The following is a 57,671-nucleotide window of genomic DNA, read 5'->3' on the forward strand; positions in this document are numbered from 1 at the left end:
CTGCTCGCAACAAGCCATGGCTCAACGATGTCCTTTAACAGCGCCAGTAGGCCGATTCAGTAATGATACTGGAACGCGGGTCACGCCGGCTTTGCCATGGCGATCATCAGCACGCCGTGATCAAAATAGGTCTGCTTGCTGATTTGCCGTCGTACCGCGGCCCATTTTCAAACGGCATACAGCCGGTTTCTTCGCGTCAGAAGAGCAGTTTAATATCATCGTTGGCCCAATCGGCCATTACGCCACTGGAGAAGGCGACGATAATGATATTGTCCATATGTTTTTCAAACAGCGACTACTTCAGTTGCTCGAGCACACAAAGCGCGTAACTTCGCGCTGTTGGACAAGCGGTTCTCAGAACGTAAAAGAAAACCACTGCTAACTTGTGCATCCTCCCCTATTCAACTTGATTGAATGGTGCTGGGTCGATTTATAGAGAAACCGTCTAAATATGACTACAACTGCAATACGGGACACTTACAGCTAGCCTTAAACATAACGCTCTATTATTACGTAGCCTATCGCGCTTTTCGTTGAGTGGCCGGCGCATGACGGATTCGTATTTTATGTGCATTATCTCCACCTACGGCATTCTGTATTCAATGTTGTTTTAAAAGAGTATTGTCCCCATCTATTGACTCGATGGTTTCTATTTATTCGGTAGCCTCATTTCCCCGATCGCTTGCGGCAAGAATTATTCCTCGCTGGCGAATACGTGTCGTTTCTTAGCGATAATCGCTCTGTTCACTTTCTTCCGCCGTCATCAACAATGTGCGATAACTCGTCAGGGAAACCAGCGCAACGGTGGACGACAATACAGTGCAGCGGGGTTTATCGGTACGGCTAGGCCAGAAAGGCGATCACCATTACATTTTTTGCCACACATGGCAATGAATGGAGAAGTTATTGCTCATACCCGCACCGCAAATCTTTTTATTGTTAGCGTCCTGGCGCCGCGACAGCGGGCATACTCAGCTCCGTTCATAAAGGAGAGTCCCATGGCACTGGCAATTTACACCAGCGGGCTAATCGGTATCCAGGCGCCGTCTATTGAGTTAGGAGTTGCCCGCCTTCACCTTGCTGCCAGAAAATACCGTGCAGCGATGCAACAGATCCCAAGCGTGCGGCTGAAACCCTATGAGTTTTCTTGGCGAACTGTCGCTGGCCGGAGAGGTGGGGTTTATAGCGCTGTTCCGGCCGCCCACGGCGCGGCGGGCGACGGCAGATTATCCCGCTGCAGGCTAACCGTGAAGACATCGCGCTGCTGCCGGGCAGCCCCAGGCATACCTCGCCAACTGTCTATAGCATGTGTAGTGCTTTGCAGGGCAACGGCTCTTTGATCATCGCCGAACCCACGGTGAATACCCTGCTAGCGCCGTCAGACGGCAGCAATTTGGAGGAAGTTATCAGCCAGCAGCAGGCCCGACGCGCGCTGGAAATCACTCTGGCCAGCAGCTACAATTTATTTAGGGCCGCCGAGCACCGTGAAAACCATGCTGGCGAGATAATTACCGGGTCTGCTGCCGCCGGTAACGGATAACGAGGCGAAACTACTGCGATTACTAGTCTGGTCGGCGTCAGCACTGCCAGACGCCATTAGCGGCAGCGTCCTTGCGCGCCCCCATTACAGCACGACGATGGTCGCATTTGTTGGTGGTGGCACCTTCCAGAGCCCCGTCGAGATCTCGCTGGCCCATAGCAGCTACTGTTTTGCCGGGGGTTTCAGTGGCGGGTACTCGATGCCAGCATGAGCCGCTGGAAACTGGTGAAATCTACTATTGCGTATTGCGCGTACATGCCCGCTGCGGGTCGGCTGACGCTATCTTAATCGCCTGTCTGGCCATTTCTAGATTACATCGATCTGTTGGTGAAGGTAGCACAACCGTGCGTGCATGGATCATGGCGGCACGCGCCCTGGCATTGGTTATCAAAAGTAATGCGTACACTAGCGGAGCTGGCGGGTGCAAATTAGCCGGAATCACCTGGCGGAAGCCCTTAGCTATCGCTGCATCGTTCGGCTACTGCACAAGCTGTAGCAACAGCGGGAATAAGTGTTAAAACAAAGGGACCGCATTCTTTAATCTTCAGCGTCAGTGTAGTCTTCTACCACATCCATCTGTGGTTTACCACCGGAAAGGGTATGAAAACGCTTGGGGCGGCGAGTATGCCCTATGTATTTGAACCAGACCTTCTCATGTTCATTGGTGGGGGCAAGTTCGCCGTGGCACACTGCAACAAACTGCCGCTCTTCATCGGTTACAGGTTCCCGTTTTCCACTGTCCAAATCATTGTAGGCATGGCCGCAACGCTCCAATAACTGTGCTTCTCGAATGGTGAAATGACCATGCCGAGAGAAGCCGCGAGGATAATTTTTGTTATCAAAGTAACGAGTAGAAGTAAAAAAGCTGTCTGCCATCTTACACGCTCCCATCTCTTACTACAATAAGCCACGCTGTTTATGGCGCGGAGTATTATTTAGGGTTGACTTTCTGTAAAATGAAACATTTTAATCAGTACGACAAATTTTTTTGGAGAACGCAGTGGACACGGAATTACTGAAAACATTCTTGGAAGTAAGCCGTACCCGACATTTCGGACGAGCAGCGGAAGCGCTTTATCTGACACAATCAACGGTCAGCTTTCGCATCCGCCAGTTGGAAACCCAACTGGGCGTAAGACTGTTTACCCGTCATAGAAATAACATTCGCTTGACGGCGGCGGGGGAACACCTGTTGCCCTATGCCGAAAATCTGATGATCACCTGGCAGGTCGCCAAGCAGGAAGTGACTCGCTCTTTGCAGCGCAATTCACTGTCCATTGGCGCCGGTGCATCACTGTGGGAGGCGTGGCTTGGAGATTGGCTGCAAAATCTTTATAAACAGTGGCCGAACCTCCAGCTGGAGGCACGCATTGCGCTGCGCCAGGGGCTGATTAGAGAGCTGCATGAACGCCAGTTGGATTTAATGATTACCACCGAAGCGCCAAAAATGGAAGAGTTGATCAGCCAGCAGCTTGGTAGCTTTTCCCTGACACTGTTCGCTGATACCAGCGGCGGCGAACTGGTTAACAATAAGCGACCTTATATACAGCTTGAATGGGGAGCTGATTTTCATGCGCACGAAAACCGGTTACAGATTAATCAGCAGGCACCGCTCGTCATCACCACATCGGCGCAATTAACCTGCCGGCTATTACAGATCACCGCCGCCTGCGCCTTTCTGCCAAGTCATTGGGCAGAGCGGTTTCCAGATTTGCGGCCCGTTAGTGATGTGCCAACCATCGTGCGTCCACTGTATGCGGTATGGCTGCAAAACAGCGATCAGCGCCCGATAATTCAACAACTGCTGAAAACCGCCGTGCTATGACGACTCGCACCGCGGGCAAATAAAGCCGAATCGAATGGTATTGGATCAATCTTTGGATCATCACACCAAGAGGCGTATATTTGCACAGCGTATCCAGCAAGGTACCGACGCTGCTGACTGGCAGTGTGATAGCGTCTATCGTTGCTATCACCTCCGCCGAGGTAAAAAAGAAAAGATAATGCCCGACAGCATCGCCAGGAAACTCGACAACAATATATCCGCACCGTCGTGCTTGTTAGCAGCCTGCCACCAGGGCGGCGGAGTAACCATTGCCGCCTATGGCATCACACCGCCACTACCTGATAAGCGTCAACAAAGTGAGCCTGACGTTGCAGGGCGGCTGCCAGGTCTAGAGTTAGCCAGCAGGTCATACTATGGGTGAACAACAGGAACCGACTCCCGCGACAAAGTAAAATTCATTCCGCGCAAGAAAACACATGCTGGCCAGGATGACGATAAACGTCGGTAGCCGCAGAGCATCTGACTCACGTGGAGGCAAGGCCAGAATATTGGCTCAGACAGTATAGGTAACCAGTAATGAAAACCAAGATAGTAAAACGCCAATGGCAAATTACGTTTTAGCATTAGTGGTACCTTCGCAACACCGACAACGACATTCGCGGTAACTGTACTACGAGAACCGGCAGTACCACATCGCTTCTACGATCGGGTTAAATTCAGGCTGATAACCGGAAAGCAAGATACCGGTATTCATGCCATGAAGAATGAGACCCACCAGCGATAACGGTAAATGAAAAGGCGAAAAGGCCGCCAAACAGCGAGCAGCCGCCGATAACCACGGCTAATACGGCGTCTAACTCCATTAATTAGCATACGCCCAAGTCGCCGGTAATGATAATATCGGCTGATGGCACATAGCATATACACTACCATCAGCACCAGACGGGTATTGAGGCCGCCTAGATAAACAGCCTAGCGCGATTTTACGGGTCAGCACCCATAAACATGGCGACGGAGATGATCACCAGTACCGGCAACCATAACAGTGCCTCGTGGCCGATTTTGCCAAACGCCGCATTATCGAAGGTTATGATTTAGCCTTCGATAATCAGTCGCGCCACACCGCGGTCGGCAACCATCAGAATTAGCGCGGCGACGATAGATTACTCCTAAGTATGGTGATGAGAAAACCGTTCCAGAGCTCGCACGCGACCCCAATGATTGTCATAACTGCCACGACGAACAGATCAATACCGCTGCTGGCGATAACCAGCGTCATGCCAAGCGCCAGAAAAGCCGCCAGCGCGCCGCGATTGACGGTGTCAATTACGCTGCCGAACAACCTGCTGTCCTGAATATGCAACGAAAAAATGCGGCGAGACCAGATCGTAATAATCAAGATAACCAGCAGCGTTTAGGCCTTACGTGCTGCCAGAGGGCATGCTCCAGCGTATCCGCCGAGCACCGGCCGGCGTAGACAGGGGTTTACTGCTCAAGGGTGGCCTTCTAGCTAGGTTACGCGGTAATGGCCTGCATGATGCCGGCGACCAAGATTTGCTGACACGCTAGCTCGGCCACGCGCCGACGATCGCGCAAGACAATGACACGCTCGGCATACCCGGCAATCCTCATCCCGTCAGCACTCAGCAGGCGAATAAACGAATCGCTGATGCTGTGCCTGTAACGCAGAATGATATTCTCCGTGGCGGAAGTGGATAATTTACCCAACAACGTCACTACTTCACCGCCATGCAAGGTCAAGCCCACTGCTGGAGGGATTTTCGCTAGGAAATTCCACGCTGACGCCTTGAAGCTCCAGAAGCAGTGCTGATGCTATGTCGTTTTCCCGTCACTGACGCACTAGCTGCTACCGTGGTAGACGGCGAAGTCAATACCGTTGTTAGTAGCCCATGTTCTTCTTGGCCGCATCCGGAAACAGCAATCACGAGTCGCTTACATTCTGCATAGGACTGCATAGGACTGCATAGGAGTCAACTCAACCGTTAGGAGTCAACTCGACCGTCGCATTGGCTTCCCTGCTCATCATCGCTTTTAAAGATATCCGGTACGCTGTCGATTGAGATCACTTTAATCTGCGAGCCCGATCTTAAACCGGGTTCTTTAATCGCCAATCGCCTGTATAAGCGCTGATCGGTGTGGACGTAAACGACGCAAATGTTCTTACCACCTGTTCCTCTGTGATAAAACTTTCTATGACTTCTACTATGGGTGCAGTATCCAGACTGCACTGCTGACGAATGGTTTTTATATTGGAATGCCCACTGATGCCGTCTGCAAAACCTTTTTATGGTTAATAGTAACGCTGGCGCCGACCGTACCCTGTAGCTCTATGACGTTACAGGCTTTATCCCCGGCATCCTTCACCTCACCCGCCACTCACCGGTGTTTACCCTCATGCACGCTGTTAGATGCGACTGCGGAGGTAGCTTCCTTGGCTTCCTGAAATACTGGCGTCGTCCAGCTGATGGCGACTACCGGCGTGATAAAGGAGCGCACCGTTTTAATTTGGTTTTTCTGCTTTTGCTACGCATCGACGATTTTTAATGTTAAACTGCAGGCGGATTCACTTATTGCCAATGCTATTTATCATGCACTTGTTCGCTACCATCACGAACGTGTGAGCTTCCTTATTTTGTAGGACTGAGGCGCGCCCGGCTTCACGCCGCCGGCTTATGGACGGACGCTTTTGGGACAGCATTGCTGGATAACTAACGGACCATCTATCTTGTTACCGGTATGGGCACCATTTCACCCTGAACGATCAATATTTTGTACATATGTTTAGTTGATTCAGTCTGAGCGTCGGGGCACACAGGGAAAAACAAAAACCTTCGCATTAGGAAGGGCTTCCATGGCTGGCAGGGGCGGAGAGACTCGAACTCCCAACACCCGGTTTTGGAGACCGGTGCTCTACCAGTTGAACTACGCCCCTAAATGAAAGTGGCGGTGCGGACGGGACTCGAACCCGCGACCCCCGGCGTGACAGGCCGGTATTCTAACCGACTGAACTACCGCACCATCGAACATGACACGCACCAGATTAGCATGAAAGGGGGTGAGACGCCCGTTGATATTCTGGGTGCTTATGCTCCTGTCGACACTGTTTGTGGCCCGATATTAACCAGCACAACCTTTTTAAAATGGATACCTGGCAGTTTCCTACTCTCGCATGGGGAAAACCCCACACTACCATCGGCGCTACGGCGTTTCACTTCTGAGTTCGGCATGGGGTCAGGTGGGACCACCGCGCTAGTGTCGCCAGGCAAATTCGTTGTCTGCACCGCTTTCGCCGTACGGAGGGCTCCGGGCTCTGGCTACCCAACCCTCACTTACGTGATCATCGGGCGTTATCCGGAACATCACTGATGGTGTCTCGTGTCTTGTCTCTTAGCACATGAGCGACCACATTTTGCCTGCATTTGCTGCAGGTGTTGGTGGTATTACCTGCACTTTTGTGGCTCGCTCTCAAACAGCTCAGGTGTTGTAAGGTTAAGTCTCACGGGTCATTAGTATCGGTTAGCTCAACGCCTCGCAGCGCTTACACACCCGACCTATCAACGTCATCGTCTTTAACGTCCCTTCAGGAGGCTCTAGACCTCAGGGAAGACTCATCTTGAGGCAAGTTTCCCGCTTAGATGCTTTCAGCGGTTATCTCTTCCGCACGTAGTTACCGGGCAATACCATTGGCATGACAACCCGAACACCAGTGGTGCGTCCACTCCGGTCCTCTCGTACTAGGAGCAGCCCCTCTCAATCTTCCAGCGCCCACGGCAGATAGGGACCGAACTGTCTCACGACGTTCTAAACCCAGCTCGCGTACCACTTTAAATGGCGAACAGCCATACCCTTGGGACCTACTTCAGCCCCAGGATGTGATGAGCCGACATCGAGGTGCCAAACACCGCCGTCGATATGAACTCTTGGGCGGTATCAGCCTGTTATCCCCGGAGTACCTTTTATTCGTTGAGCGATGGCCCTTCCATGCAGAACCACCGGATCACTAAGACCTGCTTTCGCACCTGCTCGAGCTGTCACTCTCACAGTCAAGCTAGCTTATGCCTTTACACTAACCTCACGATGTCCGACCGTGATTAGCTAACCTTCGTGCTCCTCCGTTACTCTTTGGGAGGAGACCGCCCCAGTCAAACTACCTACCAGACACTGTCCTCGGTCCGGATGACGGGCCTGAGTGAGAACATCAAACATTAAAGGGTGGTATTTCAAGATTGGCTCCATGCAGACTGGCGTCCGCACTTCAAAGCCTCCCACCTATCCTACACATCAAGGCTCAATGTTCTGTGTCAAGCTATAGTAAAGGTTCACGGGGTCTTTCCGTCTTGCCGCGGGTACACCGCATCTTCACGGCGAGTTCAATTTCACTGAGTCTCGGGTGGAGACAGCCTGGCCATCATTACGCCATTCGTGCAGGTCGGAACTTACCCGACAAGGAATTTCGCTACCTTAGGACCGTTATAGTTACGGCCGCCGTTTACCGGGGCTTCGATCAAGAGCTTCTCGCAAGCGATAACCCCATCAATTAACCTTCCGGCACCGGGCAGGCGTCACACCGTATACGTCCACTTTCGTGTTTGCACAGTGCTGTGTTTTTAATAAACAGTTGCAGCCAGCTGGTATCTGCGACTGGCTTCAGCTCGGGGCGCAAGGCCCTCCACCTACACACCAGCGTGCCTTCTCCCGAAGTTACGGCACCATTTTGCCTAGTTCCTTCACCCGAGTTCTCTCAAGCGCCTTGGTATTCTCTACCTGACCACCTGTGTCGGTTTGGGGTACGATTCGATGTGACCTGGAGCTTAGAGGCTTTTCCTGGAAGCGTAGCATCAATTCCTTCACCACCGTAGTGGCTCGTCATCACGCCTCAATGTTAAGAATGAGCGGATTTGCCTGCTCATTCCACCTTCACGCTTGAACCGGGACAACCGTCCCCCGGCGAACCTAGCTTTCTCCGTCCCCCCTTCGCAGTCACACCCAGTACAGGAATATTAACCTGTTTCCCATCGACTACGCCTTTCGGCCTCGCCTTAGGGGTCGACTCACCCTGCTCCGATTAACGTTGAACAGGAACCCTTGGTCTTCCGGCGAGCGGGCTTTTCACCCGCTTTATCGTTACTTATGTCAGCATTCGCACTTCTGATACCTCCAGCAGCCCTCACAGGTCACCTTCACAGGCTTACAGAACGCTCCCCTACCCAACAACACATACGTGTCGCTGCCGCAGCTTCGGTGTATGGTTTAGCCCCGTTACATCTTCCGCGCAGGCCGACTCGACCAGTGAGCTATTACGCTTTCTTTAAATGATGGCTGCTTCTAAGCCAACATCCTGGCTGTCTGGGCCTTCCCACATCGTTTCCCACTTAACCATGACTTTGGGACCTTAGCTGGCGGTCTGGGTTGTTTCCCTCTTCACGACGGACGTTAGCACCCGCCGTGTGTCTCCCGTGATAACATTCTACGGTATTCGCAGTTTGCATCGGATTGGTAATCCGGGATGGACCCCTAGCCGAAACAGTGCTCTACCCCCGTAGATGACTTCACGAGGCGCTACCTAAATAGCTTTCGGGGAGAACCAGCTATCTCCCGGTTTGATTGGCCTTTCACCCCCAGCCACCAGTCATCCGCTAATTTTTCAACATTAGTCGGTTCGGTCCTCCAGTTAGTACTACCCAACCTTCAACCTGCCAATGGCTAGATCACCGGGTTTCGGGTCTATATCCTGCAACTAAACGCCCAGTTAAGACTCGGTTTCCCTACGGCTCCCCTATATGGTTAACCTTGCTACAGAATATAAGTCGCTGACCCATTATACAAAAGGTACGCAGTCACACCCCGAAGGATGCTCCCACTGCTTGTACGTACACGGTTTCAGGTTCTATTTCACTCCCCTTGCCGGGGTTCTTTTCACCTTTCCCTCACGGTACTGGTTCACTATCGGTCAGTCAGGAGTATTTAGCCTTGGAGGATGGTCCCCCCATCTTCAGACAGGATATCACGTGTCCCGCCCTACTCATTGAGCTCACAACAAGCGCACCTTCGGATACGGGGCTATCACCCTCTGTCGCCGGACTTTCCAGACCGTTCTCCTGATGCGCAAGCTGATGATGGCTCTGGGCTGTTCCCCATTCGCTCGCCGCTACTGGGGGAATCTCGGTTGATTTCTTTTCCTCAGGGTACTGAGATGTTTCAGTTCCCCTGGTTCGCTTCGTCAGGCTATGGATTCACCTGACGATGATGCAACGAATTGCATCGGGTTTCCCCATTCGGACATCGCCGGCTGATAACGCTTCATATCAGCTCACCGGCGCTTTTCGCAGATTAACGCGTCCTTCATCGCCTTTGACTGCCTAGGCATCCACCGTATACGCTTAGTTACTTAACCTCACAACCCTGAGCTGTCTGCATTTGGTTCGACGGTCTGCCACGACTTCCGGGCTTTCAGTCACTTGCGTCGTCTCGCTTGAGTCTCACCATACAGGCGAGACTCGGCACAGTCTGTGAGGACCGGGCTGAAACGACAGCGCCTATCGCACGACAGTGATAACGTTAAGCGTTATCTCAGGTTTGCTTACTTCGTTTGAGAGACTCACATGCTGAGCTTGCACTTCAGCATGTGTTTCAAATTTTCAGCTTATTCCGGATTGTTAAAGAGCACGATATTTCAGAGCGCGTTTATCAAACGCGCTCTGAAACAAATCAACGACAGAAAAATCGCTCATCCCACAAATACATTCCATGAATGGTGGAGCTAAGCGGGATCGAACCGCTGACCTCCTGCGTGCAAAGCAGGCGCTCTCCCAATTGAGCTATAGCCCCAAGTCGTTCATCTTGCATATGCCTGGTCTACCTGCATGCCAGGTAATGCTTCGTTCACCACAGTCAATAAACAGGGCGACAGCCAATCTTCTTTTCACCGCATGCTGAACACAGCCTGACACGTTTGCCTGACAACAACACGCTGCGGTCTCATTCATCGGGATAAGTGTAACTGGTAGGCCTGAGTGGACTTGAACCACCGACCTCACCCTTATCAGGGGTGCGCTCTAACCACCTGAGCTACAAGCCTATAGGAGGTTTCTTGCTCGTGGTAGTTATCAGACAATCTGTGTGGGCACGTCACTTAACGTATCGTTTAGGTAAGGAGGTGATCCAACCGCAGGTTCCCCTACGGTTACCTTGTTACGACTTCACCCCAGTTATGAATCACAAAGTGGTAAGCGCCCTCCCGAAGGTTAAGCTACCTACTTCTTTTGCAACCCACTCCCATGGTGTGACGGGCGGTGTGTACAAGGCCCGGGAACGTATTCACCGTGGCGTTCTGATCCACGATTACTAGCGATTCCGACTTCATGGAGTCGAGTTGCAGACTCCAATCCGGACTACGACGCACTTTATGAGGTCCGCTGACTCTCGCAAGATCGCTTCTCTTTGTATGCGCCATTGTAGCACGTGTGTAGCCCTACTCGTAAGGGCCATGATGACTTGACGTCATCCCCACCTTCCTCCGGTTTATCACCGGCAGTCTCCCTTGAGTTCCCGACCGAATCGCTGGTAACAAAGGATAAGGGTTGCGCTCGTTGCGGGACTTAACCCAACATTTCACAACACGAACTGACGACAGCCATGCAGCACCTGTCTCAGAGCTCCCGAAGGCACCTAGGCATCTCTGCCTAGTTCTCTGGATGTCAAGAGTAGGTAAGGTTCTTCGCGTTGCATCGAATTAAACCACATGCTCCACCGCTTGTGCGGGCCCCCGTCAATTCATTTGAGTTTTAACCTTGCGGCCGTACTCCCCAGGCGGTCGATTTAACGCGTTAGCTCCGAAAGCCACGGCTCAAGGCCGCAACCTTCAAATCGACATCGTTTACGGCGTGGACTACCAGGGTATCTAATCCTGTTTGCTCCCCACGCTTTCGTACCTGAGCGTCAGTCTTCGTCCAGGGGGCCGCCTTCGCCACTGGTATTCCTCCAGATCTCTACGCATTTCACCGCTACACCTGGAATTCTACCCCCCTCTACGAGACTCTAGCCTACCAGTTTCAAATGCAGTTCCCAGGTTGAGCCCGGGGATTTCACATCTGACTTAATAGACCGCCTGCGTACGCTTTACGCCCAGTAATTCCGATTAACGCTTGCACCCTCCGTATTACCGCGGCTGCTGGCACGGAGTTAGCCGGTGCTTCTTCTTCGGGTAACGTCAACAGATGGCGCTATTAACGCCATCGCCTTCCTTCCCGCTGAAAGTGCTTTACAACCCGAAGGCCTTCTTCACACACGCGGCATGACTGCATCAGGGTTTCCCCCATTGTGCAATATTCCCCACTGCTGCCTCCCGTAGGAGTCTGGACCGTGTCTCAGTTCCAGTGTGGCTGGTCATCCTCTCAGACCAGCTAGGGATCGTCGCCTAGGTGAGCCATTACCCCACCTACTAGCTAATCCCATCTGGGTTCATCCGATGGTGTGAGGCCAGAAGGTCCCCCACTTTGGTCTTGCGACGTTATGTGGTATTAGCTACCGTTTCCAGCAGTTATCCCCCTCCATCGGGCAGATCCCCAGACATTACTCACCCGTCCGCCGCTCGCCGGCAAAGAAGCAAGCTTCTTTCCGTTGCCGCTCGACTTGCATGTGTTAGGCCTGCCGCCAGCGTTCAATCTGAGCCATGATCAAACTCTTCAATTAAAAGCTTGATGCTCAAAGAATTAAAACTGGTATTCCTATGAATATTCGTTGTTCACTCTTCAAGACTTGATATTTCGTGTATCGATACTGTCTTATGAGTGCCCACACAGATTGTCTGATAAATTGTTAAAGAGCGTGTCCGGGAGGGTAATTCCTCTACCGGTACAAGTGGCGTATACTACGCTTTTCCGCTGCAGAGTCAAGCTTTTATTTAACCTTCGTGGACCGCTTGCCTCTGGCTGAGCCGGTAAGTCGCAACGACTGCTCCCGGTCAGTGGAGGCGCATTATAGGACCTTCACGACCGGTGACAAAATAAGTTTTAACTGGCGAAATATACAGCAACCGCGACAAAACAGACGTTGCCAATAGAGGGGCATTCGGACAAAACGCCAAAAACCAATGAGACCGCGCACGAAGTGCTGCCCAATGGCGCACTAAGTTCCGGCCCCGACGGGAGTGGCCCGCGGTAATCCTCCGCTCGCTAGGCGTGGTTATTGGCTGGCAACGATATGATTCCCTCGTACATTAAGCTTAACCGGTTTACCTGGTAACAACTGACCAGATAGGATCTTCTGTGATAGCGGGTTTTCGATCTCTTGCTGAATGGCGCGCTTCAGCGGTCGTGCGCCATACACTGGATCGAAACCGGATCTGCCGAGTAGCGCCAACGCCTCATCGCTGATGGTTGCAGTATAACCCCGCTCTTCCAAACGCCGGTACAGACGCTGTAGCTGAATCTGGGCAATCTCGGTGATGTGCTCGCAACTTAGCGGATGGAAGACGACAACTTCGTCCACACGGTTGAGAAACTCCGGCCGGAAATGATGGCTGACAACTTCCAGCACGACATCCTTCATCTCCTGATAGTTCATCTGGCCGAAACGCTCTTGAATGATGTCTGACCCTAGGTTAGAGGTCATGATCACCACGGCACTGCGAAAATCCACCGTACGTCCCTGACCATCGGTCAAGCGTCCGTCATCCAATACTTGCAGCAGAATATTGAAGACATCCAGATGCGCTTTTTCGATCTCATCCAGCAGAATAACTGAATAAGGCCGACGGCGCACTGCTTCGGTCAGATAGCCTCCTTCTTCGTAACCCACATAGCCTGGAGGAGCACCAACTAACCGCGACACCGAATGTTTTTCCATAAATTCGGACATGTCGATACGCACCATGGCATCGTCACCATCGAACAAAAATGTCGCCAGCGCTTTGCATAGCTCCGTTTTACCTACCCCGGTCGGCCCTAGGAACATAAAGGAACCGATGGGCCGGTTAGGATCCGCCAGTCCCGCACGGCTGCGGCGAATGGCGTTAGACACCGCTTCCACCGCCTCATTCTGCCCAATAACCCGCTGATGCAAATCCTGCTCCATGCGTAGCAGCTTCACCCGTTCGCTTTCCAACATCCGTGATACCGGGATACCCGTCCAGCGAGCTAGCACTTCGGCTATCTCAATATCGGTCACCCGGTTACGCAGTAGGCGCAGACCCTTGCCCTCGGATTGGGAAGCCGTCGCCAGCTGTTTTTCCAGCTCGGGGATTTTGCCATATTGCAATTCAGACATCTGCGCCAGATCGCCGACACGACGCGCCTGCTCAATCAAAATCTTTGCCTGTTCCAGTTCCGCTTTCAAATGCTGCGTGCCCGACAAAGAGGCTTTTTCCGCTTTCCATTCCTCTTCAAGTTCAGAATAAGCGCGCTCTTTTTGCGCCAGTTCATCATTAAGCATCGCCAACCGCTTGAGACTGGCGTCATCCGATTCTTTCCTTAGCGCTTGCTGTTCCAGCTTCAGTTGAATAATTCGTCGCTCCAGACGATCCAGTTCTTCCGGTTTGGAGTCTATTTGCATACGAATACTGGATGCGGCTTCATCGATAAGGTCAATCGCTTTGTCCGGTAATTGCCGGTTGGCAATATAACGATGAGACAGCGTCGCGGCAGCGACAATGGCCGGGTCAGTTATCTGTACATGGTGATGTAGCTCATAACGCTCTTTTAATCCGCGCAGGATAGCGATGGTATTTTCAACGTTCGGCTCGGCGACAAAAACCTTTTGGAAGCGCCGTTCCAGAGCTGCGTCTTTCTCGATAAATTTGCGATATTCATCAAGCGTCGTTGCCCCCACGCAATGCAATTCGCCGCGCGCCAGCGCGGGTTTGAGCATGTTACCGGCGTCCATCGCACCGTCTGCCTTACCGGCACCAACCATAATATGCAACTCGTCGATAAACAGGATGACATTGCCGTCCTGCTTGGATAAATCGCTCAATACGCCTTTCAGCCGTTCTTCAAATTCACCGCGGTATTTCGCGCCGGCTACCAGCGAGCCCATATCCAGCGACAATACCCGATTGTTTTTTAGGCCTTCGGGTACTTCGCCGTTGACGATACGCTGCGCCAGCCCCTCGACAATGGCGGTTTTACCCACCCCGGGTTCACCGATGAGAACCGGGTTATTTTTGGTGCGACGTTGCAACACCTGAATCGTGCGACGAATTTCTTCGTCGCGGCCAATCACCGGGTCAAGTTTGCCTTGCTCGGCACGCTCGGTCAGGTTGATGGTGAACTTTTTCAGCGCCTGGCGATGATCTTCCGCGCCCTGATCGTTTACCTGTTCACCGCCACGCATTTGCTCAATCGCTTGAGTAATCATCGCCGTCGTGGCGCCTGCCGACTTCAGTAGCTCGGCCAGCGTACCGCGCGATTCCAGCGAGGCCAGAACAAAGAGTTCTGATGAGATGAAACTGTCGGCGCGTTTTTGCGCCAGCTTGTCGCACAAGTTAAGCACGCGCACCAGATCTTGCGAAGGCTGCACATCGCCACCAGTACCCTCCACCTGCGGCAGGCGCTCACAGGCCTGCTCTACCGCGCTGATAAACGGCACGATGTTGACGCCTGTGGATTGCAGAAGCGGACGCACGGTGCCGCCCTCCTGTTTCAGTAGGGCCGCCATCACATGTAAGGGTTCGATAAATTGATTGTCGCGCCCGAGGGCTATGGACTGAGCATCGGCGAGGGCAAGCTGGAATTTATTGGTAAGACGATCCAGACGCATAACTCCTCCCATATTGGTCAAAATTGCTACCCTGGAAATTAAATAAGGTCGTTTACTTAAAATTCAAGGGATATTTCGCCAACAAGCGGGAAGATTGTTGCTATCCATCCTGGACCTCTTCGGCAAGAGATTGTATCAGCCAAAAGCTACCATACGCCCGGTGACATCATCGCGCTAAATAGGAGAAAAGTGTTGTTTTTTTCGTGCAATGCTCATCGCCATAATACGGCGCGGTCCCGGCCATTCTCAGAGGTAAACGCGCTAATTGATAGAGATCGGCCAGATAATTTCGCCACACGGGATGAACGCGCCGGCGGCCGCGGGGTCGTGGCGGGTAGATAAGGCGTCTTTTAACCTCAGCGCCCAGCCCACCTCAAATGCCGTTGGCCCAAGGCCGGACCCGTCAGGCAAGTATGTCCTCGCGCGGCGCCTGAAACGCCGCCAGCGTCTGCTCTAGTACGCCAGCGCGCATCCCGTCCTGCGCGACCGCAAAACGGCACCGGCAAATGATCTGTTGTCATTGCGGCGCAAACCTCGCCAGGCCTGCGTGTATAGACCGCATCCCGCGCAGCGACGTCGGTGCCGCGTCTTCAACACCACCACATCGACGCCGTGCATTTAGGTCAGATAGCGAGGTGCGACGGGAAAACAGCGATTTTCGACAACGGCGTCGGGATTATCCCCGACATGATCCCTAAGCGAATCGTGCTATAGGCGCGAACCTGGGAGGCGCGGGCCAGTCGATAGAATAACCCGCCTCACAGCTGATCGATACTTTCCTTAAACAGTTCCGTATCCTCTTTCAACGCCGCTATCAGCACCACCATATCCTGCGGCAGCGGAGCATACCATTCCATTTCAATCGAGGTGATGGGATGGTAAAGCCGCAGCAAAGTAGCATGCAGCGCCTGGCGATCAAAGAGGCGCAACACTTCGTTAAACGCCTCACTAGCGCCTTTCGTCGGCCGATGACGGCCGCCATAAAGGGGATCGCCTACCAGCGGATGATTGATATGCGCCATATGAACGCGGATCTGATGGGTGCGGCCGGTCTCCAGACGCAGGCGCAGGCGAGTATGGGCGCGAAAATGCTCCATAATACGGTAATGGGTCACCGCTGCCTTTCCCATCGGATGGACCGCCATACGCGTCCGCTTGGCGACGTTGCGAGCGATTGGCTGCTCCACAGTGCCGTCGGAGGTCATGATGCCGACAGTCACGGCCTCATACTCGCGGGTTATCTCTCGTGCCTGGAGTGATTTCACCAAGCGGGTTTGCGCCGGCACGGTCTTGGCCACCACCATCAAACCGGTAGTAATTTTGTCCAGTCGATGAACGATCCCCGCTCGTGGTACATCCACGATGGGGGGGAAATAGTGCAAGAGCGCGTTCAATACGGTGCCATCGACATTGCCGGCGCCTGGATGAACCACCAAATCGCGGGGTTTGTTGATGACAAGAATATCGCCATCTTCATAAACAATATTCAACGGGATAGCTTGCGCTTTCCAGCGCGGCTCTTCTTCTATAATAGCTTGTATTTCAATGAGTTCACCGCCTAGCATTTTTTTTTTGGCACCGCCGTGACTTGTCCGTTCACCATCACCCGGCTGTCAAGGATCCAGGCTTTTATCCGCGATCGTGAATAATCAGGAAAGATTTCAGCCAAAGTCTGATCTAAACGTTGCCCGAGTTGTGATTTATTCACCATTCCGGTGAGGTGTTGATGCTGTGTCATATAATGTATCTTCGTTAACGTTGAGTTTTCACGGCGATACCGCTTAAAATAGCATGCTATTGTAGCTGGTCCTATCCGAGAACTAAACGGACAATCTCCAGGAATAACACTCCGAGGATAAGCAAAGCCTCATGATGCATATGAAATATCTGATGGCAGCCGCCACACTGAGCCTGGTACTGGCGGGTTGTTCCAGTAACAACAAAAACGCCGTTCCCGATAATCCCCCCTCCGAAATCTATTCTTCCGCACAGCAAAAACTGCAGGACGGCAATTATAAAGGCGCTATCAAGGAGCTGGAGGTGCTGGATAACCGCTATCCATTCGGTCCCTACGCGCAACAGGTTCAGCTTGACTTGATTTACGCTTACTACAAATCCACCGACCTGCCTCTGGCGCGGGTCTCCATCGATCGTTTTCTACGGCTTAATCCCACTCATCCGAATGTCGACTACGTGCTTTACATGCGCGGTTTGACTGATATGGCGCTGGACGACAACGCATTACAGGGATTTTTCGGCGTGGACCGTTCCGATCGCAACCCGGAGCATGCGCGTGCGGCGTTTCGCGATTTTACGCAGCTGATTCGTAGTTACCCAAACAGCCAGTATGCCATGGATGCCACTAAACGTCTTGTTTATCTCAAAGACCGGCTGGCCAAGCATGAACTGTCGGTAGTAGAGTACTATAACAAACGCGGCGCCTATGTGGCGGTAGCCAACCGCGTTGAACAAATGCTGCGCGACTTTCCCGATACGCAGGCGACGCGCCAAGCGCTCCTCTATATGAAAAAAGCCTATCAGGAATTACAATTGAACAACCAGGCGGGTAAAGTGACGAAGATTATCGCGTCAAACCCGTCCTAACGGCGCTGCGCGGATCAATCCAGCGGCAGCGCCAGTATGATTATACTGGCGCTGACAAGAAGATAAAATCCGTTACTGACCCATGCACACAACCCATCCTCTCCACCTGATTATCGAAGATTCCATGTTAACGCAGCACGGCCCTGCTGCAACTGGATTTTAATCATCAAGAGGAGCGCTCTGCGCGCACCGTGTTTCTGGGTCACAATGTTTCTATCCCTACCGACGGCGCGACAGTATGGCGCGCGCTATTTTGAGCAGGTTATAGAGTGCGGTTGCCAAAAATTCGGCGATATCGTGCATTACTGGAAACTGGCCAGGCGGAACACGGTATTTTACCGATTGAAAACGGCAGTTCTAGTTCAATCAACGAAGTGTTACAGTACACCTACCTGTCTACCTGTCCTGATGGGCGAAATCGTTATTCCAATCGAACGCTTCCCACAGTGGGAATTCGAGTACTACGCAAGCACTTACCGCGGCCATGGAAAGTGGCACAGCTTAACCGACCCACCATCGCCGCGCGAGGTAGCTGACGGGGCGGGCTTTTACGGTTTGCAAGCACTGGAAAATAGCCTGGCCAATCATCTCGTACTTGCCCGCAAACCTATCGACTTCACCGAGCAAGTGCCGGCGAAAACCGCGCTTGTCATGGTCACCAATCAGCAATCCGCGTGATGACTCTCCTGAAGAGTCCCGGCCGATACACGGCAATACACATGAAGAGATGTTTATACTGATGTGCAGGCTAAGAAAATGCAAAAAGAATTGCGCGAGCTTCAGGCAATGAAGCAGTCGCTGAAGGTCTTTGGCTGCTACCCGAGTGAAATGCCCTGTCAGTGGACCCTGCATAATCCGCGCCGGGCATCAGCAGCATCTGCCGTGCCATGCGTGATAACGTCTTATTTGCGACTATCGTTTGACCTGATGCAATAACACGCGGCTTTTTCCGCAAAGAAATTGTCGACATAATCGCCGAACCAGCGGCCGATGTGGGCAAATCGCGCGATGAACGCCTGTTTATTCTCCAGCGACGCGATCGCCGCGCCGAAACGCCAGTAATGGCGCTTGATCGACGCCAGATTGTATTCGGAAGCCATAAGATATCGGTATACAGCTTGGGATCCTGCGCCAAGATGCGTCAAATCATAGTTAACTCAATCAGGTAGGTAACCAGGTCGACATTCTCCTTCTCCAGATCCATGCCATAGGCAAAAGCAGCGAAATGATGCGGTATTTGAATGAAGGACATGCTTCGATCGTGCTCAACGGCGCTACTGCGGTGCAATCGCGCGTCCATGCCTGGATTGGTTCCGGGGCCACTGATAACCGCCTGCTGGCGCCCTTCGCAGTACACGACTACCTGCTTTACCAGACGCCGCTATTTGGGCCGAACATCGGATACAGACCAAGAACCGGCCCATTGTGTGCCGCTAGCATCGCCTGTAGTGGCGCGTTTTGCCGAGACCAGCTAGACCAAGAGGCAACTTCCCGTAGCGTCAGCAATTGCTCAATAACCCGCACAGTCAAATGAATAGGCACACTGACATCGCTCTTCACACATCTGCCAGCAGGGCGTCGGAGCACAGCTAGTCTTCTTTCTCGAGGGTGTGGACCTGGTATCCAGAAAGTGTCAGCATTTTTCCAAACAAACGCCACATTTATCCTTGACCGACCATGATCGCTGCAGGTCGCAACTGCGGGCACGGAGTCTTAAAACCTTTGTCGTTTTCGCTGGCGTAGGATTCTCGCGTTACGCATCGCAACACGTCTTCAATCAAATCCGGCGGTACGCTCAGCCGCGGCTTCTCGGCGGCAAGAGGTTAGCATCGCCTGTAGCGGCGCGTTTTGCCGATCGGCGTGGCTCTTGACCTCGCCGACCTCAGCAACCAGCGACAGGCGTTTAGTCAGCAGATCCAGCAATCCCTTGTCAACCTCATCAATCTTATCTCGTGGACGAGGAGGTTAAGCAGTTCTGCTACCATGCCGCGACTTCTCCCCTACCCTGTCGCAGCGGCAATACCGTCAGCAATTCGTCGTGCAACTGGCGTAGCAAACTGTCGGTACTTTCCCAGTCAATACAAGCGTCGGTCACCGATACGCCGTAGCGCATATCCTCACGCGACAGTTCCGAAGGCTGGCTACCGGCATGAATATGGCTTTCCAGCATTAAACCGATAATGGAACGATTACCGGCCTTGATTTGCGCCAACACAGACTGCGCCACCTCTGCTTGACGGTGATAGTCTTTATTGGAGTTGCCGTGGCTGCAATCGATCATCAACGCCGCTGCGAGACCTACGGCCGCCATTTGTTGCTCACAGTCAGCGATATCGTGCGGATGGTAATTAGGTTGCTTGCCGCCGCGCAAAATAACGTGTCCGTCAGGATTACCGCGTGTTTGCAGTAGACAAACCTGACCCGCCTGATTAATGCCCATAAAGCGATGGGCCATAGCCGCGGCGCGCATCGCATTAATCGCGGTGGCCAGGCTGCCGTCGGTGCCGTTTTTAAATCCTACCGGCATGGACAGACCTGATGCCATCTCCCGGTGGGTCTGGGATTCTGTCGTACGGGCGCCAATGGCCGACCAGCTGAAGAGATCGCCAAGGTATTGCGGACTATTAGGATCCAGGGCTTCCGTTGCCAAAGGTAGCCCCATTCTCACCAGTTCCAGCAACAGACCGCGGGCGATTTGCAGTCCGGCCTCGACATCAAAAGATCCATCCATGTAAGGATCGTTGATCAGGCCTTTCCAACCGATGGTGGTGCGGGGTTTCTCAAAATAGACGCGCATAACGATATACAGCTGATCGCTCAATTCAACTGACAGGGCTTGCAGGCGGCTGGCATAGTCAAGGGCAGCATCGGTATCGTGAATGGAACAAGGTCCGCAGACCACCAACAGGCGCGGATCGCGTCCGTGGATGATATCCGCAATTGTGCGCCGAGATTCAGCGATAGCATGCTGCTCAGACTCGCTTAAAGGAAACTGACGTTTTAGTTCTTCGGGTGTGATCATCACCTGCTCATTACTGATATGGACGTTATTGAGCGCGTCTTTTTGCATGATACTGATCCTGACTCTGTGAGGTGGCCGTAAGGCGTTACATTAAACCATCGCAAAAGCGTCTAGAAAGCTACCTTACCCAGCAATCGTAAAGTTTTTTAATTCAAAAATGTAAATAAATTATTACTCATTAGGCAAAAAATCGACACGGACAGAGACAGCAAGCCTCTCTTTTCAAGACGGCGTCTTGGTCACAATCAATTCGCCGAAAGCGCGTGATTCGGCGCTTTATGATACGCAAGCACGACAAAATTTAAACCTATTATTCCTCTTAGCATGTCAAACTGCTGGTCAGCGTGTAAAAAATAAATTACACTAATACTAATCGTACAGTTTACACTGCGGTGGCACGGCTTTTAGCGCATCTGCCCTTCTAGCGGAAAGGGGTCTATATCCCGTCAACGCGAGTGTGCTCTATGCTAAAATTATTTCTCATTACTTGGATATCTGCTGGCAGGTTGTAGCGGCGACGTTCTCGCCGCCAGTGCCTATCACGAGATTCACCATGGACATCAGCGACGGGTAGGCCATGCGCAACAACAATGCTCTGACGAAATAGTATGCTATTCCTCAGATCGATCGTGAGGACTATTTATCGGGATACCCCATGGAACAGGCCGAACTCGACAGACCGACCGCGCTGCGTGTGTAGGAAAAGGGCGTAACTTCCCGGCCAGCTGCAATGGTATCGCCAACGACAAGCTATTACGGCAACAATGGCAAACGGGAATGGATCGCGTTAGCCGTTAAGGTGACGCGACTATACTGGCTTTAACAAAGCGTAATGGCGCGATTCAACCCATGTTATCCAGCTGACGACTGGGCGATGTGCTTGCCACGCCCGCGGAGCTTTAGCAGTAATAGCCCTTCTTTGATGTCCGGACTAATTGATGCCATCAAGGGCAAATTGATCGCTAATAGATAAGCGTCAGCGGAATAACAATTACGCCTGCCGTTTTCGCATTTTACTGCTTAGCGTCATGGCTATCTATTATTATGGAATAATAGCTTGCGCTATTCTCAATAGCATTTATTCGGTCGTGAGATATTAACGAAACATGAAGTCAAAAACTTACAACCTCTGAAAACGTAGACCGTTGCTCTCGGTGGTTATCGCTTTCTCCATTTCACGTGAAGATTCCAAAGGGGCTGTTAATTCCTGACCGTTGAGATCGATGCGTGATTAGCTAAATAGAATAATCAACTAAGTTATAATGCAGTAAAAACAATAACGCGATGCCTGAGTGTGGCGACGGCGTTGAGGTATGCCGATATTCGGAAGGAACAAATAGTCTTTGTTGTGAACAACATTATTATTTTCTTCTAAAAATAAATTCTTTTAACGTCATCTAAAACTCGTAATAATACACATTACGAAGCAGAGCCAAAACCTCGAACTCTTTCTTGCGTAGCTGATGGAAAGTGCCTTATAATTCCAAGTAGCGTTTTATAAACATTAGCTAACCTATCTTCTGTCACAGACCTTATTCTGTGTTGTTGTTATTTTGTAACTACGCTAATTTTTAAGCGATAATTTTCAAGCGAAAATTCATGTTAAGTGAAAACCACTAATAAGAAGCCTACAAATCCTGATAACTAATCCATTATCTCGTCGCCGGAAAAACCGTCTGAATCAGAGAAACCTTTAATTTAAACGTTAAGTCATTTTCATTAATAATTATGATCCTACAACATTATAATAACATCCATAAGGATAACTGATTCTATATCAAGATCAAAGAATAATTCGTCCTCTATTTTAATTTCCGACATGGGTCGGACAGTGACAGTAGATAATGGGTTCATTACAATAGAATGATATAACTAAATCACTTTATATTTTGGGTTTTATTTTTATCTCTTGTATCTTAAATTGGTATTCTTTAGGGATCGGCTTCGTAGCAAGATTTTCTTTATTTAACAGCGCAATTTTCTTTTTCACCTCAGAGATTTCCTAGGTGCCATAGGTGACGCTGTCAATCTCATCGAGTGAAGCATCGGTTTCATCAACTTGCGCCCTGCGTGCGTGAACAAGGTTCTTGTGCCTACAGAAGTTAGTGCTGCTATCGCTTTCGTAGCCGCCGTCATCAACTGAGCTCGAGTTCATAAGCTGGCAATTATCACGATGGACAGCATCACCATAGCTGTTATCATCGGTGGAAAGATCACTTTCAACATCGCTCATATCACGCTGTCATCATCTGCGCTCTCGTACCATGAACTGCAATTAATGGGTTGAATCATTGTTGAGAACGAGTCCGTTACGGTCTCGTGAAGGCGACGAAACTCTCCAGCGATAACAGCAAGGAGAGGGGGTTAGTTGCGGGTAACAGCGAGAAAACACGCCGAGAATGATTTCCGATAACATCAACGTAAATATCAGGCCATTCTTCAATAAAGAGGTGCACCGGTTTGGGTCACGCTCCAATACGTCCCCGCAAGGAGTAGCCGGAGAAAAGACGCGAGAACTATGCCAATTCATCAGCAATACCATCCCGGCCTGCACCATAGCGATGGGCACGGCCGAAAGCTCTAGCATCAAAAGTAAAGCTGGACTACCAATATAGGAAATTTCACTCATTTCCCTTAACACCAAAATTAAATCACTGTCGTCAGGAAATAGACCGCTGGCTTCGGAAAGTAAGCGAGGTATAACTCATCTTTCCTTTGCCGGAAACGATAATCAGCGTGTTGATCTTTTCGTCGGCGAACTCTTCAAGCATTTGCGAGAGGAAATCATTTTCTGCAATATTTATTCCCCTTACCGAGCCTGTTCATGTGTCTAAAAGCGTTAACTATCTGCATCTCCATGCAATTTCGTCTCCATACTGACCTCAATCACCGGCATACCGTCATCGATGGGAATCGATTCGCTTTGCCCTGTCTTAGTGGATAGGAAATCACGAAAACTTCTTGTATCTATCGAATTGACCGCCATCGTGTCGCTTTCGGATTAATGCTAGGCTATATAAAGTTATATTGTATCAGTGAGATCTGCATGCCTTCCAAAACGGCGCCTTGAGGCAATATTAGGCTAAATGAGGAACATACGCACAAATTGCTTGTTGTGCTTGTAGCGATAATCAAATAGCCGCCCCAAAAGAAGATGTCTCGCAGCCTGGGGCCCCAGGCGCCGCTGACGCGTTGATCGCGGCTATAGCCCCATCAACAACCACTCCCATTGGGCATCCGCGCCCTCTGTCTACGTGTGTTGACCAGCAGTAATTCGGCAACCTGTGTGATTTGGTTATCGCTGCTGGTCGTGAGATCGCCATCCTGAGTAAGTGCTCTTTTAGTGGCGGTGGTACCGTCTCCTTTGTGCGTCAAAATCTCCGGATGCGCAACGATTTGAGTGCCGTTTGGCCAGCACGCCCACTTCCACAGAAACTGCGTACTGATTAGTTGCGCTCAACGAACTGGAATTGAAGGCAATGCCGCTGTTCCCCATCCGGGTGCCGCCCGACCAGCTATTCCAGCTGATTAACTTCATCTTTATCGATGTCCAGAATCCACGGCGAAAGTCGAATCCGCTGTTTAGCAATATCAATCGCCGCAACCAGAGTCCGCGCATAACTGACCCGCTGGCTCACTCTTTGGATCAGCAAACTATTGGTTTGAGGTAAGAGATGATATTTATCGTGCCGTAACTGACATTTTCGAGCGAAACCTGGTTGCAACTATCCCGGGGAACGCCGTTGCCGTTACCAACATTAAGCTGTTAATTCAACACCGTTGCGACACCCAATATGCTTGCGGGCGCATCTCTTTGCGAGTAATTACGATCGGTGACGAAAGAATTTTTCAGCTTGAACACGTGAATTTCATTCTTACCGGTCGTTAAATGTGCTATTCAAGTACTTGGCGGCGAGCGGTAACCAGACCGACATACACCAGCAGTCCGGAAATATGAAACCACCGAAAACGCTGGTCATACAGCATGGTAGACTTTTAAAAGGTCACCAAGTGGTCAAAGGCGCATGACTCAGCTGTACTATTTGACTGCTAAATCGCGCTGCCGTCGCTATACTAAATCAAAGCCGTTTTAAGGGCCCGGTTTTCAAGCAGCTGCAGCGGTTTGTCCATATCGAACTTTTCCGATACTTGTTTACAGCCGGCTGGCCAGCTCGCTGACGATAATGGGTTTATGTATTTCACCGGCCAAGGTGGATAACAGCTGGCGTATGCTACGCTTGTTAGCGACATATTCATTGGTACTGCTACTAGCTATCTCATTGCTCGTCTGCTCGGAGCGAAATGGCCCCGCCCAGGAGCCGGCACGCTTGCCTCCAGCAACAATCAAGCATAGTCCATCTTAATAAATTGAACGAGCTTACTCATATAAAAACCTTCTAATGCTCTGAGACTTTTGGCGTAATACAAAAACGACTTCATTTCCATAGAAAGAGAATAAAATGATACTATTACCTTCAATGAGTTGACAATATGCTGCGCGCCAGATTCTTATCTGCCATTTCTTGCCGCGTTTCAAATAGCGATGGCATAGTCTTCGCTCATAATTAGCGACAGCAGATAATCGACTATCCAATAACTCTCACGCTGACAAATAAAATAGTACAGTCCCGCATAAGACTCTTGATAAGCCGGGTTTTACCCAGTAGGAGGATGTCTTGCAAAGTCATATCTTGATCTTTTATCAATAGATTACAAAAGATCGTCCGCTCCTCTTAATAAGGCACATGTAACGTTATTGCAAGAGGTACTGATGAAGGCGGCAATATGGAAATTCAACGTTGCAATACGTGCATTAAAGGTAACAAAGTGTTTGGGAAATTCAAGCTGCCTAAGACGCATTGGGCTTAGACGCCCTCTGGTTCAGAGTAAAAGGATTATCCTATCTTGCCAAGTCGTGAAGAGAGTATGATGTCTTATTTAGTCTTATTCCTATATGTAACAATAGTACTCGATCTTGATCCTTAACAAGGGCCTGTGGTATCAACTAATGACGAGATGATTGACTTTGAATCATTTGCAGGCCGGAAATACGCTGTCCGTTAATGGTACTCTCTGACGATAGCGAATAGCTGCAGACTATTTTGTCACCCACCAGTGACGTCAGTGGCGGATGCTGGACGTTCCGTCTTGTTAGCGCGTTTCACTTGCCGGCAAAAAGTAGTGAGAAGGATATGCCTGCAGGTTTAGCGTTGTTTGTCGAATCGGTGGAGAAAATTGGCTACCCTGCGTGGCGGCCGAAGGATGATATCGTTCACGGCTTAAGGATTCGTGAGTATGGTTATCGTTGTTATGCTGCGGCCACGCACTATGATCCTAAATGCAGCTTTTACAGCCGCCCTCACAGCTTCCTGTCGTAGTTGCTCAATAAACATATATGACAGGCTAGCCCATATCTTCGGTGCTGCTTTCTAGCGACAGACTGCATAACGCAAACAATACTGATTGGTCGGCATCTGCCGCTGGTATCACCGGGCTTGCGTAATCCATGCTGGGGATAGCCTGCAATTGATCACTGTCGATTGGCAGGCTTCTAAGCGGACATCGTTCCGGTGTTTTGCTTTTGTGCTTCCAAATTCCCGCTTTCGGCATCACAGTCGGCATCACAGTCTGCAGCAACTGCGTGTCTTTTCCATTGAGCCTCTCTTGCGGGTCTTGTGGTGGCTGATACTTATTTAGTAAGCGTCAAGAGTGAGGTTGAGACTAGCTACAAGGACACACTCTCCCCTTTCAGCGCCCTGCTATCAGTTCAGGGCGAGAGTAGGGGCGCTATTATGATAACTTCTTTGGCACGTTTCTGCGCCATGTCCATGCGTTACGCGGATCTCGCCGGCGATGCGAAAAGTGCAAGTACGTCACGGCATAAGTTTGCCACGTACTTGATCTCGTTCGCGTCGGATAAGCAGATCCCCTTCCCCTGGTAGGCAAATATCCCTGCCGCCAGTTTTATCTTAGCGGCAGAACGCTAGAGGTTACTATACTGGTTGCCGTTATGGCCTATAACTCCCGCTGTATCGTTTTCCAGGGGCATTATTGAAGATATCAGCACGCGCCTGCATTATAAGCGACGAGCGTGCGTTTTTGAGCTTCTTGTGGCTTGCTACCCATCTCTGAATTCACTGATGAGCATCGCTATCATCTCTTTGCGTAGCTTCGCGGCGTTCATTAATTCGTCGAGATGGTCACTACGATATTGTTTAATTTCAGCGAAATTACCCTCAATCGTTTTTCAATTCTGCCAAGTGTAATAATATGGTCATGGATGCTATTTTCGGCGCTGGCAGATTCCACATTTCCTTCATTTTCTGAAAATACTTCAAGCTATTATAATCCAGTACTGCCGTCTCAATTACTACAAGCTGATACTCGGTAAGCTTATTAATTGATTTGGCACATTCGGACACATTCACATCGCTCAAGGTGATCTCAGGCGCCACTTTTTCCGGAAAAAGTTTGCTTTTCCGGCCGCTTACTATTCTTATCATCAAATAAGCTAAAATTTAGGTTTTGATTAAGTATATCACACTCGTTGTCAAACGTGTCTTTTGCCGCGTCCTTGAGCGGTTGTTGCTCGAAAATCTTTCTCATTAACGTAACGTGATCGTGTAGTTTTATTTCAAGCATATCAGACCTACTATCCTACTATAGTGTAGTTAGGGCTATTATTCCTGATTTTCCTAAATTTGATGTTAATTAACGCTCAGTGCTTATACTTTACTTATTCACTGTCTTCTCGCCTTTTTCACGTGGTCGAAAATTTTTATTGGTGTTCCCTCTATGGCTGAACACCTAAGCGTTTTCCCGCCACAAGGTTTTTATGGAGTTTAGTGTTATGATTATCTTTTCTCAGTGAGATGATAACTACATCACCTCAAAAAGGTCAACCCACTGATTGACCCTTGACTCACTAAACACTTTCAGGTGTTATGAAAGTGTACCTTAGTTCAGGCGCTCTTTAATACGCGCCGCCTTACCGGCACGTTCACGCAGATAATACAGTTTGGCCTGACGAACAGCACCACGACGTTTCACGGTAATGCTATCGATGACTGGAGAATGCGTCTGGAACACGCGCTCAACGCCTTCGCCGTTGGAGATTTTGCGAACAGTGAATGCAGAATGTAGACCGCGGTTACGAATAGCGATAACCATGCCCTCGAATGCCTGCAGACGTTTTTTGCTACCTTCAACAACCCATACCTTAACTTCCACCGAGTCGCCTTGGCGGAAGAACGGTACGTCCTGCTTCATCTGTTCTTGTTCAATTTTCTTAATAATGTTGCTCATAATTGGTCTCTTATCCTGAACTGTCAGTTCAGGATAACCGGCCAACTGACCGATCCCTTTAATCATCTTGTTGCATTACCCGATATTCCCGCTGGAATTCGGTTAACAACGTTGCTTGCTCGTCAGTCAGAGCTAGGCTTTCCAGAAATTCGGGTCTTCTCAACCAGGTGCGACCCAAAGACTGTTTTAGACGCCAACGACGAATCTTAGCATGGTTACCCGATAGCAGAACTGGCGGAACCTCCATGCCGGCTAACACCTCAGGACGGGTATAGTGCGGGCAATCCAACAACCCTCTAGCGAAGGAGTCCTCCGCGGCGGAGGACTCATGTCCCAGCACGCCAGGAATCAACCGGGAAACCGAGTCAATCATCGCCATCGCTGCTAATTCACCGCCGCTGACCACATAATCACCCATTGACCATTCTTCATCAATCTCGGTGGCGATTAAACGTTCATCAATACCTTCGTAACGGCCGCAGACCAAAATCATCTTTGAGTTGGCAGCCAACTCGCTCACGCCTTGCTGATCGAGCTTACGACCCTGAGGGGAGAGATAAATCACCTTCGCTTCTTTGTCTACCTTATTTTTTGCCTCGTGAATCGCATCCCGCAAGGGCTGCGCCATCATCAGCATCCCCGGTCCGCCGCCGTAAGGGCGATCGTCCACGGTACGGCGCCGATCGTGGGTAAATTCGCGCGGACTCCAGCACTGCACTCGCAGCAGGCCATTCTTCACGGCCTGGCCAGTCACCCCGTGATCGGTAATGGCGCGGAACATCTCGGGAAACAAACTGATAACACCAATCCACATCCCGCTGCTTCCGCTATTGCCGCCCTCAGAATCTACGGTCAAAAGCCCGGATCCCAATCAACTTCAATGGCGTGGGCCGTGAGATCGACGTTCTTAATCACCTGCCCATCGAGGAACGGAATCAACCGCTCCTGAATGCCAAAGGCGTCTTTTAGGTTGACTTTCACCACCATAACATCATTCGAGCCGGTTTCCATCAAATTAATAACTTCCCCAAGCTGATAACCGTCAATGGTGACAACCTGGCACCCCAGGAGGTCTTTCCAGTAGTACTCGCTGCTGTTAAGGTCCGGCAATTGCGACATGTCGATGACGATTTCACAGTTTGTTAAAAGCGTCGCCGCTTCCCGGTCTTCGATGTCCCTGACCTTGATAATCAGATCCTGATTGCGGCGCTTCCAGCTTTCCAGCCCGATCGGCTGCCACTCATCGGCCTTTTTTATGAACCAGGGCTGGTAATTAAAAATGCCTTCGGCTTCTTCAGTGGAAGAAAGCGCTCTGAGACAACCGCGAATACCATACGCCGAGCCCATCTTGCCAACAACTACCGGCTTAACGGGTGCTGCGATACGGAGTTGTTTGTTCATTTTCACCGCCAGAAGGCATTACGCTGCTTTTTTCGCGTTTTTGATCAGCGCGGAAACGTGTTCGGAAACCGTCGCGCCCTGGCCAACCCAATGCTCAATACGATCCAGATCCAAACGCAGAGCTTCAGCTTGACCGGTAGCGATCGGGTTGAAAAAGCCAATACGCTCAATAAAGCGACCGTCGCGCGCATTGCGGCTGTCTGTCACGACGATCTGATAGAACGGGCGTTTTTTAGCGCCGCCACGTGCCAAACGAATTGTTACCATAACATCCTCTTTAGTTATAAAACAACCGGGCCCTGTCGGGGGCGGGTCCAGTTGCCGTATAAAGCCCCGGGATTCTACTCGTTTCGTGGTAAAAAGCAATCGATAGTTAACGATCAAGGAAGCTGGGCAGCATCATACCCTTCATATTGCGCATCATGCCCTTTTTCATTTTCTTCATCATGCGCTGCATATCGTTGAACTGTTTCAGCAAGCGGTTAACATCTTGGACATGCACACCGGAGCCAGTGGCAATACGGCGTTTACGTGAGCCTTTAATGATGTCCGGGCTAACGCGCTCTTTGGCGGTCATGGAATTGATGATAGCCTCCATGCGCACCAGGACTTTATCGTCTATTTGCGATTTAATGTTGTCCGGCAGTTGGCCGATCCCGGGCAGTTTGCTCATCATGCTGGCCATGCCGCCTATATTGCGCATCTGCTTGAGCTGATCCAGGAAGTCGGTCAAATCGAAGCCATCGCCTTTCTTCAGCTTGCTGGCCAGCTTCTCCGTCTGGGCACGATCGACCCTGCTTTCAATGTCCTCGATAAGGGACAGTATATCGCCCATGCCAAGTATTCGCCCGGCCAGGCGATCGGGATAAAAAGGCTCCAGCGCGTCGGTTTTCTCTCCGACGCCAATGAATTTGATAGGTTTACCGGTAATATGGCGGATGGAAAGCGCTGCACCGCCGCGCGCATCGCCATCCACTTTGGTCAGGATAACCCCGGTCAGCGGTAGCGCCTGATTAAAGGCTTTGGCGGTATTGGCGGCGTCCTGGCCTGTCATGGCATCCACCACAAACAGTGTTTCCAACGGGTGGATGGCGGCGTGGATAGCGATGATTTCCACCATCATCGTTTCATCTACATGCAGGCGGCCAGCGGTGTCCACCAGCAGCACATCATAAAATTTGAGCTTGGCCTGATTCAGCGCCTGATTGACGATATCGAGCGGTTTTTGTGCGGTGTTGGACGGAAAAAAATCGACACCCACCGTGTTCGCCAGCGTTTCAAGCTGCTTGATAGCCGCCGGGCGATACACGTCGGCAGACACGACCAGCACTTTTTTCTTCTGTTTTTCGCACAGATATTTACCGAGCTTGCCAACGCTTGTGGTTTTCCCCGACCCCTGCGGGCCAGCCATCAACACCACCGCTGGCGGCTGCGCTGCCAGATTCAGGGCGTTGTTTCCGTCTCCCATAGCGTTCACCAGCTCGGCGCGCACGATCTTGACGAATTCCTGCCCCGGTGTCAGGCTTTTATTTACTTCCTGCCCCAGCGCGCTCTCTTTGACCCGGCTGATAAAGTCCCGAACGACCGGGAGTGCCACATCCGCTTCCAACAGCGCCATGCGCACTCCGCGCAGGGTTTCTTTGATATTGTCTTCAGTCAGGCGACTTCTGCTGCTGATATTGCGCAACGTGCGCGATAATCGATCGGATAAATTGTAAAACATCGTTTTTACTCAAGCTGGCGTCCAGCCGCTTACGCGACATTATTTGTAGCAATTAACATGAAGCAGGCCGGAACACTGCCCTCTTACGACAACATCTAGAGCATAGCGCGCTGAAGGCTATATAAGTCGGACGATGGCGCTGCCATGTCCTAGCTTTCCCTTGTGACCTTATGCCCATTCCTTAAGCCTTGGCCTGATCCGCCCGGTATTCTACGCTACAAGAGCGCCTATCACCAGCTGGCCCTTGCTATCGACGGCAGTAGCAATATCACTAGGGCTCGGCGCGCTGATTTGGCTACCCATCTTTGGCGTGCAGGCAGGGTAGGGTAAATGTGAGCTTATTAAGCGTGGGTTTACTCATCAGCTTTATCATCTGTGGCCCTGCGCTATATATTGCCGCCAGTACGCGTTCCGGTTGACGTGGCTTGATTATTTGCCAAAAAATAAGAAACTGAATTTCCATTCACACAATGCGACGCCGATCAGGAAAGCCACTTTTGAACATACTTCAATCAGTACGCTGCTTATCATTCTGCATTGGTTTCTGCCTATTTCTCCGCTTCCAAAACAGGCAGCGGCGAACGGACAAACCGCTGCGTTCTGGTGCTTATTGGCAATAATCTGGGCAAGATTCTCGCCTCCGCGCTGGCGATCTCAGTATACGTCTTCATAGCGATCTCGACGTCGCTATTGCCGCCGTGGGTATTGACGTTCATGGCATTACTATTCGCTGAGGCACTGCCGAAAACCGTGGCGACGCTCCACCCGGAACGTATCGCATTTCAAATTAGCCTGTTGCTGGTACCGCCGCAAAAATTGATGTTGCCCGTCGTGTGACTGCTCAATCTGATTACTCGCGTATTAATGCGTCTGATGGGTATCAGGCCTCCCCCAATGTACGCGATGCGCTGAGCAAGGAAGGGATGAAGAGCGCGCAACATCGTGACGGAATCCCAATCGATGATTTCCAGCCGCAACCAGGACATGCTGATTTCCGTGCTGGATTTGGAAAAGTGACCGGTAACGACATCATGGTACTGCGCAACTAAGATCGTCGGTATCAATGTCAAGACGAGTGACGTTCCATGATTCATCAGCTAACCCATTCGCCTCACGGTCGTATCGTGCTGTACCGCGATAATCTTGATGCTATTATGGGTTTGCGAGGATTACCGTCTGATGACGAAGCAGGAATTTACCAAAGAGAATCTGCTGAACGCCGCGGATGAGATTTATTATGTGCCAGAAGGCACCCCACTCAATGCAGTTAGTGAGGTTTCAGTGCAATAAAGAAAAGGTGGCATTATCCTCAACGAGTACGGTGATTCCAGGAGCTGGTGACGCTGGAGGATATTCTTAAGGAGATTATGGGGTTTTACCACCTCTATGCCTCCAAGCCTAACGGAAGAGGTCATTCCGCAAAGCGGCGGTTCGGGGTGATCATCGAAGGCGGCGGCATGCCGCTGAAGCGCTGGCAGATATACTGCCAATACCCATACACATATTGGCAGCTATCAGATGATATATTGGATGTGCAGGACAATATGATACAGCAAGCGTGCATCACGGTCATAAAGCCGCTAAAGCATGGCGTCGATGGGAATAAGGCTCATCCGCGGGCGAGTCTTATTCTTAGGCACTCTAAGGTTGAACACCACTGCCAACTAGATATGCAGCTCCGCCAGTTTTTCTTTCGGCGGCGCCAGTTCGTCATTCTGACTTAACGCGGATAGCACTATCCAGAATGTGTTGCGCGATATCTTGCGTCTCCTTGAGCGAATGCATTTGATGCGTGCCGCACTGGTACTCGTTCAAATCGTGGATCTGCTTTTGGTCTTTTTACCTTCGGCACATCGGCCACACGCCGCTCATCCGGCGTACCGATAAGGCTCATATATAAACCAGTACGGTAGCCCATAGAAAATATTTACAATTTCAACGCCTTATCCGTTATCTCTTCCAGGTTTGGCCGGCAGAGACGCAGATCAAAGACGGTGATAGTATCGCTGTGAGGTGTCTTCATGGTTTTCGCAACACGGACAGTAGGCGGCGCCAATACGGGCATGGTCTACGGAAAAGTGGCATGATATCACCTCATTTAAAAATAATTTTGCAAATGTAAGAGAACCCCTTTCTCCGCCGTTGGTCATGCGTATGAAATTTGTCATCATCCCTGTTAGCAGGGATGATAAATTTACCACAATTTCTGAAGCCTTTTCTTTTTTCATCTCCAGTTCTGGCTTGCTAAAAACTCATCGAAACTCAGGCTATCCGCCGCTTCCAGAGCATGCTGCTGCTGCCAGGAGCGTATCCGTTCATCATCAAGCTGGACCTCCTTCATCACCTCTAGCGGCTCACTGCGCAACGTTTGACGATAATCATTAGCCAATATCAACCCCACGCCAATCCCGTGCTCGATTAATTGATCCAGAAAACGGGCGGAGAGTGTCAGATTGGGATAATCGAAACCAGCTACCAGCTTATCGCACACCTGCTGGTAGTGCGTGTCACCATTGTTGCTGTCGAAGGCTTCGGCCACGCGCCGCAGATCGCTAAACAGCGATTTACCGAGGGTGGTCAGCGGCTGCTCGGTGCTGCCGTGGTCAATACTAAGCATCAGGCCAGGCTTACGCCCTTCGAAGATCACCCGATCCCAATTGCTGCGGGTATAGAGTAACTCTTCCGCGCTCATCTCCGGAGCTTCAGCCAGCGTACACCAAATCAGAAAAAGATCCAGAAAGCGTGCCTGCTCTTCGTCAACGCCCACCGGCGAGAAAGGGTTGATATCCAGAGAGCGCACTTCTACATACTCAATACCGCCGCGCATCAGCGCGTCGGACGGGGATTCGTCATTCCGCGTCATCCGCTTGGGTCGTATCGGCGCGTACAGTTCGTTTTCAATTTGTAACACATTCGTATTCAGCTGCAGATAACGGCCGTCACGTTGCAACCCCATGCGCTGATAGTCGGCGGATGGGGTTTGAATCGCCTGTTTTAGACTGCGGACATACTCATCCAGATGGTTAAAGGTAATGCCCAACTTACTTTGCGACCTATTGGTATAGCCTAAGTCGCTCAAGCGCAACGAGGTGGCGTAGGGCAGATAAATCAACCCTGACGGCGCGTGCTCAAACGATAGATCGGTTGTGCGGCCGTTTAGGAAAGACGGACAGATGCCCGGCGAAGCGCCAAAGAGGTAAGGAATAATCCAGCCGAATCGATAATAGTTACGAATAAGCCGCAAATAGCCGGCGGAGATTGTCTCCTTACCGCTTACCTCATCGCGAATACCGGCGTAGGCCTGCCAAAAGGCCAGCGGCAGAGAGAAATTGTAATGCACGCCGGCTATTACCTGCATCAAGGCGCTATAGCGATTTTTTAATCCTTCTCGGTATAGCATCTTCATACGCCCGATGTTAGAACTGCCATATTGCGCCAATTCGATGGGATGAGCGCCGTCAATGAAACACGGCATGCTCATCGGCCACAGGCGTTCATCCCCCAGGTGGCGAGCAACATAACGATGTATATCGCGCAACAGCGTCAGCATATGGCCGATATCGTCGTCAACCGGCGTAATAAACTCCAATAGCGCTTCGGCGAAATCGGTTGTTATCCACTTATGGGTCAGCGCCGAGCCGAAGGACTCAGGATGAGGAGTCTGTGCCAGGCTGCCGTTGGCATTGATACGCAATCCTTCACGCTCGATGCCGCGACGAATGCCCTTCAGTGCTTGAGGGTTGGCTTCCAGGCAGGAAAGCGCGCTTGATACATCCGGGATCAAATTAACCTCCCGCAGTTGACAGTGTTTGGGCTTGGGATAATGGTTCCTCGTTCAAGGCCATGGTTTGATTAATATCACGCGTTCAAGGCCAGAACATCGACAAACGCCATTATGGCCGCTTTCGCAGCCATAATACCAAAGTCGGCGTCCTCAAAAACCACACAAGCTTCAAGCGGAACACCGACCCGCGCAGTGTAGGAAGGTTTACGGAGGGTTTATGACGGTTAAACTTATGACGGTTAAACAGTGTCAGCACTGACGATGGTGTCGAAATAATGCAACAGCTCGAGAGGGTGTTATGAAGCGCCGTAGTCTTTTCACGGGCAAGCTGATTGAGAATCGATGGGCGATTGATGATGATCAATGATCATTTTCGCAATATGCCGGGCCGACGATCCGTTTAACGAGACCACGGCCGCCCCGTCGAACTGCATCCCGTAAGGTGCCAGGCTTTGCGGTGCGTCGTTTCCGTATTATCAATCTTCGATACTAATTTGTACATCGTTTCTCACCTAAAGATCTAAAATAAGTGTTTATTTTAGCGCAATCTCGTAAGATTGTCGCTGATTCTGTTAGCACCGAGTGTGCCTCGCGGTTTGGCATGGCGCGCCACGGCGAGCCTTTACCCAGGCGAGACAAGTGCAGATGGCTGAACAGTCTCAGCCGAAAAGAAGTCGTTCACCGGACTCAGGGGAGATGCGCTACGGCAGGCCATCATCTTGGTCACTTAACGGCAGAGGTTAAGGAACACCGACACCATTAAAACACGCAGAGAGAAATGCCGACGTGGTCAGGGACAACGAGATACGCTGAAAGTGAGAGAAAAGAAACGAGCGCGCGCGACGGCGATATGCGAGAAGCCGTGACTAATGGCGATCGTCATCAATCACGGCGATGCGGCAGGGGCGGCCTTGGCGATTACGACGCCGCAGACAAATACACGAGAGGAAAAGGCAAAACGGCGCAGAAGGCAACCGGCTTAGAACTCAGCCATAAAATACGACACAAAGCGCCAAGTAACGGCATGGGGATGGTGCATCCGGGAGGATTCGAACCTCCGACCGCTCGGTTCGTAGCCGAGTACTCTATCCAGCTGAGCTACGGATGCATTGTAAGTGGCGGTGAGGGAGGGATTCGAACCCTCGATACAGCTTTTGACCGTATGCTCCCTTAGCAGGGGAGCGCCTTCAACCTCTCGGCCACCTCACCTACGCGCCGCTGTTGAAGCTCATCGACACTACATGGCGCACATATTACTTTTTGGACTTGATAAGTCAAACCCTTTTTTGCCCGTCTGGAGGCGATTGCGCAATTCCCATGCAACTTGCGCAGATTGGTAAATAACCGTCTCTTGGCTATTTTGGAAAGCAGAGGAAACAAGCTGAAGAAAAAGAAAGAGGCCAATGACGGGGTTAGAGGCCGCGCCTCCGCACGGGGCAAGGCCCTGAAAGAGATCAGCAAGGAGTCTGTTGCGACTTCTCAGCCTGAATACGCTGATATATTTCTTCGCGGTGCACAGAAACTTCTTTAGGAGCATTAACACCGATACGGACTTGGTTGCCTTTGACGCCCAAAACAGTAACCGCAACCTCATCGCCTATCATGATGGTTTCACCAACTCGACGAGTCAGAATAAGCATTCTTTGCTCCTTGAAAGATTAAAAGAGTCAGGTCTCTCAGTTTCCCGCCATTATCCATCATATACCGTGAAAGCGTAAACCATGTAGCATGCATGTGACACACGTCGGGCCGACCTGGCGCCTTCCATATCTAAGGTTGGTCGATATGACAAGCTTCGCGCCTAACGGTTATTTCTCACTGTTATTTCTCGGAAGAGAATGTATTGAAACACCGCGACTTAACAGAAAGTTAAGGTGTTTATTATAACGTATTCTTATTCTACTCAGAGTCTTGCGGTCAGCATCGCATCTAAGCTTGTCAGAGCGGCCGGCAAAGCGGCGATGTCGCTGCCGCCCGCTTGCGCCAGATCAGGGCGTCCACCACCTTTCCCCCCAACCTGCTGTGCGAGGTGACCAACAATATCACCTGCTTTGACTCGTTCAGTCAAATCTTTGGTCACGCCGGCTATCAGGCTAACTTTACCTTTCGCCACCGTGGCGAGAACAATAACCGCCGAACCCAATTGGTTTTTCAGGTCGTCAACCATGGTGCGCAGCATCTTCAACTCGATATTATCAAGCTGACTCACCAGGACCTTGACGCCGTTGATATCGCGCACGTTTCGACCAAGAGATGCGCTTTCCTGCGCGGCCTTCTGGTTTTTCAACTGCTGGAGATCCTTTTCCAACTGGTGAGAACGCTCCTGTAGCGCCCGTATTTTATCCGCCAGCGTTTGACTGTCGCCTTTCACCAATTGAGCAATATGATGCATCAAATCGCTCTGCTGATGAAGCGACTCCAGTGCCCCTTCGCCGGTGACCGCTTCGATACGGCGGATACCGGCGGCGATGCCGGATTCCGAAGTGATGCGGAACAAGCCAATATCGCCGGTGCGGCTAGCGTGAGTCCCGCCGCACAGCTCGGTGGAGAAATTGCCCATACTCAGCACCCTGACCTGCACCTCGTATTTTTCACCGAACAGCGCCATGACCCCTTTATTGCGGGCGTCTTCCAGCGCCATAATTTCCGTCTGAATGGGTAGGTTGCGGCGGATCTGCGCGTTTACGATATCTTCTACCTGGCGGATCTGTTCGGGTTTCATGGCTTTATTATGGGAGAAGTCAAAACGCAGGTAGTGATCGTTCACCAGCGACCCCCTCTGCCAGACATGTTCACCGAGCACCTGACGCAGCGCCGCATGCAGCAAATGAGTGCCCGAATGATTCAAGCGGATGCGCTCACGGCGTGCGCTATCTACCTGCGCTGCGACCTGCGCGCCTAATTTCAGTTCACCGTAGCTAAGCTTGCCAAGATGGCCGAATGCCTTACCGTATTTTTGCGTATCTGCTACCTCAAATACGCCGGAAGCCGCTTTTAATTTGCCCTGGTCGCCCACCTGTCCGCCTGATTCGCTATAGAACGGCGTCTCGTCAAGCACCACCACCGCCTCTTCCCCCTGCTGAATGACATTCACCGCTTGGCCGTCGCGGAATAGCGCGCTCACCCGTCCCTGATGAGTAAGCTGTTCATAACCGATGAACCGGGTAGTTTCGTCCACGCGCAGCAGACCGTTGTAGTTGGCGCAGAAACCGCTCGACTCGCGTGCGCGTTTGCACTGCGCCTCCATGGCGCGCTCAAAGCCCGATGCGTCGACGCGCAGGCGGCGTTCCCGGCAGACATCGGCGGTCAAATCAAACGGGAAACCGTAAGTGTCATACAGGCGGAAAGCGATCTCGCCGTGGAGAGTGTCGCCGGTCAGTTTGGTCAACTCTTCGTCCAGCAGAATTAGGCCGCGCTCTAGCGTGCGGGCGAACTGCTCTTCTTCGGCGCGTAGCACCTGCTCCACCATTACCTGTTGCGACTGCAGCTGGCTCGCGGCGCTGCCCATCACCTCAATGAGCGGTGCGACCAGCTTATAGAAAAAGGTGTCGCTGGCGCCTAGCATGTTACCGTGACGAATCGCGCGACGGATGATGCGGCGCAGGACATAACCCCGACCCTCGTTGGACGGTATGACGCCGTCGCTAATCAGGTACGCGCAAGAGCGAATGTGATCGGCGATAACGCGCAACGATTTGCTGTTGGGATCTCGTGTGCCGGTTGCCTGGGCCGCAGCGGTGATAAGCGTCTTGAACAGATCAATATCATAGTTCGAGTTGACATGTTGCAATACTGCGGCAATACGCTCCAGCCCCATACCGGTATCCACCGAGGGTTTCGGCAACGGCAACTGGGTGCCGTTGGCCTGGCGGTTAAATTGCATGAACACTAGGTTCCAGATCTCGATGTAGCGGTCGCCGTCTTCCTCCTGGCTTCCCGGCGGGCCGCCCAAGATATGTTCGCCGTGATCATAAAAGATCTCCGAGCAGGGACCGCAGGGACCTGTATCGCCCATTTGCCAGAAATTGTCGGAGGCATAGGCGCTACCTTTATTATCGCCGATACGGATGATGCGCTCGGCGGGTATCCCCACTTCACTGGCCCAGATGTTATAGGCTTCATCATCGGTGGCATACACCGTCACCCACAGCTTCTCTTTAGGCAGGTTGAACCATTGTTCATCGGTCAACAGTTCCCAGGAGAACCGGATAGCATCATGTTTGAAATAGTCGCCGAAGCTGAAATTCCCCAGCATCTCGAAAAAGGTGTGGTGGTGCGCCGTGTAGCCGACGTTTTCCAAATCGTTATGCTTGCCGCCAGCACGCACGCAGCGCTGCGATGTGGTAGCACGCCGATAGGAGCGGTTATCAAGGCCCAGGAACACATCCTTGAATTGGTTCATACCGGCGTTAGTGAACAGCAATGTTGGATCGTTATCAGGCACCAGTGAGCTGCTTGCCACCACCTGATGTCCCTTGCTATGGAAAAAATCGAGAAACGCCTGACGGATCTCAGAGGTGCTCTTGATCATGGTTATCCTACATATCATGCAAAAAGATCGAACCGTAAACAGAATAGCGCAATTTCATCGAAGAAGAAGCCGCGAGGGAGTAGATAACGCTGCACTTTGATTCTGGTTTTCGGCAGCGTCTCTGCCCGAACTTTTCACCGCTACCCACCGATGCGGCGAAGGCCGCATTGATGTCGTCCCTGTTGATTCCTTGTTGCAGCAGTTCCATACGAATGCGCTGTTCGCCATAGCCTTGTTGCTGCGGCGACTAACATAGCGCTGGGCGAAGCGCCCACCGTCAAGCCAGTTGTGCTCATGATAATGAGCAATCGCCTGGTCGATCTCGACCTAGCTTACCGCGATTGCGGGTTGCGCATCGGCGCGCTCACGAAAGCGACGGAGCGCTACCGGTGATACCACCAGCTTACGACACAGTTAAGCTTCACTGTGATCGCGGCGGGATAGTAGCCCAAAAGCCCGGTAGAGTAAGGAGGCCACCGCGTTAGCGACCCGCGCCGCAGCCGGTGGCATCGCCTTCACCGCCCGTTGGTTAAAACTCCTCATTACGTTCGTTGGCGCTTTCATCCTCGCTTTCCACGTCGCTGACTAGGCTGTTGCCATCGGCGTTATGCAGCAATATACTGCGCAGCTTTTTATCCAGTTCCGTCGCTAGTTCGGGATGGTCCTTCAGAAAGGTGCAGACATTAGCCTTACCCTGACCGATCTTCTCGCCATTATAGCTATACCAGGCGCCCGCTTTCTCTATCAGCTTGTGCTTGACGCCAAGATCGACCAGCTCACCGCGAATGTTGATACCTTCGCCGTACATGATTTGGAATTCGGCCTGTTTAAACGGCGCGGCGACTTTGTTCTTCACGACTTTGACACGGGTTTCGCTGCCCACCACCATATCGCCTTCTTTCACCGAGCCGATACGACGGATATCTAGACGAACCGATGCGTAAAACTTAAGCGCATTACCGCCGGTTGTGGTCTCCGGGTTACCAAACATAACGCCGATCTTCATGCGGATCTGGTTAATGAAAATCAGCAGCGTATTGGCATTTTTCAAATTACCTGCTAGTTTGCGCATCGCCTGGCTCATCATACGGGCAGCCAGCCCCATATGGGAATCGCCAATCTCACCCTCGATTTCCGCTTTCGGCGTCAGCGCCGCTACGGAGTCGACGATGATGACGTCTACGGCACCGGAGCGAGTCAGAGCATCACAGATTTCCAGGGCCTGTTCGCCGGTGTCCGGCTGGGAGCACAACAGATTATCGATATCGACGCCAAGCTTTTTGGCGTAAATAGGGTCTAGGGCATGCTCGGCATCAATAAAAGCGCAGGTTTTGCCTCCGCGCTGTGCCGCAGCAATAACTTGCAGGGTCAGAGTAGTTTTACCCGATGATTCCGGGCCGTAGATTTCAACGATACGGCCCATGGGTAGCCCACCGGCGCCCAACGCAATATCCAGAGACAGAGAACCTGTGGAGATCGTTTCAACATCCATAGAGCGATCTTCACCCAGGCGCATGATCGAGCCCTTGCCGAATTGCTTTTCAATTTGACTCAGTGCTGCCATTAACGCCTTTTGTTTATTCTCATCAATAGCCATTTCAACTCCTATCGAGCGGGGAGCAACATCGCCACCCTCTTTCGCCAAAGACATGTAATTATACTGTATGACTGTACAGTATCAAGCGTATTTTAGAGCAATGTCGCGAGCAATGTGATGAGCGCAAAATGCACCGCCTGACGGCGCACTGTGTCCCTGTCGCCCTCGAAATGCATCAGTTTGGAAAAAGGATCGCCCTGCGCGGTAGCGCAACCGAACCAGACCGTACCCACTGGTTTTTCAATCGTGCCGCCGTCTGGGCCGGCGATACCGCTTATTGCCACTGCGTAGTCGGCGGACGCAGCACGCAGCGCACCGCAGGCCATCTCCTGCACCACGGGATCACTCACCGCGCCGTGCTGTTCGAGAGTCCTGGGGCGCACACCAAGCAAATCAGTTTTCGCTTGATTGCCATAGGTGACAAAACCGCGCTCAAACCAGCTTGCGCTGCCGGAAATGTCAGTAATGGTTTTGGCCACCCAGCCACCAGTGCAGGACTCGGCGCAAGTAATAAACTTATTGTCCCGCTTGAGCACCGCGCCCAGCCGCGCGCTAAGCGCATAGAGTTCGCTATCGTTTATCATATTCTTATCCTGAACCGATGCGGCTTACTGCAATCGTGCAGACTGGGCGGCCTGGTTGTAAATAGGTGTTGTTTATAAGCATCGCATTCCAATTTTTACTTTCAAGACCGCTGCTAGCACCATTGTCGCGCTAGGCGCGATGCATCACAAACGTACGTGGATTGTATAACCAAACGCAATGACTCACGATATAAAATGCTTTAAACCTGAAAGTAAATAGTTCAGCACTGCCAGCATCCAAATCGATATTCACCTCTTCGTAGGATCTTCTAAAGAATAATCCTAGAAAATGGCTTTGACGCTATTATTCAGTACTCTCGCATTTACCGCAGCGCAAGTTCAGGCCGCAGATGATTTTTCGGTCATTAAGTCCGCCGGCATAATAGCCTTCAGCAGGTGCTGGATCTGTGGTGCACCGTAGCCGAGAAGTTTGGCGTAATCAAAGCCAAGTTTATCGAAGGTTGCTGGGATGGTCTAATCGTTGGTCTCAAGGGTAAACGTTACAATACAGTTATTGATCAAGTGGACATCACGCCGAAACGCCAGGCGAAATATGATTTTTCAAAACCTTATACCGATTCAAAAGTGGTGTGATTACCCGCGACAATACCACTATCACAAACTTCAGCGACCTGAAAGGCCAAAAATCCGCCCAAAGCTTGGCCAGCAATTATTTGCATCCAAAATACGGCGCTGATATCGTGCCGACTAACGGTTTTACGAAATCTGTGGATCGGGTTATCACAGGGCGCACTGCCGTCATACTTAATGACAATTTGGACTCCATCAAAAAACCCTAGATGAGATTAAAGCTGACGACACCTATAAAACCATTTCGCAGCGCCATTTCGGCCAGGAAACGGGAGTCATACCGATGCCGCTATAGCTGCAATGAATGCACGACTCTTTTGGCGTTTGTTTACAACCTGGCTGATGTTTACCCTGACACTGGAGCTGCTGTCGTTTGTCGGCTGCTTGGTGGTGGGGTTTCTGGTGTCACTGATACGTTTGTATGGCCCAAAAGGAATAGCTGATTTGTGTCTAGATTATATGGGGAAAACTACTGCTGGCGCAGCTGTTTTGGATTTTATATGAGTTGCCAGTGCCAGCGGCTTTGATTGGTTTCAACCCTAAGCGTCGGCTCTTACAGTTCGAAGACAATCCGTGACGCCATCGTCTCGGTACTCAAGGCGCAGTGGAGGGCGGCACATGCCATCGACACGCATTCGACCCAGGCGATGTATAGGGTCATTTTGCCGCAGTCGGTGTTTGTCTCCATATCCTCGCTGGCCAATTCATTTATCTCATTTACCAAAGACACATTGCTAGTGGCGGCCATTATTCGTACCGGAAATATTTCTGGCTGCGCAGCAGCATTGTGTCGTTGACCTATGAGCCGTTAATTCTCTATATCGAAGCAGCGGCGATTTATTTGTTGTTCAGCACGGCCTTGGCAAAGTGCAAAACCGCCTGGAGCGCTATTCCGTCGCCACACAAATAATCGTCGTTGCCACTCATTATTTGGCCAACCTCGACGGACACTGTTGACCAACGCCCGTTTACCCCTAAGCATTAGCTAAGCAGCCTCGCTCGCTTCATCGCCTCGCCCAGTTTCCATACCGCCATGGCGTAATGGATATTGTTGTTGTAGCAGGTGATAACATAGAAGTTCGTCAGCCCGTATCTTTGGTAACCGGTACCGATATCCAGACACAGCAGGCTGACCTGTTGTTCAGTCCCGAGTGCGCAAGCGGCGACAGTTCCGCGTCGGACAGCGTCACCATGGCATAACGCGTGGTATAACGCGTGTCATAGCTATTTTGAACCAGGGCGCCTGACCGCTGGCGGGCACCGCCACCAAGCCGTGGACATGGAAATAATTGGCAACACTGCTGAGGCATCCTACTGGATCCAACAGATTGATATGGCCATCGCCTCCGAAATACACGGCGTACTCTTTGAGAGAGGAAGGCATAAATTTAGTACCGGCATAGTAGCCGCGCAGCGCGAGTGGATCATCTCCATCATTGCACGCCGTTAGTAAAAAACGTTTCCAGCCAGAATAGTCTCCGCGGCGCGGATAATCGAACGCCAGCGTCTCCAGCGCATCGATGATACGCGTTTTGCCATCACCCTCCCTAGCGGGTATCGACGCCTATAATACTAACAATAATTTCCGGCGGTACGCCAGTCGGTGCGCAGCGCGCTGCAAAGCGTCTTCGTTCTGGTTCCAGAACACGACGCCGTTTTGCACATTGTCCGGTGTGATGATTTTTTACGATAGCGCAGCCGGACGCCGTTCGACTAGGCAGGCGATTCCTGCGAGGGCATACAGGAGGAGGATTACTACTGCACGTGGCAAGCAAAGCTATTGAAGGAACAAGGGCTACCAGATACGTATTGAGGATCCATGTACCAAAGCTGATAAAGCAACGCTATGGTAATCCATTGTCATCTAAGAATAAATAGGAAACCGCGTCCAGCGCAACGGAAAGTTATATTGTTCTTCGTTCCGATTTCATCTTCATGGCGCCGAATTCATCGATCTTACAGTCTATATTGTTGTCTCTTTCCACCAATCGAATATTTTTCATTTTGGTGGCAATTTTGGTGACAATTTTGAGGCGATGCCTTTGACTTTCAGATCTTTAATGACCGTCACTGCATCTCCGTCCGCCAACAGATTGCCGTTGGTATCACCACCACAAGCCCGTCTTCCTGCTCTACACTTGCCTTTTCCTGCGACCATTCGTGGCCGCTTTCGGGCAATTGATCTGCTTATCCTGTTGTCAGATATAAGCAGAGTTGCATTTTGACAATACGGTAATTGTGAAATTATCTCTTTAAAAGTAAGGTATCTGTAAAATTTAGAAATAAAATCATAGATAAACGTTACGCCGGTTGGCAATTTTAACCGATCCTCTCTTCCTTGACGACCTCTTCTCCAGCTGCCTGCTTCCTCCATTCCCTCTTCATTCTCTCTTCCCCCTCTTTTCTTTTTCGCCGTCTTTTCCTTACTCATATCATCTCTTTACTTATCCTCTCCTCCTCACTTTCTGTATTCATCATTTCCTCTACCGTAAATAATCGCCACCCTGCTTATTACCCAAATTATACCCTCTTCTCATTCCGGCCAAGCTGGCTCTTATCTCCCTTTCCTTTTCCTTATCTTTGATGCCGTTTGCAAAACTAGCCTGTTTGTGGTATATGTACGACAATAACAATGTTATTTCCACTCCGATCAGGACGCCTGAGAAAGAATGAGAAAATAAAACAATGAAGAAAGGAAAATTATTGTTGTCCCTGATGTAATTTTGTTTATCTGTTTGCGGTGTTATTCGTGTATTTTCTATTCCAAAACAATAACGCAATCGCAGCAATTATTCAGGTTGCCTGGGTTGGCCAAAGCCGATGAACCGACGCGCGCGCCCTGCAAAACTTTTACTATCGTCGGGTTATCATCCATCAGGTCTATTTGGCGAACGGAGCGTTAATGCTAAACGCAAATACGACATCGCTACAACACCAGAGATGTTTACTTCATCCACAAAATGGCAACATTCAACAAGCTGTACTACCTATACAGAGTAAGAGCGTGAAGTCAATGATGTACGCGTTTATTGCGTTAGCGCCAGATGGGCACGGTAAAAAACTTGCTGATTTATTAGAAAATGAACCTCTACTATTGGGGTGCATGGGTAGAAGATCCATGCGTGGCTAAACAAGTAACCGAAAGATGTTCAAGCGCAGCCCGCACTGAGAATCGTGCAAAATGGCGCCGACGCCATCGACGGTATTTGCGGAGCAACAATGGCCTCAGTAAACATGGAGAAAAGCATTAATTTCTGGATGGGTGAACGCGACGACGGCCCTTTTGCAGCGCTTCACCAAAAAATAAACTCGTAATCTCGTAGTAAGTGTTCACGCTGACAGAAATAGAGGGGGTCGCCATAAAACGTGGTTGCCTTGCCGTAGGCATATACACCCGATAAACACACGCTTTAATTACACCACGTTCTTAAAAAGAAGAGATTATTCGGCGATATTAGAAATTTAAACATTCTGTCACTGTTTGTCATTTTTATGATCCTGGTCATGCACAAATAACAAAAAGCTTCGTGATTATCATCATTTGCGTTTTAATGGTACGCATTGTGCTTATTGCCCGATCCTTTCTGCTGGACGTGTTTAGCATACTTTACAGCGCATGCATCTGAGCAAAATCCACTATGCGTCCTTTATTAAAGATATCGCAGCGCCTTGATAAAACGACGGAGCTCTATCAGTAACACCAAAACACCACATGGGAGCCGGCGGACCGCGAGGCCGATGGCCGCGGAACTCCAGCGCACCAATTCGCTATCCCGAAACGCTGACGGCGGCGCCCGCTGTGGAAATTCGAGCTGAATATCGCCCGCCATCAGCTCGCCATGCAGTTCGGTGCTCACGATTTAACCGGCTTGGCATTGAGCGGACGCAGCTGGCCCTGCGTGCCGCCGGCTGCCTGCTGCAATACGCCAAGGATGCAGCGCACATCGTTGCCGCACATCCGCGCCGCCACCTTAGAGCACTTGAGTTGACGCAAAACCTCAGCGCCGCTGCCGAAAATATGCTGGCGGACGTGCTCGATCGTACGGTCACGCCCATGGGCAGCCGGATGCTGAAACGTTGGCTGCACATGCCACCCGCGAGATCACTCCCTTCCCGCTAGGAAACTATTTGCGAATTACAAAATCAGGTGGCAAATCTACAGCCGCTGCTGCGTTAGGTCGGGGTTGGAGCGGCGCTGGCGCGCAGGCGCCATGCCTTTGCATAGCTGCCAGTCATGCAAACGCCGCTCGAGGGCAATCACATACCTACTTGCCGCAGCTGCTAGATCGTGTTGGAGAATTTGAGACGCTGCACGATTTGCTGGCGCGGGGCTATCATCGAGTCGCCGCCAGTACTGGTGCGCGACGGCGACGTCATCGCCCCGGGATACCAGGCCGAACTGGACGAATGGCGCGGTCTAGCAGCGGGCGCGACCGATTAATCTCGACCGTCTTGAGCTGCGAAAGCGGAAAAGCTTGGCCGGAGCGCTGAAAGTGGGCTTAACGATGTGTGCGGTTATTTTATTCAGCTCAGCCACGGTCAAAGCCATCTGGAACCCATCCGTTATGTGCGGCACCAAACGCTGAAAGCGCCGAACGCTACATCATTCCCTGAAGGAATAAGAAGATACGGTCCTAACCTCGAAAAACAAGGCAGTGGCGTTGGAAACGCGCCGTATATAATGAGATCTTCGATCTTCTATTTTGGCGGCGCCGGCGAGGTGCCGCGGAATGTTATCAAGCGCGGCAGAAGCTCAGGGAATTGGAAATGTTATCCAGTAGCACGACGACAGGCATCGTGGATGACTCGCAGCTTCGCCACTGCAACCGGAATGACCACCTGTTTCGCCGGCGGTCGAGGCGCCGGGAAATTGGATCTCGATGCGCTTTCGCCGCGCCAGGCGCTGCAATGGCTGTATCGGTTGAAAAAGAGATCGGCTAGCGGAGCCGCGCAACCAGAACTATTCCTTTCGACTACAGCACCTCGCAATGCGCGACGAAGAGGCACCGCCACGATTATACGGAACGACGCTGCTACTATTCGCGGAATGGCGCTTCGATATTCAAACCCTGACCCTGCAGGATCTCCCGCAGATGACGAAACCTCTTCACCTGAATCCGACGTACACATTCGCGGGTCAGAGCGATTTCATAACCTACATCTTCAGCTGGTGCGGCTTTATAACCCAGCAGGGCAAAACGCCTGACCAGCACTTCATGCTGCTTAGCATTCAGCTCGAACAGCCACTTAACGATGTTCTACTTCATGTCATTGTCCTGCGCAGTCCCCTTCCGGGCCTCTGTCTTTCAGACAGAATTCCAGAACACCCTCTCAGAGCCGCTCCCAGCAGGTATCCACCGAGGCGTAGTATACGGCTAATGTCTTCCACGGGCTATACAGCTGCCCGGCGTTTCTTCTGCGCTACACGCAAAGCCAATCTCTTCATCAGCGTAAGAACGGGGCTATCCAATCTTTCTCAGATAGAACTACACGGCGCTCAGGAGACGTTGACTTGCCCCCCAAGACAGCTGCTCTTCTTCAGCTAATCTTATCAGCAGGCTCATCGACTAGCGCCTTCTCGTCAAATGTTTCCGTTCCATTCTCATCGAATTCGACCTCTTTATGTAACTCGTTATCGTATTTAGCTCACAGTGGCCCTTACCCGTGTTTCCAGCACAGAGCGTCGAGATATTCTAGCAATTTATCGCTGCGGAAGATAACGCAGCGGGTTTATTGATTTCCCTTTGTAACGAATTTCAAAATGCAATCTGGTTGTGCTGGTTCCAGTGCTACCCATGGTAGCAATTTTTTGCCCCGCCCTGACTTCTTGTTGTTCTCGGACCAGCATCGTATCGTTGTGGGCATAGGCGCTCAAGTAATCGTCATTGTGTTTGATAATGATGAGATTACCGTATCCCCGCAAGGCGTTGCCGGCATAAACCACTCTGCCGTTGGCGGTCGCCAAAATTGGCTGTCCTCGGAAACCGGAGATATCAACCCCTTTGTTACCGCCTTCTGCGGCGGAAAAGTTATCAATGATCTTCCCATCCGTCGGCCAACGCCAACCGGTGATTGCCGTGCTACCAGACGCCGTAGCGGCTGGTTCTGTACTGGGTGCTGCAACCGGCGCGGTTGTGATAACAACGGAACCATTATTTTTATTAGAATCAACGCTTGATTCTGTCAATGGTGTATTCGCGGTAGGGGCGGGTGCTGCCACAACACCGAGATTGGTCTGATTGACGTTGGACGCTAGGATGGCTCCCTCCGGCGCATTGTCGGTAATCGGCGTGGTTCCGTTACCCACCTGCAAAGTCTGACCTACGTTGAGACTGTAGGGTTCATGGATGTTGTTTCTTTGCGCCAAATCCCTGTAGTCGTTTCCAGTAATCCAGGCGATATAGAACAGCGTATCGCCACGTTTTACCTGATACGTCACGCCAGAATAGGAACCTTTCTGGATGGTGTCATAGCTCCTATTATAAACAATATTTCCTTGTGGGGAGAGATTTACATGGCCTTGCGTACCCCTGTTGACCGGGGCCGCAGCACGCAGCTGGCCCAGCTTCGGCGTACTCTCAGCGGTGGCGGCATTGCTACTGTAGCCGCCGCTCACGCTGCTTATCGGTGCACTGGTTTCATTGCTGACGCATCCCGCCAGCCACATACTCGACATGGCACAGACCGCAACGCGGCGCCACGCGCATTTCGGGCTTCCCATGATCAATTCTCCCCTATGGTAGCAACGCCAGTCACCACTCCAAATGAGACAGACATTATGTGTTTACATCTTTTAGTGCTCATTGTTCCAGCAACAGGAGTATTTTCATCTCTGAGATAATAATTATATTGCTGTTAATGCAAGCAGCAACCGGTTGCGCACGCCATTAAACACTCGCATGGAAATTTAAGCATCGGCGTCAGGCCAGTTCACCTTTCACCAGCGGCACGAATCGGACTGCTTCCACGGTATCGACCACGAATTCCCCACTCTTGCGCTGCACCCGCGTCAAGTGCTGCTGCTCTTCGCCGACTGGCAGCACCATCACGCCGCCCTCATCAAGTTGTGCCATCAGCGCCTGGGGAATTTCCGGCGGCGCCGCCGTCACGATGATGGCGTCAAACGGCCCGCGCGACGGCCAGCCCTGCCAACCGTCACCGTGACGGGTAGAGATATTATGTAAATCAAGCATTTTCAGCCGGCGCTTAGCCTGCCACTGCAATTTTTTAATCCGCTCCACCGAACAGAGGTGCCTCACTAAATGGGCCAGAATAGCAGTCTGATAACCGGAGCCGGTACCGATTTCCAGCACCCGCGATTCCGGCCGCAGCGCCAGCAGCTCGGTCATACGCGCTACGATATAAGGTTGGGAAATGGTTTGCCCGAGCCCGATTGGCAGGGCGGTGTTATCGTAGGCTTTATGCTCGAAAGCCTCGTCGATAAAGCATTCGCGCGGCACCGCCTCCATCGCCTGTAGCAGGCGTTCATCACGGATGCCTTGCTGACGCAGCTGTGCCAACAGCGTCTGCGTGCGTCCGTCTACCATGGAGCAAGCCTCTCGGTATCGCCGAGCCAATCGCTCAGCACGAGCAGCGCGGCGTTAGCGGTGAGATCCAGCTGTGTCGGCATCAGTGAAACATGATCCTGACTAACGGCCTCAAAATCGGTGTGCGGCCATTCATCAAGCGGGTCGACCAGAGGACCGATCCACAACATCACGCGACTGTGCGGATCCGTCTGGCGGACGACTTCGCTGGCGGGATGACGGCTGCCGCTGCGGTCACGGTCCAGCGACACAATCTGCACGGTGGCAAGCTGGCGCAACGCGACCGCCAGATGCTGAATGCCCGTCGCATGAATGCCATCATCATTGCTTAAAAGTATGCGCATAGTGTTTTGACTTTATAAGAAAATCACCCACACCACGCCGCCCTGCGGTGAAAGGCAAAAAACTGACCTGGCCCGCTGCCGGTCAGCAGCACCGGCGAAAAATCAAAATGGGAACATGAAATAATAATGGCATGAAACGTCACCGTGGTGAAGCCAGTAATTCAGTGGTTGCAGCAAATTTAGCCGTTGCGCGTTGCGTTCCTCGTGCCGGCAAAGTCGCGCGCTGACCGCGTCGGGAATGCTCCAGCTGAAAGCTTTTGTGCTAGTGTCAGCGTATCTTGCCAGCGCCAGCTTAACCCCTCTAGCTGAAGCAGCGGCGCCGCCGCACAAGCGTTAGCCGTTCACGCGCCAGCAACACAATCAGTGCCAGCTGCGTCGCGAGACAGGCCTTCAAACACCTCGGCTTCGTCAAGGATGCCCAGTGCACCCTTTCCCGGCATCGGCGACGTTAGGGAAAACTCCCGCGCGGTCAACACCGGTATCTCCGCCGCGCTTGCCATAAACCCATTACCCCGACCGCTCAATTGTAGGATCTTTCCGTTCAATAGGCGTGCTAGCCCCAACTCCGCCAAGCGTTGGTTGACCACCCTATTGGACAACGCGCTGCAGTCGGCAGAAAGCGTAAAGCTACAGATGCTCAATGCGTTATTCGCCAAACGCAGCGCCAGCGTCAGATTATTGCCCTGATGACAAAGCGCTGATGATCGAAATAATTTGGTCCCCATTCATCGCAAATACGTTTCAGCCGCACCTCATGCCCTCACTCTATCGCTTATCTCACGAAGCGTCAGGGTCAAGGCGTTGCCCTTAAGAGAGCTGATACGCAGTTGCGTCGGTGGTTGGCAGCAATGAGGATAGCGTAGCCGGAAATGCCGCAAAGTCGGGATCGCTTTTGCCGGGTAGATGTAAGCAAAACCACTGTTCGGTGACGGTGTATCTTTGAGACCGGCTTAGCTGACCATGCGGGCGGGGATGTCGGGCGTGTTGTAGCTGGCTTTACACAGGCGCACCTGTAGGTGCTCCCCTTCGCCATCTGGCGTAAAACCAAGCTGCTCGCGCACCTGAAATCAGCTACCTCGACCTTCATACGACTGATCGTGACGGCATTGCCGAGCAGCTAATGCAGCCGGTGATAGTCCAGGTCGTTGGTCATGTCGTTCGCGCCAGTAGTGCTACCGCCTCGCAGGCGATGCCTTCGCCGCGGCCGGTAAAGCCCAGCCATTCAGTGGTGGTCGCCTTGACGTTGATATTATCCATATGGCAGCTGAGATCTTCGGCGATATGCACGCGCATTTGCGGGATGTGCGGCGCCATATTTGGCGCCTGGATGATAAGGGTTATGTCCAAATTGCCAAGACAATACCCTTTTGTCACAATCCTCAGCCAGGCTTCGCGCAATAGCGCTCGGCTGTCGGCCCCTGCATAGACCGGATGGGTATCGGGAAATAATTTGCCGATATCGCCGAAGGCGGCGGCGCCCAGCAGGGCATCGGTCGCAGCGTGCAGTACGACATCGCCATCGGAATGCGCCAGCAGGCCTTGCGGATAAGGGATACGCACACCGCCGATAATGAGCGGACCTTCGCCGCCGAACTGGTGTACGTCGAAACCGTGTCCGATACGCATTTACGCTCTCTCCGTATTAGCTAATTGAGAAAAAAAGAAGCGGGCCAACGCCAAATCTTCCGGGCGGGTCACTTTGATGTTGTCCGCGCGCCCCGGTACCAGCAATGGCGTATAGCCACAATACTCCAGCGCCGAGGCTTCATCGGTTACCGTCGCGCTTTCCGCCAGCGCATGTTCTAAGCAATTTTTCAGCAGATCGCACGCGAACAGCTGCGGCGTTAGCGCATGCCATAAGTCCTCGCGCTCGACGGTGCTCGCAATAATATCGGTACCGACGCGTGCGCGTTTCATGGTGTCGCGCACCGGCGACGCCAGTAGCCCGCCCACCTCGGTATGTGCGGTGATCGCCAGCAGGCGGCGCAAATCGTCTTGATGCAGGCAGGGACGTGCGGCGTCATGCACCAGCACCCAGGACGCCGTGCGCACATGGCGCAGCGCGGCCATCACCGAATCGGCGCGCACTTCGCCGCCAGTGACCACGCGTACCCGCGGGTCGGCAGCCACCGGAAGTTGATGATACCAGCGATCCGCGGGGCTTATTGCCACGATCGCCTCGCGGATACAGGGTTGGCGTAGCAACGCATCGATCGCGTGCTCAAGCAGGGTTTTGTCGCCGATGGTGAGATATTGTTTTGGGATGGTGATCTGCATACGGCTTCCGATTCCGGCCGCTGGCAGTATAGCGATAACGTCAGGGATAGACCCCTCTGATGAGATCATTATTGATTGTCTTGCGTTGCTGGCGCCGCCGGCCGCCGCTGCTCCGGTACCAAACGATAGAAGACCTCGCCCGCCTTAATCATGCCAAGCTCGTTGCGTGAACGCTCCTCGATAGCTTCCTGGCCACCGTTGAGATCGTTAATTTCGGCGAACAACTGATCGTTTCGCGCTTTGAGTTGCGCGTTATTTCTTTGTTGTACCGCGACGTCGCTCTCAACACGCACCAAATCGTACACGCCGTTTTTGCCCAGCCACAGTGAATACTGCAACCAGCCAAGCAATACTAATAATAGTAACGTAAGCTTTCCCATCCCGCCCCCTGAATGACGGCATAATCATCCCATAACTTTCGGCCAGACTCCACACCAGCCGGCAAATACCGCGGCAAAACCCTCAAAAAGCCGGCGGTTGTGGGACTGTTGTAGATTTTTACGCTTTGTTATCGGACTTGGCGCTGAGAGAATGCTAGCCATGACAGGCAGAACACTGGCAGGCTGGTGAGCAGCGCCGTTAGCCATAATTTGCCGCCGAGCAGCATGCTAAAGACCACTCCTATCAACACGCACAGCGGCCGCAGCGCCAGAAAAAGGCCAGATGTGCCAGATGTAGAGCAGGGAAATAGGGCCTTGGCACCAAATTGCAGGATAGGCACGGAAAGTCAGCCAGCAAAAGATAAACCAGGCAATGCTGCTCCATAGGACGTATAACGACAGGACGTATAGCGACCTATCCCGGCGAAGCGTACGGTCAGGCGCTAGGCTGAATTTGAAATGGAGAGCGCGTTTTATCTCGGTAACGTTCGCATCAAGACCTGTCTCTAGCTGGTAAGCGCTGGCGAAGGCCCCCTTTTCCGCTGCAGCGCTTCGTAAACCGCATCGATACCGATGAAATTACGCAGCTCGCCGGCGCGGGCTTTTTGTATAACCCTTTTGGTTCGGTTCGCACGCCTCGCAAACGGCCAGCTGCGTATCGACAAATACTTTGATAAAGCGGCCGGCAGGCAGAATATCGCGCACCAGTTGCCGCTCGGCACGGTGGGGAGATGAAATCCGTCAGTACAATAAAACCGGCATCCACCATCGGCCACGCCACCTCATCAACTCGGCGGATATTCTCGCGTCGATCATCATCGCCAAAGCCCAGATCGCAGCATAGACCGATATCGTTTAGCGGCAGACTGTCCGCCACGCGCTTGGATCGGCCAGCCGCTGATGGTGGACCAAAGTTTCGATATCAGAATTGCTGGAAAGAAAACCCGCACACGGGTAGGCAACATCCAGTATTAGGTTGATATCAATACGCGATCATCCACACTACATTCACCTTGGCGTTTTACACCGCCGGCAGCGTCTCGCTGGCATCCACCAGCAGATCGCCGCAGCTGATGTCCAGCTCATCCGCCAGGACCGGCGTAATCGCTTCGCTGGCCAAGACCTCCGGCAAATCGCCTCAAAGGTTACGATACGGATGATGGTGGACGTTACGCCGGACGGCAGCACTTGCGGCGCCTGCCGACTGCCGCTCGTTTAGGTTGACCCCTAACACCGCTTCAGCACGTCCAATAGCATTGGGTTGGCATACCAAAGTGTGTGGATGGCTAGTGCGGCGACGTTATCGCCCAATCACAGATAGCGGCACAAAAGTGATCTTCAAATCCACTGATAACTGTTCAGCGAAGAGCAGATAATCCTTTGACGATACGCTCGAATATCTGCTGGTCGAACGCCACCAGATCCATTTTGCTCACTGACAACACCAAATAGCGGATCCTAATAGGGTGCTGATGAAGCTGTGGCGCCAAGTCTGGTCCAGTACGTCTTTCGCGCATCGAGTAAGAAGGATGGTCAGGTCACGAGTCGAAGCGCCAGTGGTCATATTGGAATGTATTGTTCATGGTCCGGCGTGTTGGCAATGATAAATTTGCGTTTTTCAGTCGAAAAACAACGATAGGCGACATCAATAGTGATGTCCTACTCGCGCTCGACCTGCAGACCATCCATCAGCAGCGCCAGATCTAGCTTGTTGCCCTGCGTGCCGAGGTGCTTGCTGTTGGTGTGCAGCCTTGATAGCTGATCTTCCTAAATTTGTCTGGTATTTGTGCAACTAGCGACCTACCATGGTACCCTGCTCTGCTCGGCGATTTATTGGGCTATAACATTGTTTATGTCGATGGCTCCTTAAAAATAACCCTGACACTTTTTCATTTCTATCGACCCGGACTGATCACGATCGATAACCCGCCCCTGGCGCTCGCTGGTGGTTAAGACTAGCATCTCTTCAATAATGTCAGACAAGGCCCTGCGCGCTCGACGCCGCCGTGCTGGTCAGCGGACAGCAGCCGAGCGTGCGAAAGCGCACCATGCGCTGTTCAATCACTTCGCCCAGCGCAGGTCAATACGATTTTGTCCATCATCAGCATGCCGCTGCGCTCCAGCACGAGTCGTTTTTGGCTAGATACAGCGGGACGATTTCGACGTTTTCCAGAAAAATTCATCGCCAGATGTCTAGCGGTCCAGCTGGAGAGCGGGAACGCGCGAATACCCTCTCCCTTTTCGATCTGACCGTTATAGTTGTGCCACAGCTCCGGACGCTAGTTTTCAGATCCCAGCGATGAAAGCGATTGCGGAACGAGTAAATACGTTCCCTGGTGCAGGGTTGCTCCTCATCTCACCGGGTGCCGCCAAAGGCGGCTCGAAGCCGTATTGATTTAGTGCCCGCTTCAAGCCTTCAGTCTTCATAATATCGGTATGCTTGGCACTGCTGTGAACAAAGAGATTGATGCCCATTGCCACTCCTTCTTAGGTTTTATGCACCAGCAGCTCGAAACCGCAGGCTTTTGCAGTGTGATCGCGAAATGCATACATTTCGCGGAATTTCCAGCCGGTATCCACATGCAGTAGCGGAAACGGCAGTTTGCCAGGATGAAAGGCCTTGCGCACTGGATGCAGCTCACGGACGAGTCTTTGCCGATGAAGTACATCATCACCGGATTGCTGAATTCGGCAGCTGCCACATCACGGATAGATACTCTCAGCCTCCAGCTTGCCACAGATAGGTAAAATGGCCAGATTAACCACCGACGCGCGCATTTGTGCCGTCAGGTTTTGCTGACCAAATCAACTGATCTTATGATGAAGACCAGCAGTGCGGGGGTCGGCGCCTCCTGCGCCAGTTGATCAAGCGCCGCCAGGATCCCTGTTTGCACGTACTGGTCGCTGCGGGTCACGCGACTTATCACTGTCGCCGAGGTTTGCGCCGACCAGCCGTGGCGAATGAGCTAGTTGCTGATTTCCGCCACACTAAACACCCCAGTGTATATTACACCCGCGCGCCAGCGCCTGCCAATCCAGGGCATCGGTACTGTCGCGTACATGCTAGGAAAAGTAATGCTCTAGGCATGCTCACGATGGGTTGGCGGGATGCTGGTATAGGCGCTGGCGCCCGCTGCGGCGGTGATACCGGGCACTACTTAAATGGTATACCCGCCGCCGCGGCTTGCAGCTCTTCGCCACAGTGACTGAATATAAAAGGATCGCCCCTTGAACGCACCATTTGTCCTGCTGCAGCATCGACTGCTCACCGGCGCGCTTGCTTACGCAGATCCGATCTGCATTGCGGCGCACAAGCTCAAGGATCTCTTGGCTTACCGGGTAGTCATACAGCACTACATCCACCTGCTGAACCAGTAGCCCGCTGTCGTCTTGACCGGCGCCGACCAACGCTACCCTCTCCTCCGTGTTCCGAGTCGGTAGAGAGAGTCTGCTCTAGTACTTGCTCGACCTGTTCCAACCATTCCTGCGCCATAAGACACTGGAGAGAAGCGGCTATTGAGCGCTTTCTCCCAAACCGGCGGCGGCCGGTCAGCTGCGGTCCGCTGTTTTACCCGACCGCGCCAGGCGCTTGTCATGGCCGTCATAGAGACGAGAAAAGTCGGTAGCATTGATTCAAGTTTCTCGCGCAGGATGTGCGCGAGCTCCGGCGTCGTACCGCTGGGGTACCACGATAGGCGCGCGGCTGTTGCACAATCTTGCCGGCGCCGTGCAGACCGAATGCTCCAGTGCCCAGGCGACACACGGTTCCGCCGTTTGGCTTTCAAACTGTTGATTGATTGCCGCCAGCGCCGCCGTTTGCTGCGCTTTGTCCAGCGCGATTATTCGTCAAAGTCGCGTGCCAAATCCACTAATTAGTGCACAAGCCGGCCCGCACCACATAATCGCCGTAGGACTCACGCCGCTGGTTCCGGCCTGTAACCAGAGATGATGTCCGCCTTATCTGACAAACTGCGGTAGGAAACCCTCCGCTTCAACCATCTATAGTGGACGGGCGGGAAACGCCACGTAGGCCATGGATGCCTTACACGGCGCGGTGACAACAGCGTTAATCAGCTCATGGCACGGTGTCAGCGCTTTGATAGCCGCTTTATCTTTCTTTATCGAAGTCGGCGATAATCAAGTTTTGGTTGGCGGTCAGACAGAAATCCCCTTTATGCGGCTGTTTTCGATAAACAGCATCAGATGCGATTGGTTATCGATCCCATTGAGCGAAGCGATCTCCGCGTTCGGTGAAAACATGAAGAGCGGATAGGGGCGAATTGAACGCCTGCGCGGATTTACATTTCATCGCGGAACGCTCCGACGCCTTCACGCTTCAAGTATATTGCTCTTGTGGTTCTTGGATTGGCGCGGTTGCCTCATCCACGCTGCGTGGTCACCGCCGCTTCGGCGATATTCAGCGCATTCTCCAATGGCGATAAAGCCGAACTCGCTGTCCCTGCGCGTATAGGTGCTCTTATCGTTGTGGGTCATCGCCAGGCCGCCGCCCACTAGCACGTCAAACCAAACCAATTCACTGATGGCGACAAGGTTCGGATCGTTGGTGTGCAAATCCACATCGTTCAGGCGGCACCACCACCGTGGTTTTAAATTTACGCGGCAGATAGGTCGGCTACAGGATCGGCTCCTGGTCGGTAATTTCGATCTTTTCGCCGTCAAGCCAGATTTCCGCATAGCTGCGAGTTTTCGGCAGCAGATGTTCGGAGATCTTCTCGCCCCTTCCTACGCCTACCGATGCAGCACCGACTTGATGGGATTGGATGTGCGCGGTACGTTACAATTAACGTCCCGGCGGTCGCGATAGAGTGTTGATGTACGCCTTTCAGCTTTAGCTTAAGCAGGCCGTGAAACTGGAA

At 51.9% G+C, this 57,671-nt stretch carries 36 protein-coding genes, 6 tRNA genes, 3 rRNA genes and 18 pseudogenes (1 of these 63 cut by a window edge); 11 read left to right on the forward strand and 52 right to left on the reverse strand.

Annotated features, from left to right (window positions below):
• Window positions 1–89: 89 nt before the first annotated feature.
• Window positions 90–353 (reverse strand): annotated as a pseudogene (locus tag GPOALKHO_RS06270) (ketol-acid reductoisomerase); the annotation flags it as partial.
• 965 nt (window positions 354–1,318) lie between these two features.
• On the opposite strand from GPOALKHO_RS06270, the gene GPOALKHO_RS06275 reads away from it, so the two are divergent.
• The gene (locus GPOALKHO_RS06275) at window positions 1,319–1,540 is read left to right on the forward strand and encodes a hypothetical protein (RefSeq protein ID WP_406701748.1); all 222 of its coding nucleotides are present in this window, start codon (window positions 1,319–1,321) and stop codon (window positions 1,538–1,540) included.
• Window positions 1,541–1,553: 13 nt separating this feature from the next.
• Complete coding sequence (locus tag GPOALKHO_RS06280) at window positions 1,554–1,751, forward strand: ATP-binding protein (protein ID WP_406703413.1); 198 nt, start codon at window positions 1,554–1,556, stop codon at window positions 1,749–1,751.
• A 326-nt stretch (window positions 1,752–2,077) separates the two neighbouring features.
• Here the strand turns inward: GPOALKHO_RS06280 and GPOALKHO_RS06285 are convergent, their stop codons facing one another.
• The gene (locus tag GPOALKHO_RS06285) at window positions 2,078–2,416 is read right to left on the reverse strand and encodes a DUF413 domain-containing protein (RefSeq protein WP_406703414.1); all 339 of its coding nucleotides are present in this window, start codon (window positions 2,414–2,416) and stop codon (window positions 2,078–2,080) included.
• Window positions 2,417–2,540: 124 nt separating this feature from the next.
• Between GPOALKHO_RS06285 and hdfR the strand changes: the two genes are divergently transcribed.
• Window positions 2,541–3,365, forward strand: a complete 825-nt coding sequence (gene hdfR, locus GPOALKHO_RS06290; protein ID WP_406701750.1) for an HTH-type transcriptional regulator HdfR — start codon at window positions 2,541–2,543, stop codon at window positions 3,363–3,365.
• Between the two features lie 1,105 nt (window positions 3,366–4,470).
• On the opposite strand, the gene GPOALKHO_RS06295 is transcribed toward hdfR, so the two are convergent.
• The 12 genes and pseudogenes from GPOALKHO_RS06295 to rluD form a co-directional block, all read right to left on the reverse strand.
• Window positions 4,471–4,725, reverse strand: coding sequence for a hypothetical protein (locus GPOALKHO_RS06295; RefSeq protein ID WP_406701751.1), 255 nt, complete (start codon window positions 4,723–4,725; stop codon window positions 4,471–4,473).
• 116 nt (window positions 4,726–4,841) lie between these two features.
• Window positions 4,842–5,093 carry a hypothetical protein gene (locus tag GPOALKHO_RS06300; RefSeq protein ID WP_406701752.1) on the reverse strand — a complete coding sequence of 84 codons (252 nt, stop codon included), beginning with the start codon at window positions 5,091–5,093 and terminating at the stop codon, window positions 4,842–4,844.
• Between the two features lie 235 nt (window positions 5,094–5,328).
• Window positions 5,329–5,897 (reverse strand): annotated as a pseudogene (locus tag GPOALKHO_RS06305) (sugar ABC transporter substrate-binding protein); the annotation flags it as partial.
• Window positions 5,898–6,203: 306 nt separating this feature from the next.
• Window positions 6,204–6,279: transfer RNA gene (locus GPOALKHO_RS06310), tRNA-Trp, on the reverse strand.
• 9 nt (window positions 6,280–6,288) lie between these two features.
• A tRNA-Asp gene (locus GPOALKHO_RS06315) sits at window positions 6,289–6,365 on the reverse strand.
• Window positions 6,366–6,493: 128 nt separating this feature from the next.
• Window positions 6,494–6,610 (reverse strand): 5S ribosomal RNA (gene rrf / locus GPOALKHO_RS06320).
• A 222-nt stretch (window positions 6,611–6,832) separates the two neighbouring features.
• A 23S ribosomal RNA gene (locus GPOALKHO_RS06325) occupies window positions 6,833–9,741 on the reverse strand.
• Between the two features lie 358 nt (window positions 9,742–10,099).
• Window positions 10,100–10,175: transfer RNA gene (locus GPOALKHO_RS06330), tRNA-Ala, on the reverse strand.
• 173 nt (window positions 10,176–10,348) lie between these two features.
• Window positions 10,349–10,425: transfer RNA gene (locus tag GPOALKHO_RS06335), tRNA-Ile, on the reverse strand.
• A 71-nt stretch (window positions 10,426–10,496) separates the two neighbouring features.
• Window positions 10,497–12,038: ribosomal RNA gene (locus tag GPOALKHO_RS06340) — 16S ribosomal RNA — on the reverse strand.
• The 16S, 23S and 5S rRNA genes sit together here with 4 tRNA genes alongside, the layout of an rRNA operon.
• A gap of 492 nt (window positions 12,039–12,530) precedes the next feature.
• Window positions 12,531–15,104, reverse strand: coding sequence for an ATP-dependent chaperone ClpB (gene clpB / locus GPOALKHO_RS06345; protein WP_406701754.1), 2,574 nt, complete (start codon window positions 15,102–15,104; stop codon window positions 12,531–12,533).
• A 758-nt stretch (window positions 15,105–15,862) separates the two neighbouring features.
• Window positions 15,863–16,842: pseudogene (gene rluD, locus GPOALKHO_RS06350) on the reverse strand (23S rRNA pseudouridine(1911/1915/1917) synthase RluD).
• 131 nt (window positions 16,843–16,973) lie between these two features.
• Between rluD and bamD the strand changes: the two are divergent.
• Both bamD and GPOALKHO_RS06360 read left to right on the forward strand, forming a co-directional pair.
• Entirely contained in the window at window positions 16,974–17,708 is a 735-nt protein-coding gene (gene bamD, locus GPOALKHO_RS06355; protein WP_406701755.1) for an outer membrane protein assembly factor BamD, read from the forward strand.
• 408 nt (window positions 17,709–18,116) lie between these two features.
• Complete coding sequence (locus GPOALKHO_RS06360; protein ID WP_406701756.1) at window positions 18,117–18,386, forward strand: hypothetical protein; 270 nt, start codon at window positions 18,117–18,119, stop codon at window positions 18,384–18,386.
• Window positions 18,387–18,610: 224 nt separating this feature from the next.
• Here GPOALKHO_RS06360 and tyrA read toward each other — a convergent pair.
• The 11 genes and pseudogenes from tyrA to ffh form a co-directional block, all read right to left on the reverse strand.
• Window positions 18,611–19,652 (reverse strand): annotated as a pseudogene (gene tyrA / locus GPOALKHO_RS06365) (bifunctional chorismate mutase/prephenate dehydrogenase).
• A 34-nt stretch (window positions 19,653–19,686) separates the two neighbouring features.
• Window positions 19,687–20,778, reverse strand: a complete 1,092-nt coding sequence (locus GPOALKHO_RS06370; protein ID WP_406701758.1) for a 3-deoxy-7-phosphoheptulonate synthase — start codon at window positions 20,776–20,778, stop codon at window positions 19,687–19,689.
• Between the two features lie 1,954 nt (window positions 20,779–22,732).
• Entirely contained in the window at window positions 22,733–22,963 is a 231-nt protein-coding gene (locus tag GPOALKHO_RS06375; protein WP_406701759.1) for a hypothetical protein, read from the reverse strand.
• 1,920 nt (window positions 22,964–24,883) lie between these two features.
• Window positions 24,884–25,078, reverse strand: coding sequence for a hypothetical protein (locus tag GPOALKHO_RS06380; protein ID WP_406701760.1), 195 nt, complete (start codon window positions 25,076–25,078; stop codon window positions 24,884–24,886).
• Window positions 25,079–26,133: 1,055 nt separating this feature from the next.
• A complete protein-coding gene (locus GPOALKHO_RS06385) occupies window positions 26,134–26,352 on the reverse strand; it encodes a hypothetical protein (RefSeq protein ID WP_406703415.1) in 219 nt (72 codons plus the stop codon).
• A 614-nt stretch (window positions 26,353–26,966) separates the two neighbouring features.
• Window positions 26,967–27,185, reverse strand: a complete 219-nt coding sequence (locus tag GPOALKHO_RS06390; RefSeq protein WP_406701762.1) for a hypothetical protein — start codon at window positions 27,183–27,185, stop codon at window positions 26,967–26,969.
• A gap of 502 nt (window positions 27,186–27,687) precedes the next feature.
• Complete coding sequence (gene rplS, locus GPOALKHO_RS06395) at window positions 27,688–28,035, reverse strand: 50S ribosomal protein L19 (RefSeq protein ID WP_406701764.1); 348 nt, start codon at window positions 28,033–28,035, stop codon at window positions 27,688–27,690.
• 58 nt (window positions 28,036–28,093) lie between these two features.
• Window positions 28,094–28,849, reverse strand: a complete 756-nt coding sequence (gene trmD / locus GPOALKHO_RS06400; protein ID WP_406703417.1) for a tRNA (guanosine(37)-N1)-methyltransferase TrmD — start codon at window positions 28,847–28,849, stop codon at window positions 28,094–28,096.
• A gap of 38 nt (window positions 28,850–28,887) precedes the next feature.
• Complete coding sequence (gene rimM / locus GPOALKHO_RS06405; RefSeq protein ID WP_406703419.1) at window positions 28,888–29,436, reverse strand: ribosome maturation factor RimM; 549 nt, start codon at window positions 29,434–29,436, stop codon at window positions 28,888–28,890.
• An 18-nt stretch (window positions 29,437–29,454) separates the two neighbouring features.
• Entirely contained in the window at window positions 29,455–29,703 is a 249-nt protein-coding gene (rpsP, locus tag GPOALKHO_RS06410; protein WP_406701766.1) for a 30S ribosomal protein S16, read from the reverse strand.
• A 106-nt stretch (window positions 29,704–29,809) separates the two neighbouring features.
• The gene (gene ffh / locus GPOALKHO_RS06415) at window positions 29,810–31,159 is read right to left on the reverse strand and encodes a signal recognition particle protein (RefSeq protein ID WP_406701767.1); all 1,350 of its coding nucleotides are present in this window, start codon (window positions 31,157–31,159) and stop codon (window positions 29,810–29,812) included.
• A 481-nt stretch (window positions 31,160–31,640) separates the two neighbouring features.
• Between ffh and GPOALKHO_RS06420 the strand changes: the two are divergent.
• A pseudogene (locus GPOALKHO_RS06420) lies at window positions 31,641–32,760 on the forward strand (CNNM domain-containing protein); the annotation flags it as partial.
• A 63-nt stretch (window positions 32,761–32,823) separates the two neighbouring features.
• Here the strand turns inward: GPOALKHO_RS06420 and GPOALKHO_RS06425 are convergent.
• The 10 genes and pseudogenes from GPOALKHO_RS06425 to pncC form a co-directional block, all read right to left on the reverse strand.
• Window positions 32,824–33,252 (reverse strand): annotated as a pseudogene (locus tag GPOALKHO_RS06425) (S-ribosylhomocysteine lyase).
• A gap of 131 nt (window positions 33,253–33,383) precedes the next feature.
• Entirely contained in the window at window positions 33,384–34,943 is a 1,560-nt protein-coding gene (gshA, locus tag GPOALKHO_RS06430; RefSeq protein ID WP_406701768.1) for a glutamate--cysteine ligase, read from the reverse strand.
• 74 nt (window positions 34,944–35,017) lie between these two features.
• Window positions 35,018–35,445, reverse strand: a pseudogene (locus tag GPOALKHO_RS06435) (fructose-1-phosphate/6-phosphogluconate phosphatase).
• Window positions 35,446–35,974: 529 nt separating this feature from the next.
• Window positions 35,975–36,051, reverse strand: a tRNA-Arg gene (locus tag GPOALKHO_RS06440).
• 8 nt (window positions 36,052–36,059) lie between these two features.
• Window positions 36,060–36,152: transfer RNA gene (locus GPOALKHO_RS06445), tRNA-Ser, on the reverse strand.
• A gap of 245 nt (window positions 36,153–36,397) precedes the next feature.
• Entirely contained in the window at window positions 36,398–36,583 is a 186-nt protein-coding gene (gene csrA, locus GPOALKHO_RS06450; protein ID WP_406701770.1) for a carbon storage regulator CsrA, read from the reverse strand.
• 263 nt (window positions 36,584–36,846) lie between these two features.
• The gene (gene alaS, locus GPOALKHO_RS06455; RefSeq protein ID WP_406701772.1) at window positions 36,847–39,474 is read right to left on the reverse strand and encodes an alanine--tRNA ligase; all 2,628 of its coding nucleotides are present in this window, start codon (window positions 39,472–39,474) and stop codon (window positions 36,847–36,849) included.
• 7 nt (window positions 39,475–39,481) lie between these two features.
• Window positions 39,482–39,700, reverse strand: a pseudogene (locus tag GPOALKHO_RS06460) (hypothetical protein); the annotation flags it as partial.
• 303 nt (window positions 39,701–40,003) lie between these two features.
• Window positions 40,004–41,071, reverse strand: coding sequence for a recombinase RecA (gene recA, locus GPOALKHO_RS06465; RefSeq protein WP_406703421.1), 1,068 nt, complete (start codon window positions 41,069–41,071; stop codon window positions 40,004–40,006).
• Window positions 41,072–41,163: 92 nt separating this feature from the next.
• On the reverse strand, window positions 41,164–41,652 hold the full coding sequence (gene pncC, locus GPOALKHO_RS06470) for a nicotinamide-nucleotide amidase (protein WP_406703422.1): 489 nt from the start codon (window positions 41,650–41,652) through the stop codon (window positions 41,164–41,166).
• Window positions 41,653–41,944: 292 nt separating this feature from the next.
• Here pncC and GPOALKHO_RS06475 point away from each other — a divergent pair.
• The 4 genes and pseudogenes from GPOALKHO_RS06475 (at window position 41,945) to GPOALKHO_RS06490 (ending at window position 43,156) form a co-directional block, all read left to right on the forward strand.
• Window positions 41,945–42,541 (forward strand): annotated as a pseudogene (locus GPOALKHO_RS06475) (transporter substrate-binding domain-containing protein).
• Between the two features lie 5 nt (window positions 42,542–42,546).
• Window positions 42,547–42,750, forward strand: coding sequence for a hypothetical protein (locus tag GPOALKHO_RS06480; protein WP_406701774.1), 204 nt, complete (start codon window positions 42,547–42,549; stop codon window positions 42,748–42,750).
• 23 nt (window positions 42,751–42,773) lie between these two features.
• The gene (locus tag GPOALKHO_RS06485; RefSeq protein ID WP_406701776.1) at window positions 42,774–43,043 is read left to right on the forward strand and encodes an ABC transporter permease subunit; all 270 of its coding nucleotides are present in this window, start codon (window positions 42,774–42,776) and stop codon (window positions 43,041–43,043) included.
• Window positions 43,034–43,156, forward strand: coding sequence for a hypothetical protein (locus GPOALKHO_RS06490; RefSeq protein ID WP_406701778.1), 123 nt, complete (start codon window positions 43,034–43,036; stop codon window positions 43,154–43,156). Before GPOALKHO_RS06485 ends, GPOALKHO_RS06490 begins: the two co-directional genes overlap by 10 nt.
• 71 nt (window positions 43,157–43,227) lie before the next feature.
• Here GPOALKHO_RS06490 and GPOALKHO_RS06495 read toward each other — a convergent pair.
• Both GPOALKHO_RS06495 and GPOALKHO_RS06500 read right to left on the reverse strand, forming a co-directional pair.
• A pseudogene (locus GPOALKHO_RS06495) lies at window positions 43,228–43,956 on the reverse strand (lytic murein transglycosylase); the annotation flags it as partial.
• Window positions 43,957–44,150: 194 nt separating this feature from the next.
• Window positions 44,151–44,421, reverse strand: a pseudogene (locus GPOALKHO_RS06500) (zinc ribbon domain-containing protein YjdM); the annotation flags it as partial.
• A 1,541-nt stretch (window positions 44,422–45,962) separates the two neighbouring features.
• Between GPOALKHO_RS06500 and GPOALKHO_RS06505 the strand changes: the two are divergent.
• Window positions 45,963–46,947, forward strand: a pseudogene (locus GPOALKHO_RS06505) (DNA mismatch repair protein MutS); the annotation flags it as partial.
• Between the two features lie 335 nt (window positions 46,948–47,282).
• Here the strand turns inward: GPOALKHO_RS06505 and GPOALKHO_RS06510 are convergent.
• The 15 genes and pseudogenes from GPOALKHO_RS06510 to GPOALKHO_RS06580 all read right to left on the reverse strand — a co-directional run.
• A pseudogene (locus GPOALKHO_RS06510) lies at window positions 47,283–47,534 on the reverse strand (sigma factor-like helix-turn-helix DNA-binding protein); the annotation flags it as partial.
• 413 nt (window positions 47,535–47,947) lie between these two features.
• Window positions 47,948–48,967: a murein hydrolase activator NlpD gene (nlpD, locus tag GPOALKHO_RS06515; RefSeq protein ID WP_406701779.1), complete on the reverse strand. Its 1,020-nt coding sequence runs from the start codon at window positions 48,965–48,967 to the stop codon at window positions 47,948–47,950.
• Between the two features lie 199 nt (window positions 48,968–49,166).
• A complete protein-coding gene (locus GPOALKHO_RS06520) occupies window positions 49,167–49,793 on the reverse strand; it encodes a protein-L-isoaspartate(D-aspartate) O-methyltransferase (RefSeq protein WP_406701781.1) in 627 nt (208 codons plus the stop codon).
• A complete protein-coding gene (locus tag GPOALKHO_RS06525; RefSeq protein ID WP_406701782.1) occupies window positions 49,787–50,137 on the reverse strand; it encodes a 5'/3'-nucleotidase SurE in 351 nt (116 codons plus the stop codon). Before GPOALKHO_RS06525 ends, GPOALKHO_RS06520 begins: the two co-directional genes overlap by 7 nt.
• 341 nt (window positions 50,138–50,478) lie before the next feature.
• Window positions 50,479–50,862 (reverse strand): hypothetical protein, encoded by a 384-nt coding sequence (locus GPOALKHO_RS06530; RefSeq protein ID WP_406701784.1) that lies wholly within the window; start codon window positions 50,860–50,862, stop codon window positions 50,479–50,481.
• A 424-nt stretch (window positions 50,863–51,286) separates the two neighbouring features.
• Complete coding sequence (gene ispF, locus GPOALKHO_RS06535; protein WP_406701786.1) at window positions 51,287–51,763, reverse strand: 2-C-methyl-D-erythritol 2,4-cyclodiphosphate synthase; 477 nt, start codon at window positions 51,761–51,763, stop codon at window positions 51,287–51,289.
• Entirely contained in the window at window positions 51,764–52,483 is a 720-nt protein-coding gene (gene ispD, locus GPOALKHO_RS06540) for a 2-C-methyl-D-erythritol 4-phosphate cytidylyltransferase (protein WP_406701788.1), read from the reverse strand. It abuts the gene before it with no gap.
• The gene (gene ftsB / locus GPOALKHO_RS06545) at window positions 52,483–52,794 is read right to left on the reverse strand and encodes a cell division protein FtsB (RefSeq protein ID WP_406701789.1); all 312 of its coding nucleotides are present in this window, start codon (window positions 52,792–52,794) and stop codon (window positions 52,483–52,485) included. The genes ispD and ftsB overlap by 1 nt, the downstream gene beginning before the upstream one ends.
• 128 nt (window positions 52,795–52,922) lie before the next feature.
• Window positions 52,923–53,135, reverse strand: a complete 213-nt coding sequence (locus GPOALKHO_RS06550; protein WP_406701791.1) for a DUF3561 family protein — start codon at window positions 53,133–53,135, stop codon at window positions 52,923–52,925.
• A gap of 238 nt (window positions 53,136–53,373) precedes the next feature.
• Complete coding sequence (locus GPOALKHO_RS06555; protein ID WP_406701792.1) at window positions 53,374–53,499, reverse strand: hypothetical protein; 126 nt, start codon at window positions 53,497–53,499, stop codon at window positions 53,374–53,376.
• Window positions 53,456–53,671 (reverse strand): annotated as a pseudogene (locus GPOALKHO_RS06560) (adenylyl-sulfate kinase); the annotation flags it as partial. The gene GPOALKHO_RS06555 and the pseudogene GPOALKHO_RS06560, both read right to left, overlap by 44 nt.
• A gap of 147 nt (window positions 53,672–53,818) precedes the next feature.
• Window positions 53,819–54,561 (reverse strand): annotated as a pseudogene (locus tag GPOALKHO_RS06565) (GTP-binding protein); the annotation flags it as partial.
• 99 nt (window positions 54,562–54,660) lie between these two features.
• Window positions 54,661–55,553, reverse strand: a pseudogene (gene cysD, locus GPOALKHO_RS06570) (sulfate adenylyltransferase subunit CysD).
• A 66-nt stretch (window positions 55,554–55,619) separates the two neighbouring features.
• Window positions 55,620–56,208 (reverse strand): annotated as a pseudogene (locus GPOALKHO_RS06575) (uroporphyrinogen-III C-methyltransferase); the annotation flags it as partial.
• Window positions 56,209–56,796: 588 nt separating this feature from the next.
• Window positions 56,797–57,671: pseudogene (locus GPOALKHO_RS06580) on the reverse strand (sulfite reductase subunit beta) (its annotated part continues 215 nt past the right edge of the window); the annotation flags it as partial.

It is taken from the genome of Sodalis sp. (in: enterobacteria) (assembly GCF_036327475.1).
In the GTDB taxonomy this organism is placed as follows: domain Bacteria; phylum Pseudomonadota; class Gammaproteobacteria; order Enterobacterales; family Enterobacteriaceae.

Coding starts and splice junctions, on each gene's coding strand:
- GPOALKHO_RS06520 (WP_406701781.1), bottom strand. CDS start 49,793: ATGGTAGACGGACGCACGCAGACGCTGTTGGCACAGCTGCGTCAGCAA.
- ispF (WP_406701786.1), bottom strand. CDS start 51,763: ATGCGTATCGGACACGGTTTCGACGTACACCAGTTCGGCGGCGAAGGT.
- rplS (WP_406701764.1), bottom strand. CDS start 28,035: ATGAGCAACATTATTAAGAAAATTGAACAAGAACAGATGAAGCAGGAC.
- rimM (WP_406703419.1), bottom strand. CDS start 29,436: ATGAACAAACAACTCCGTATCGCAGCACCCGTTAAGCCGGTAGTTGTT.
- GPOALKHO_RS06360 (WP_406701756.1), top strand. CDS start 18,117: ATGGGCGAAATCGTTATTCCAATCGAACGCTTCCCACAGTGGGAATTC.
- ispD (WP_406701788.1), bottom strand. CDS start 52,483: ATGATCTCATCAGAGGGGTCTATCCCTGACGTTATCGCTATACTGCCA.
- GPOALKHO_RS06285 (WP_406703414.1), bottom strand. CDS start 2,416: ATGGCAGACAGCTTTTTTACTTCTACTCGTTACTTTGATAACAAAAAT.
- GPOALKHO_RS06530 (WP_406701784.1), bottom strand. CDS start 50,862: ATGGGGACCAAATTATTTCGATCATCAGCGCTTTGTCATCAGGGCAAT.
- bamD (WP_406701755.1), top strand. CDS start 16,974: ATGATGCATATGAAATATCTGATGGCAGCCGCCACACTGAGCCTGGTA.
- trmD (WP_406703417.1), bottom strand. CDS start 28,849: ATGTGGATTGGTGTTATCAGTTTGTTTCCCGAGATGTTCCGCGCCATT.
- ffh (WP_406701767.1), bottom strand. CDS start 31,159: ATGTTTTACAATTTATCCGATCGATTATCGCGCACGTTGCGCAATATC.
- GPOALKHO_RS06385 (WP_406703415.1), bottom strand. CDS start 26,352: ATGCCGACTGTGATGCCGAAAGCGGGAATTTGGAAGCACAAAAGCAAA.
- nlpD (WP_406701779.1), bottom strand. CDS start 48,967: ATGGGAAGCCCGAAATGCGCGTGGCGCCGCGTTGCGGTCTGTGCCATG.
- ftsB (WP_406701789.1), bottom strand. CDS start 52,794: ATGGGAAAGCTTACGTTACTATTATTAGTATTGCTTGGCTGGTTGCAG.
- GPOALKHO_RS06370 (WP_406701758.1), bottom strand. CDS start 20,778: ATGCAAAAAGACGCGCTCAATAACGTCCATATCAGTAATGAGCAGGTG.
- GPOALKHO_RS06525 (WP_406701782.1), bottom strand. CDS start 50,137: ATGCGCATACTTTTAAGCAATGATGATGGCATTCATGCGACGGGCATT.
- clpB (WP_406701754.1), bottom strand. CDS start 15,104: ATGCGTCTGGATCGTCTTACCAATAAATTCCAGCTTGCCCTCGCCGAT.
- GPOALKHO_RS06375 (WP_406701759.1), bottom strand. CDS start 22,963: ATGAGCGATGTTGAAAGTGATCTTTCCACCGATGATAACAGCTATGGT.
- GPOALKHO_RS06480 (WP_406701774.1), top strand. CDS start 42,547: ATGAATGCACGACTCTTTTGGCGTTTGTTTACAACCTGGCTGATGTTT.
- csrA (WP_406701770.1), bottom strand. CDS start 36,583: ATGCTTATTCTGACTCGTCGAGTTGGTGAAACCATCATGATAGGCGAT.
- recA (WP_406703421.1), bottom strand. CDS start 41,071: ATGGCTATTGATGAGAATAAACAAAAGGCGTTAATGGCAGCACTGAGT.
- alaS (WP_406701772.1), bottom strand. CDS start 39,474: ATGATCAAGAGCACCTCTGAGATCCGTCAGGCGTTTCTCGATTTTTTC.
- rpsP (WP_406701766.1), bottom strand. CDS start 29,703: ATGGTAACAATTCGTTTGGCACGTGGCGGCGCTAAAAAACGCCCGTTC.